Origin of the sequence: Pseudomonas sp. MNR3A, from assembly GCF_009650575.1 — a bacterium.
Taxonomy (GTDB): Bacteria; Pseudomonadota; Gammaproteobacteria; order Pseudomonadales; family Pseudomonadaceae; genus Aquipseudomonas; species Aquipseudomonas machongensis.
On sequence record NZ_VZZS01000029.1, the window covers coordinates 111287 to 165821 of the forward strand.

58 protein-coding genes and 1 pseudogene (2 of these 59 cut by a window edge) are annotated in these 54535 nt (G+C 64.4%); 31 read left to right on the top strand and 28 right to left on the bottom strand.

Annotated features, from left to right (window positions below; all coding sequences use genetic code 11):
• Positions 1-123, top strand: partial view of an AMP nucleosidase gene (gene amn, locus F6X62_RS19640; RefSeq protein WP_178117571.1) — the 3' portion only. Its footprint begins 1380 nt before the window's first position; only the last 123 of its 1503 coding nucleotides appear in the window; its start codon lies off the left edge, out of view; it ends in the stop codon at positions 121-123.
• Between the two features lie 6 nt (positions 124-129).
• Positions 130-759, top strand: coding sequence for a pseudouridine synthase (locus F6X62_RS19645; protein WP_054892833.1), 630 nt, complete (start codon positions 130-132; stop codon positions 757-759).
• A gap of 51 nt (positions 760-810) precedes the next feature.
• Here the strand turns inward: F6X62_RS19645 and F6X62_RS19650 are convergent, their stop codons facing one another.
• On the bottom strand, positions 811-1014 hold the full coding sequence (locus F6X62_RS19650) for a DUF2788 domain-containing protein (RefSeq protein WP_013974331.1): 204 nt from the start codon (positions 1012-1014) through the stop codon (positions 811-813).
• 54 nt (positions 1015-1068) lie between these two features.
• Positions 1069-1545 carry an Lrp/AsnC family transcriptional regulator gene (locus F6X62_RS19655; protein WP_016712159.1) on the bottom strand — a complete coding sequence of 159 codons (477 nt, stop codon included), beginning with the start codon at positions 1543-1545 and terminating at the stop codon, positions 1069-1071.
• Between the two features lie 404 nt (positions 1546-1949).
• On the opposite strand from F6X62_RS19655, the gene F6X62_RS19660 reads away from it, so the two are divergent.
• Positions 1950-2789, top strand: coding sequence for a DUF6515 family protein (locus F6X62_RS19660; RefSeq protein ID WP_153774466.1), 840 nt, complete (start codon positions 1950-1952; stop codon positions 2787-2789).
• A gap of 42 nt (positions 2790-2831) precedes the next feature.
• On the opposite strand, the gene F6X62_RS19665 is transcribed toward F6X62_RS19660, so the two are convergent.
• Positions 2832-3701, bottom strand: coding sequence for a cation diffusion facilitator family transporter (locus F6X62_RS19665; RefSeq protein ID WP_153774467.1), 870 nt, complete (start codon positions 3699-3701; stop codon positions 2832-2834).
• A gap of 25 nt (positions 3702-3726) precedes the next feature.
• Positions 3727-4146, bottom strand: a complete 420-nt coding sequence (locus F6X62_RS19670; RefSeq protein WP_054892836.1) for a hypothetical protein — start codon at positions 4144-4146, stop codon at positions 3727-3729.
• 119 nt (positions 4147-4265) lie between these two features.
• On the opposite strand from F6X62_RS19670, the gene hrpB reads away from it, so the two are divergent.
• Complete coding sequence (gene hrpB, locus F6X62_RS19675) at positions 4266-6800, top strand: ATP-dependent helicase HrpB (RefSeq protein ID WP_153774468.1); 2535 nt, start codon at positions 4266-4268, stop codon at positions 6798-6800.
• Between the two features lie 26 nt (positions 6801-6826).
• On the opposite strand, the gene F6X62_RS19680 is transcribed toward hrpB, so the two are convergent.
• The 3 genes from F6X62_RS19680 to F6X62_RS19690 form a co-directional block, all read right to left on the bottom strand.
• A complete protein-coding gene (locus tag F6X62_RS19680; RefSeq protein WP_153774469.1) occupies positions 6827-7378 on the bottom strand; it encodes a hypothetical protein in 552 nt (183 codons plus the stop codon).
• A gap of 233 nt (positions 7379-7611) precedes the next feature.
• Positions 7612-8118 carry a hypothetical protein gene (locus F6X62_RS19685; RefSeq protein ID WP_153774470.1) on the bottom strand — a complete coding sequence of 169 codons (507 nt, stop codon included), beginning with the start codon at positions 8116-8118 and terminating at the stop codon, positions 7612-7614.
• 194 nt (positions 8119-8312) lie between these two features.
• Positions 8313-9086: an alpha/beta fold hydrolase gene (locus F6X62_RS19690; RefSeq protein ID WP_054892840.1), complete on the bottom strand. Its 774-nt coding sequence runs from the start codon at positions 9084-9086 to the stop codon at positions 8313-8315.
• A gap of 104 nt (positions 9087-9190) precedes the next feature.
• On the opposite strand from F6X62_RS19690, the gene F6X62_RS19695 reads away from it, so the two are divergent.
• Together F6X62_RS19695 and F6X62_RS19700 are read left to right on the top strand one after the other, a co-directional pair.
• Positions 9191-10627, top strand: a complete 1437-nt coding sequence (locus F6X62_RS19695; RefSeq protein WP_153774471.1) for an HD domain-containing phosphohydrolase — start codon at positions 9191-9193, stop codon at positions 10625-10627.
• Positions 10628-10744: 117 nt separating this feature from the next.
• Positions 10745-11293, top strand: a complete 549-nt coding sequence (locus tag F6X62_RS19700; protein WP_153774472.1) for a hypothetical protein — start codon at positions 10745-10747, stop codon at positions 11291-11293.
• Positions 11294-11427: 134 nt separating this feature from the next.
• On the opposite strand, the gene F6X62_RS19705 is transcribed toward F6X62_RS19700, so the two are convergent.
• A complete protein-coding gene (locus tag F6X62_RS19705; RefSeq protein ID WP_153774473.1) occupies positions 11428-11919 on the bottom strand; it encodes a hypothetical protein in 492 nt (163 codons plus the stop codon).
• A gap of 120 nt (positions 11920-12039) precedes the next feature.
• Complete coding sequence (locus F6X62_RS19710) at positions 12040-12708, bottom strand: YciC family protein (protein WP_153774474.1); 669 nt, start codon at positions 12706-12708, stop codon at positions 12040-12042.
• Between the two features lie 151 nt (positions 12709-12859).
• Between F6X62_RS19710 and F6X62_RS19715 the strand changes: the two genes are divergently transcribed.
• Together F6X62_RS19715 and F6X62_RS19720 are read left to right on the top strand one after the other, a co-directional pair.
• Positions 12860-13597 carry a DUF2076 domain-containing protein gene (locus tag F6X62_RS19715; protein ID WP_153774475.1) on the top strand — a complete coding sequence of 246 codons (738 nt, stop codon included), beginning with the start codon at positions 12860-12862 and terminating at the stop codon, positions 13595-13597.
• A gap of 71 nt (positions 13598-13668) precedes the next feature.
• On the top strand, positions 13669-14148 hold the full coding sequence (locus F6X62_RS19720; protein WP_054892845.1) for an NYN domain-containing protein: 480 nt from the start codon (positions 13669-13671) through the stop codon (positions 14146-14148).
• A 10-nt stretch (positions 14149-14158) separates the two neighbouring features.
• Here the strand turns inward: F6X62_RS19720 and F6X62_RS19725 are convergent, their stop codons facing one another.
• The gene (locus F6X62_RS19725; protein WP_054892846.1) at positions 14159-14617 is read right to left on the bottom strand and encodes an Lrp/AsnC family transcriptional regulator; all 459 of its coding nucleotides are present in this window, start codon (positions 14615-14617) and stop codon (positions 14159-14161) included.
• A 155-nt stretch (positions 14618-14772) separates the two neighbouring features.
• Between F6X62_RS19725 and yedA the strand changes: the two genes are divergently transcribed.
• Both yedA and F6X62_RS19735 read left to right on the top strand, forming a co-directional pair.
• On the top strand, positions 14773-15669 hold the full coding sequence (gene yedA, locus F6X62_RS19730; protein ID WP_054892847.1) for a drug/metabolite exporter YedA: 897 nt from the start codon (positions 14773-14775) through the stop codon (positions 15667-15669).
• 104 nt (positions 15670-15773) lie between these two features.
• Entirely contained in the window at positions 15774-17099 is a 1326-nt protein-coding gene (locus F6X62_RS19735; RefSeq protein ID WP_153774476.1) for a DEAD/DEAH box helicase, read from the top strand.
• A gap of 232 nt (positions 17100-17331) precedes the next feature.
• On the opposite strand, the gene F6X62_RS19740 is transcribed toward F6X62_RS19735, so the two are convergent.
• From F6X62_RS19740 to F6X62_RS19750, 3 genes are all read right to left on the bottom strand, one after another.
• A complete protein-coding gene (locus F6X62_RS19740) occupies positions 17332-18585 on the bottom strand; it encodes a TIGR03862 family flavoprotein (RefSeq protein WP_153774477.1) in 1254 nt (417 codons plus the stop codon).
• Positions 18586-18733: 148 nt separating this feature from the next.
• On the bottom strand, positions 18734-19648 hold the full coding sequence (locus F6X62_RS19745) for a histone deacetylase (protein ID WP_054892850.1): 915 nt from the start codon (positions 19646-19648) through the stop codon (positions 18734-18736).
• 71 nt (positions 19649-19719) lie between these two features.
• Positions 19720-20409 (bottom strand): histidine phosphatase family protein, encoded by a 690-nt coding sequence (locus tag F6X62_RS19750; protein WP_063542652.1) that lies wholly within the window; start codon positions 20407-20409, stop codon positions 19720-19722.
• Positions 20410-20601: 192 nt separating this feature from the next.
• Between F6X62_RS19750 and F6X62_RS19755 the strand changes: the two genes are divergently transcribed.
• From F6X62_RS19755 to F6X62_RS19780, 6 genes are all read left to right on the top strand, one after another.
• Entirely contained in the window at positions 20602-21171 is a 570-nt protein-coding gene (locus F6X62_RS19755) for a GNAT family N-acetyltransferase (RefSeq protein ID WP_153774529.1), read from the top strand.
• 90 nt (positions 21172-21261) lie between these two features.
• Positions 21262-22131, top strand: a complete 870-nt coding sequence (tesB, locus tag F6X62_RS19760; RefSeq protein ID WP_063542654.1) for an acyl-CoA thioesterase II — start codon at positions 21262-21264, stop codon at positions 22129-22131.
• The gene (locus tag F6X62_RS19765) at positions 22128-22718 is read left to right on the top strand and encodes an HAD family hydrolase (RefSeq protein WP_153774478.1); all 591 of its coding nucleotides are present in this window, start codon (positions 22128-22130) and stop codon (positions 22716-22718) included. The genes tesB and F6X62_RS19765 overlap by 4 nt, the downstream gene beginning before the upstream one ends.
• 278 nt (positions 22719-22996) lie before the next feature.
• Positions 22997-24112, top strand: a complete 1116-nt coding sequence (locus F6X62_RS19770) for an ABC transporter substrate-binding protein (RefSeq protein ID WP_112897257.1) — start codon at positions 22997-22999, stop codon at positions 24110-24112.
• A complete protein-coding gene (locus F6X62_RS19775; RefSeq protein WP_054892671.1) occupies positions 24109-25170 on the top strand; it encodes an iron ABC transporter permease in 1062 nt (353 codons plus the stop codon). The genes F6X62_RS19770 and F6X62_RS19775 overlap by 4 nt, the downstream gene beginning before the upstream one ends.
• On the top strand, positions 25167-25928 hold the full coding sequence (locus F6X62_RS19780) for an ABC transporter ATP-binding protein (protein ID WP_153774479.1): 762 nt from the start codon (positions 25167-25169) through the stop codon (positions 25926-25928). The genes F6X62_RS19775 and F6X62_RS19780 overlap by 4 nt, the downstream gene beginning before the upstream one ends.
• A gap of 40 nt (positions 25929-25968) precedes the next feature.
• On the opposite strand, the gene F6X62_RS19785 is transcribed toward F6X62_RS19780, so the two are convergent.
• Both F6X62_RS19785 and dmeF read right to left on the bottom strand, forming a co-directional pair.
• Complete coding sequence (locus F6X62_RS19785) at positions 25969-26313, bottom strand: cupin domain-containing protein (RefSeq protein WP_063542660.1); 345 nt, start codon at positions 26311-26313, stop codon at positions 25969-25971.
• 79 nt (positions 26314-26392) lie between these two features.
• The gene (dmeF, locus tag F6X62_RS19790; protein ID WP_153774480.1) at positions 26393-27328 is read right to left on the bottom strand and encodes a CDF family Co(II)/Ni(II) efflux transporter DmeF; all 936 of its coding nucleotides are present in this window, start codon (positions 27326-27328) and stop codon (positions 26393-26395) included.
• A 70-nt stretch (positions 27329-27398) separates the two neighbouring features.
• On the opposite strand from dmeF, the gene F6X62_RS19795 reads away from it, so the two are divergent.
• Positions 27399-27674 (top strand): metal/formaldehyde-sensitive transcriptional repressor, encoded by a 276-nt coding sequence (locus F6X62_RS19795; protein WP_153774481.1) that lies wholly within the window; start codon positions 27399-27401, stop codon positions 27672-27674.
• Positions 27675-27794: 120 nt separating this feature from the next.
• Here F6X62_RS19795 and F6X62_RS19800 read toward each other — a convergent pair whose 3' ends face one another.
• From F6X62_RS19800 to F6X62_RS19825, 6 genes are read right to left on the bottom strand one after another with little or no spacing between them, the layout of a single operon-like run.
• Positions 27795-28727, bottom strand: coding sequence for a phosphatidate cytidylyltransferase (locus F6X62_RS19800; protein WP_063542666.1), 933 nt, complete (start codon positions 28725-28727; stop codon positions 27795-27797).
• Position 28728: 1 nt separating this feature from the next.
• The gene (locus F6X62_RS19805) at positions 28729-29352 is read right to left on the bottom strand and encodes a 1-acyl-sn-glycerol-3-phosphate acyltransferase (protein ID WP_153774482.1); all 624 of its coding nucleotides are present in this window, start codon (positions 29350-29352) and stop codon (positions 28729-28731) included.
• A gap of 8 nt (positions 29353-29360) precedes the next feature.
• Positions 29361-29792 carry a hypothetical protein gene (locus F6X62_RS19810; RefSeq protein WP_054892664.1) on the bottom strand — a complete coding sequence of 144 codons (432 nt, stop codon included), beginning with the start codon at positions 29790-29792 and terminating at the stop codon, positions 29361-29363.
• Positions 29789-31147, bottom strand: a complete 1359-nt coding sequence (locus F6X62_RS19815; RefSeq protein ID WP_153774483.1) for a phosphatase PAP2/dual specificity phosphatase family protein — start codon at positions 31145-31147, stop codon at positions 29789-29791. The genes F6X62_RS19810 and F6X62_RS19815 overlap by 4 nt, the downstream gene beginning before the upstream one ends.
• A complete protein-coding gene (locus F6X62_RS19820; protein WP_153774484.1) occupies positions 31147-32895 on the bottom strand; it encodes a bifunctional alpha/beta hydrolase/class I SAM-dependent methyltransferase in 1749 nt (582 codons plus the stop codon). Before F6X62_RS19820 ends, F6X62_RS19815 begins: the two co-directional genes overlap by 1 nt.
• A 30-nt stretch (positions 32896-32925) precedes the next feature.
• Entirely contained in the window at positions 32926-33531 is a 606-nt protein-coding gene (locus F6X62_RS19825) for a CDP-alcohol phosphatidyltransferase family protein (protein WP_054892662.1), read from the bottom strand.
• Positions 33532-33746: 215 nt separating this feature from the next.
• Between F6X62_RS19825 and F6X62_RS19830 the strand changes: the two genes are divergently transcribed.
• Together F6X62_RS19830 and F6X62_RS19835 are read left to right on the top strand one after the other, a co-directional pair.
• Positions 33747-33929, top strand: coding sequence for a type II toxin-antitoxin system HicA family toxin (locus F6X62_RS19830; protein ID WP_151926414.1), 183 nt, complete (start codon positions 33747-33749; stop codon positions 33927-33929).
• A gap of 45 nt (positions 33930-33974) precedes the next feature.
• The gene (locus F6X62_RS19835) at positions 33975-34382 is read left to right on the top strand and encodes a type II toxin-antitoxin system HicB family antitoxin (RefSeq protein WP_153774485.1); all 408 of its coding nucleotides are present in this window, start codon (positions 33975-33977) and stop codon (positions 34380-34382) included.
• A gap of 14 nt (positions 34383-34396) precedes the next feature.
• On the opposite strand, the pseudogene F6X62_RS25460 reads toward F6X62_RS19835, so the two are convergent.
• Positions 34397-34524: pseudogene (locus tag F6X62_RS25460) on the bottom strand (XdhC family protein); the annotation flags it as partial.
• 105 nt (positions 34525-34629) lie between these two features.
• Between F6X62_RS25460 and F6X62_RS19840 the strand changes: the two are divergent.
• Positions 34630-35268 (top strand): TetR family transcriptional regulator, encoded by a 639-nt coding sequence (locus F6X62_RS19840; RefSeq protein ID WP_054892660.1) that lies wholly within the window; start codon positions 34630-34632, stop codon positions 35266-35268.
• A 2-nt stretch (positions 35269-35270) separates the two neighbouring features.
• Here F6X62_RS19840 and F6X62_RS19845 read toward each other — a convergent pair whose 3' ends face one another.
• The 4 genes from F6X62_RS19845 to F6X62_RS19860 all read right to left on the bottom strand — a co-directional run bounded on the left by F6X62_RS19845 (position 35271) and on the right by F6X62_RS19860 (position 41166).
• Positions 35271-38828, bottom strand: a complete 3558-nt coding sequence (locus tag F6X62_RS19845) for a molybdopterin cofactor-binding domain-containing protein (RefSeq protein WP_153774486.1) — start codon at positions 38826-38828, stop codon at positions 35271-35273.
• A 15-nt stretch (positions 38829-38843) separates the two neighbouring features.
• Positions 38844-39311: a (2Fe-2S)-binding protein gene (locus F6X62_RS19850; RefSeq protein WP_054892658.1), complete on the bottom strand. Its 468-nt coding sequence runs from the start codon at positions 39309-39311 to the stop codon at positions 38844-38846.
• 257 nt (positions 39312-39568) lie between these two features.
• A complete protein-coding gene (locus F6X62_RS19855) occupies positions 39569-40045 on the bottom strand; it encodes a MarR family winged helix-turn-helix transcriptional regulator (protein ID WP_151926417.1) in 477 nt (158 codons plus the stop codon).
• Between the two features lie 68 nt (positions 40046-40113).
• The gene (locus F6X62_RS19860) at positions 40114-41166 is read right to left on the bottom strand and encodes a 2,5-dihydroxypyridine 5,6-dioxygenase (protein ID WP_153774487.1); all 1053 of its coding nucleotides are present in this window, start codon (positions 41164-41166) and stop codon (positions 40114-40116) included.
• A gap of 329 nt (positions 41167-41495) precedes the next feature.
• On the opposite strand from F6X62_RS19860, the gene nicC reads away from it, so the two are divergent.
• From nicC to F6X62_RS19890, 6 genes are all read left to right on the top strand, one after another.
• The gene (nicC, locus tag F6X62_RS19865) at positions 41496-42644 is read left to right on the top strand and encodes a 6-hydroxynicotinate 3-monooxygenase (RefSeq protein ID WP_054892655.1); all 1149 of its coding nucleotides are present in this window, start codon (positions 41496-41498) and stop codon (positions 42642-42644) included.
• Positions 42641-43447, top strand: coding sequence for an N-formylmaleamate deformylase (nicD, locus tag F6X62_RS19870; protein ID WP_153774488.1), 807 nt, complete (start codon positions 42641-42643; stop codon positions 43445-43447). The genes nicC and nicD overlap by 4 nt, the downstream gene beginning before the upstream one ends.
• Positions 43448-43460: 13 nt before the next feature.
• The gene (locus tag F6X62_RS19875) at positions 43461-44213 is read left to right on the top strand and encodes an Asp/Glu racemase (protein ID WP_054892653.1); all 753 of its coding nucleotides are present in this window, start codon (positions 43461-43463) and stop codon (positions 44211-44213) included.
• A 14-nt stretch (positions 44214-44227) separates the two neighbouring features.
• Positions 44228-44869, top strand: a complete 642-nt coding sequence (locus F6X62_RS19880; protein WP_065861555.1) for an N-carbamoylsarcosine amidohydrolase — start codon at positions 44228-44230, stop codon at positions 44867-44869.
• Positions 44870-45075: 206 nt separating this feature from the next.
• A complete protein-coding gene (locus F6X62_RS19885; RefSeq protein ID WP_063542688.1) occupies positions 45076-46389 on the top strand; it encodes an MFS transporter in 1314 nt (437 codons plus the stop codon).
• A 135-nt stretch (positions 46390-46524) separates the two neighbouring features.
• Positions 46525-47817, top strand: a complete 1293-nt coding sequence (locus F6X62_RS19890; RefSeq protein ID WP_153774489.1) for an OprD family porin — start codon at positions 46525-46527, stop codon at positions 47815-47817.
• A 355-nt stretch (positions 47818-48172) separates the two neighbouring features.
• Here F6X62_RS19890 and F6X62_RS19895 read toward each other — a convergent pair whose 3' ends face one another.
• The gene (locus tag F6X62_RS19895; RefSeq protein WP_153774490.1) at positions 48173-49060 is read right to left on the bottom strand and encodes a LysR substrate-binding domain-containing protein; all 888 of its coding nucleotides are present in this window, start codon (positions 49058-49060) and stop codon (positions 48173-48175) included.
• A gap of 77 nt (positions 49061-49137) precedes the next feature.
• Here F6X62_RS19895 and F6X62_RS19900 point away from each other — a divergent pair, with 77 nt between their 5' ends.
• Positions 49138-49902, top strand: a complete 765-nt coding sequence (locus F6X62_RS19900) for a sulfite exporter TauE/SafE family protein (RefSeq protein WP_153774491.1) — start codon at positions 49138-49140, stop codon at positions 49900-49902.
• On the opposite strand, the gene F6X62_RS19905 is transcribed toward F6X62_RS19900, so the two are convergent.
• The gene (locus tag F6X62_RS19905; protein WP_065861559.1) at positions 49892-50206 is read right to left on the bottom strand and encodes a putative quinol monooxygenase; all 315 of its coding nucleotides are present in this window, start codon (positions 50204-50206) and stop codon (positions 49892-49894) included. The genes F6X62_RS19900 and F6X62_RS19905 overlap by 11 nt on opposite strands.
• Before the next feature lie 196 nt (positions 50207-50402).
• Here F6X62_RS19905 and F6X62_RS19910 point away from each other — a divergent pair, with 196 nt between their 5' ends.
• From F6X62_RS19910 to F6X62_RS19925, 4 genes are all read left to right on the top strand, one after another.
• Positions 50403-50993 (top strand): NAD(P)H-dependent oxidoreductase, encoded by a 591-nt coding sequence (locus F6X62_RS19910; RefSeq protein ID WP_063542698.1) that lies wholly within the window; start codon positions 50403-50405, stop codon positions 50991-50993.
• 73 nt (positions 50994-51066) lie between these two features.
• Positions 51067-51963: a LysR family transcriptional regulator gene (locus F6X62_RS19915; RefSeq protein WP_153774492.1), complete on the top strand. Its 897-nt coding sequence runs from the start codon at positions 51067-51069 to the stop codon at positions 51961-51963.
• Between the two features lie 117 nt (positions 51964-52080).
• Positions 52081-53748, top strand: coding sequence for a gamma-glutamyltransferase (gene ggt, locus F6X62_RS19920; protein ID WP_125930824.1), 1668 nt, complete (start codon positions 52081-52083; stop codon positions 53746-53748).
• A gap of 128 nt (positions 53749-53876) precedes the next feature.
• A protein-coding gene (locus F6X62_RS19925; protein ID WP_153774493.1) for a hypothetical protein crosses the window boundary here: on the top strand, positions 53877-54535 show its 5' portion. The gene runs 79 nt beyond the window's last position; only the first 659 of its 738 coding nucleotides appear in the window; it begins with the start codon at positions 53877-53879; its stop codon lies off the right edge, out of view.

Consider the following 54535-nt stretch of genomic DNA (forward strand, 5'->3'; position numbering starts at 1 on the left):
TACAACCGTGCGGTCAGCCAGCATCTGAAGATCGGCATCGCTGCCCTCGACCTGCTGCGCACCGAGCTCAACTCGCTGCACTCGCGTAAACTGCGCAGCTTCGATGAGCCGCCGTTCCGCTGAGGATCCATGCCCCTGCCACCCCGCTCCAAACCGCGCCGCCCGGCGGCGCGTCCTTCCGGCCCGCGTCGCCCGCCCAAGGCGCCGCCGGCCGAGCCTCGCCTGATCCTGTTCAACAAGCCCTTCGATGTGCTGACCCAGTTCAGCGACGACCAGGGGCGCGCCACGCTCAAGGACTTCATCGATATCCCGGGCATCTACCCCGCGGGGCGTCTGGACCGTGACAGCGAGGGGCTGCTGCTGCTGACCAACGACGGCGGTTTGCAGGCGCGCATTGCCGACCCGAAGCACAAATTGCCCAAGACCTATTGGGTGCAGGTCGAAGGCGAGCCGAGCGAAGAGCAGTTGCAGCGTTTGCGCGATGGAGTCGAACTCAACGACGGCAAGACTCTGCCGGCCGAGGCACGTCTTCTGGAGGAGCCAGCGCTTTGGCCGCGCAACCCGCCGGTACGCTTTCGCAAGAGCATTCCCACCCATTGGCTGGAACTGGTGATCCGCGAAGGGCGCAACCGCCAGGTGCGACGGATGACGGCGGCAGTGGGGCTACCGACCTTGCGTCTGGTGCGGGTCCGGATCGGTGACTGGAGCCTCGATGGGCTGGAGCAGGGCTGCTGGCGCGAGGTGCCGGCACGGCTATAGGGCTGCTCTGGCGCAATCGCGGGCTTGTCCCGCGATTGGGTCTGGCCTGCGCTACACCCCTTCGAGAAACCCCACCACCACGCTCTTGATGATGAAGGCCAGCACCCCCAACCCCAGCACGAAGAACAGGATCAGCGTGCCGAAGCGCCCGGCCTTGGATTTTTTCGCCAGGTCCCAGACGATGAAGCCCATGAACCCGATCAGCACGGTGACCAGGATGATCATCATCCATTCTTCGAAAACGGCGGGATCCATCTTTAAAGCTCCAGGCAGTCTGAAGACCCGATCATACGCCGGGTATCGCAGGTTTTAACGGAGGTGGGTCAATGGCATCTCGGTACTGGCCAGTACCTGGTTGAGCACGAAGCTCGAACGCACGCTGGTGACGCCTTCGATACGGGTCAGGCTGCCGAGCAATAATTTCTGATAGTGGTCCATGTCCGGTACCACCACCTTGAGCTGGTAGTCGGCGTCCATCCCAGTCACCAGGCTGCACTCGAGCACCTGGGGCAGGTTGCGAATGGCGGCTTCGAAGGTTTCGAAACGCTCGGGGGTGTGGCGGTCCATGCCGATCAGCACGTAGGCGGTGAGGCTCAGGCCGAGCTTCTTGCGGTCCAGCAGGGCCACCTGGCGCGAGATATAGCCGTCGTCTTCGAGCTGCTTGACCCGCCGGGAGCAGGGCGAGGGGGACAGGCCGATACGCTCGGCCAGTTCCTGGTTGGAAATGCGTGCATCGCGCTGCAATTCGGCAAGAATGCTCAGGTCGTAGCGGTCGAGCTTGCTCATCAAGAATGCCTTTTCTGTTCAGATTGCGGCGAATTATCAATCCTGAGTGAAAAATTGCGCAAGTGCTATTTATCAGAGCAATCTTCGCAATCCTCTGCCGCACCCATTCCTCTATCTTTATCAACAGAATCACTGCCCGGACTCAAGTCCACGGCGACGCGCCCTAGGCGGGCGGTCGCGGCCAGCCATCCAACCGGATCGCCTGGCCCCCGGGCTGCACAGCGTCCAGAAGACACTGTGAGGTGAGCCGACGCCACAAGCGTCGAGCACGGACGACAATTCCTGAAGGGAGGCCAATGGCCTCCCTTTTTTATTGCTCGTGTGCCTGGGGGGATTTCATCTGCCTGCCTCTGCCTCAGGTTAGACTGCTGCCATCAAGCGCTGTGGTTATCGAGAGGACGAGCATGAGGTCACGCATCTGGCATTGGGCGGGTGTTGGTTTGCTGGGCATGGGCATCAGCCTCGGGGCGCTGGCCCAGGGGCCGGGCGACGGGCGTGGCTGGGGTGGCCAGCAGGAGCCCAACGGTCCAGCCCAAGGTAGCTCGCCACTCAACTCCCGTGACGAAGTGCGCCAGACCCAGCCACCGCGCCAGGGCTACTATCAGGACATTCCGCGCCGCAACGGCGATATCCGCCACTGGGAGGCGGGCGGCCCTGGCCAGCGCCCGGGCGGTGACTGGCGGGGCCGACCCGACGGCCATGGCAATGGCTGGGGGCCGGGGCCGCAATACCGCCCTGGCTACACCACGGACCGTTTCCCGGACCGTTACTGGAAAGTGCCTTACCGCGGTCAGGACTACTTCTATTCAGGCGGCTACTGGTACCGCCCGCATAGCGGCGGCTACATCGTGGTGCGCCCGCCGTATGGCGTGCGGGTGAACTACCTGCCTCCCTACGCCCAGGAAGTGTGGTTGAGCGGATTACTCTACTTCCTGGTAGCCGATACCTACTACCAGTATCAGCCCGACAGCCAGGAGTACGTGGTGGTCAATCCGTCCGCCCCGGCGTATGCACCGCAACCCCAGCCTCAGACGGACAATGGCTATGACGTCGTCGCCTATCCGGCGAACGGACAGGGCCCGGAGCAGCAGGAGCAGGATCGTTACCAATGCCATCGCTGGGCCGTCAGCCAGTCCGGGTTCGATCCGGCCACGGCCACCTATGCGCCACCGGCCAATGTAGCCAACGGCTATCGCCGCTCGCTGGCAGCGTGCCTGAGCGGTCGGGGGTACAGCGTCAACTGAGGAGCGAGGCTCAGGGGAGGCAGAGCAAATGTGCTCTCGCCGCTAGACAGGATCGGCGTGCACCATGACATCTGCGCGCGGATAACGCTCGCGGATCGCCTCCGATGCCTTTACGCACAGGGCATGGGCTTCATGCAGCGGCAGTGCGCCGGGCAGTTCCAGGTGCAACTGGACGAACCAATGGCTGCCTGACACCCGGGTACGCAGGTCGTGCACCCCCTTGACGCCGGGAATGGCCAGGGCCAGTTCCTGCATGCGTTCGCCAATGTCGGCGGGCAGCTCCTGGTCCATGAGGATCGAGGTACTCTCGCGGGCAATCTGCAGGGCGCTCCAGAGGATGTACAGCGCGATCCCCAGGCCGAATAGCGCATCCAGTTGTGGCCAGCCAAAGCCGGCCAGCAGCAGGGCGAGCAGGATGCTGCCGTTGAGCAGCAGGTCGGAGCGGTAATGCAGCGAGTCGGCACGTACCGCAGTGGAGCCGGTGATGCGGATGACCTTGCGCTGGAATGCCAGCAGCGCCACGGTCAACGCCAGCGACAGCAGCATCACCGCAATGCCCGCGCCCGTGTCGCCCAGCGGCTGTGGCGTCTGCAGGCGCTCCACCGCCTGGAATCCGATCAATACCGCACTGACCGCAATGAACAGCGCCTGGGCCATACCGGCCAGGGCCTCGGCCTTGCCGTGGCCGAAGCGGTGATCGTCGTCGGCCGGGCGCAGGGCGTAATGCACCGCCAGCAGGTTGAGGAAGGAGGCGACGGCATCGAGCGCCGAATCGGTCAGGCCCGCGAGCAGGCTCACCGAGCCGCTCAGCCACCAGGCAATGGCCTTGGCCAGGACGAGAATGCTGGCTACCGTCAGCGAAGCACGGGTGGCCAGGCGCAGCAGGCGTTGATGTTCGGCGGTGGCAGTCATGCGTGGCGTGTCATTCCGGTGTCGCTCAGGCGGCCGGGACCAGGCCGAAGGCGGCCAGCTGTTCAACGCTGCCACGGTGCTGGATCAGCCGCGGATCGTTCAGGGGCAGGCGCTGGCCCAGTTCGCTTTCGAGAATAGCCTGCAGCTTGAGATTATCGATCTTGCCATCGGCATCGACCGCAGGCTTGAGCTTGGCCGGGTCGACCTGGGCGGTCTTGCCGCCAGGGTAGTAGATGGCGCCCGTGGCGAAGTCGACACCGAAGGCAATCAGGCCTGGGATGACGTAGAAGAGGATGCCGATTGCGTCCATGACGGCGACTACCGGATCGATCTTGCCTTCGATCTGGCCGCGACGGTCGGGATAGAGGATGGTGCCGCAGGCCGTCAGTTGGGTCAGCAGGGCAGCGATGAGGGCGCCACCGATGACGCGGGAATGGATGCGCATGTGAATCTCCGGAAAGGTGACTGCAGGAGGTCGGGCAAAAACGTCCGCACCTGATGCTCAGACCATGACGAAGCGGTCTCGGTTCGCCGTTATACTCGCTCGCCAGCTTGAGGACCACCATGAATTCTTTACCGATCGATGCTGTCTCGCCCGCCCTGCGTCAGGCCCTGGCCGAACGCCACGAAGCCGTGCTCGAGGCACCGCCTGGCGCGGGCAAGACGACCCGTGTGCCCTTGGCGCTGCTCGACGAGCCATGGCTGGCCGGACAGCGTATCGTCATGCTCGAGCCGCGTCGTCTCGCGGCCCGCGCTGCCGCCGAGCGCATGGCCAGCGAGTTGGGGGAAAAGGTCGGTGAGACGGTCGGCTATCGCATCCGGCTGGACAGCAAGGTCGGGCCGGATACCCGCATCGAAGTGGTCACCGAAGGCATCCTCACCCGCCGCCTGCAGGCCGATCCGGCGTTGGAGGGCGTGGGGCTGGTGATCTTCGATGAATTCCACCTGAGAAACCTCGATGCTGACCTTGCCTTGGCGCTCACGCTCAATGGTCGTGAACTGTTCCGGGACGATACGGCGCTCAAAGTGCTGCTCATGTCGGCGACCCTCGAAGGAGAAAGGCTGTCGCGCCTCCTGAATGACGCTCCGATCATCACCAGCGAGGGGCGGATGTTCCCGGTCACGACGATCTGGGGCAAGCCGCAGCAAGCCGGCGAGTACATCGAGCCGCGAGTGATCAGCACCTGTCTCGATGCGCTGGCCGAGCAATCGGGAAGCCTGCTGGTGTTCCTGCCGGGCCAGGCTGAAATCCGTCGCGTCCTGACAGGGCTTCAGGACAGCCTCGATGCCTCCCCATCCCTGAAGCGCAATACGTTGCTTTGCCCGTTGCATGGAGAGCTCGACCTGAACCAGCAACGGGCCGCGATCGACCCAGCGCCACCGGGGATGCGCAAAGTGGTGCTGGCCACCAACATTGCCGAGACCAGCGTCACCATCGATGGCGTGCGGGTGGTCATCGATGCCGGGCTTGAGCGTGTTCCGCGCTTCGACCCACGCAGCGGCATGACTCGTCTGGATACCCAGCGGATCTCCAGGGCCAGCGCTACCCAGCGGGCAGGGCGTGCCGGGCGGCTGGAGCCCGGCGTTTGCTATCGCTTGTGGTCCGAAGCGCAGCACGATCAGATGGCAGGCTTCGCCACCGCCGAAATCCAGCAGGCGGACCTGACCGGGCTGGCGCTGCAGTTGGCCAAGTGGGGTGTCCAGCCGAATGAGCTGGCGTGGCTCGATGCACCCCCTGCGGCTGCGTACGCACAGGCCAACGACTTGCTGCGCCGCCTTGGCGCGCTCCAGGCGGACGGGCAACTGACCCGGCACGGTCAGGCGATGGCCGAGCTGCCGAGCCATCCTCGAATTGCGCATCTTCTGCTGCGAGGTCACGAGCTGGGGCTGGCCGAGACCGCGTGCACTATCGCGGCCTTGCTGGGAGAGCGGGATATACAGCGTGGCGCGGGCGCTGACCTGCACAGCCGGCTGGCCATTCTCAGCGGTGAGCAACGTGCCCAGCGCGGTGAGCAGGGAGGCGCCCAGCGCGCCAGGCAACTTTCCAGGCAGTATCGATCCTACCTGCGTGGTCCTGTGTCGCGAGCCGTCGCCGATCCTCATCATCCACGTTGGGTGGGCTGCCTGCTCGCGCTGGCTTATCCCGACCGTGTCGCCCAGCAGCGACGTGATGGCGGGACCGAATATCGCCTGGCCAATGGCCGGGCAGCGATGTTCACCGAGCCGGACGCCTTGATGAAGCACACCTGGCTGGCCATCGCGGACCTGGGCAGCCGACAGGGCCAGCGGGAGGAGCGGATCTATCTGGCCGCCGATCTCGACGCGGCGCTGTTCGACACCGTCCTGAAAGAGCAGGTCCGTACGGTGGACGCGCTCGACTGGGATGAGCGAGAGGGCGCCCTGCGCGCCGAACGACAAACCAAGGTTGGCGAGCTCGTGCTGTCGCGCATGCCCCTGGCGTCTCTGAGCGATGAGGCACGCGTGCAGGCGCTGCTCGACTATGTTCGACGCAAAGGCCTGGAGCTTCTGCCCTGGACGCCTGATCTTCGTCAGTGGCAGGCACGGGTGGAGCTGCTGCGGGTACTGGATGAGGAAGCGGGTGTCGTCGGCCAATGGCCCGACCTGCGGGATGAGACGTTGCTGCAATCATTGGACGAATGGTTGGGCCCTTATGTCGGCAAGGTGGCCCGGCTCAGCCATTTCGCCCTGCTCGATCTGTCTTCGATCCTGCGCAATCTCCTGCCCTGGCCGCTGCCGCAGCAACTGGATGCCCAGGCACCCCAGACGATGGCGGTACCCTCAGGATCCAGTATTCGTATCGACTACAGCGAGCGCCCACCCGTGCTTGCCGTTCGACTTCAGGAGTTGTTCGGGCAGGCCGACACGCCACGCATTGCCAACGGCAGGCAAGTGCTCAAGCTGCACCTGCTGTCCCCAGCCCGGCGCCCGGTCCAGGTGACCCAGGACCTGGCGAACTTCTGGCGCTCGACCTACCTCGAGGTGAAGAAGGATTTGAAGGGCAGGTATCCCAAGCATTTCTGGCCAGATGACCCTTTGGTCGCGCAGGCCACTGCCCGCGCCAAACCAAGGGGTACTTGAGCTAGGCGACGATGCGTTGAGGCGTTTCAATACACGTGTAGCCAGGACGTGCCTTCAACCATACCCGGCACATCCACCTTATGGATCACGAACTCGGCAGGTTGGGTGTCTCGAATGCTCAGATAGTGCATCTTGTGCCCCTCGATTTCCGTATGTTCGCTACAGACTCCTACGCGAATGCCGCGATGGTCTCTAAGATGGCAGCGCATGTAGCCGTCTGCCCAATCCAGTAGCTCGATCTTCCAGGGATAGGTTGTGCTGTTGTAGTCATAAAGTCCCAGATAACCATTTTTGCTGAAGCCCAGGTGTCCAAGGTTGTCGCCGTAACCTGTGGCCATCAGCTTGAACCAGAGGCGGTCGGGTGTTTTGGAAAGGAACTTCATCGAAAACAAGGGTGATTGACCCATGCCGCCCGCTTGAAGCCAGTTCGCTTCGTTGAATACACCCCAAGCAAGGTGTTCGTTGGGGCGGCTGAAGCGTAACGGCACCTTTTCTTCGTTTTGCAACAGGTAAATTCTGGCGTTGAAGTCTTCGATGGTGGGGGCGGCAAGAACTGCCTTGATTTCTTCATTGATCATGGGTCTTTAATCTCCTGCGGAGTTGGGGGCGTGTCCGGAACGGATACACACCTTCGACTCTGCAGTTGCTTCACCGATAGCAGCAGCGTGAAAGCGTTCCTATAACGGTGAAGCATGTCGCGCAGGTCACTGACTCGCCCAGCTCGACCTGCCGTCGATCCTGCGCAATTTGCTGCCCTGGCAGCTACCCCGTGCATCGCCCTGGGCCGTCAGCCGTTCGACCCCCTCAGGCATCACTGCGCGATGCGCTCAACCAGGAAGGTCAGGGGGTTGCCCATCTGGACATTCATGTAACTGAACCGCGCCGAAGCTTCCGGGGCTTCGCTGCGGGCTTTGACCTGATGGCCAAGATGATCTCGCCAGCGGCACAACAGACTGTCCTGGGCCCACTGCAGGGGCTCAAGCTTGAAATAGTCCACGACCGAGGCATAGCGGTAGAACCCCAGGTAGCCATTGCGGCTGACGCCGAGCTTCTTGTCCTGATGCTCGGCGTTGCCCATGATCATGAAGTTCAGGCGGTTGGGCGTTGTGGAATGAAGCAGGAAACGCATTACGCAGGCAGGATGCTCGTTCCCCGCAACCAGCCAATCGCTTTGTCCGCCGATGCTTGCTCCCTCGGCGTCGGTAAACAGGCTGGGATAGAGGGCTCTACGGCGCCCGGAAGGGTCAATCGCATGAATCCTGCCGAGAAATACCTGTGCGTTCAGGGCCCAGTTGGAGGTTTCGGGGGTGTCTGTCATTGAGGTGCTCCGCAATAGGATGGCGCCAGCCTGCGCGTGGTCGGGTCATGGCGCGTTCGAGTCAGATTCGTTGCGGGCATCAGTCTGGATAGCTGGAGCCAAGGGCGGGAGAGCGAAGGCTTTCCCGACCTTGCACGGCTCCAGCCCAGTGGGTGTCACCGACGGCGGGCGGAGGTGTCCGGCCCGCCCATCGTTCAGCGGGTGCTGGCGACCTTGTCGACGGCCTTGATGATCACCTTTGCCACCTCTGCAGGCTGCGATTGCTGGGGTACGTGGCTGGTGCCCAGCTCGGTGGTCTGTGCGCCCAGCTTCTTGGCGAAGGCGCGTTGCAGGCCTGGGTCGATCATGCGGTCCTGACCTGCAACCACGTACCAGGACGGTTTGCTGCTCCAGGCAGCAGCGCTGGTGCGGTCCTCGAAGGCCGAGGCGCGGATCGGGCCCTGGGTGGCGGTCATGATGTCGGTCTGGGCCTTGGGCAGGTCCTGGGCGAAATCGGTGGCCATGCCTTGGGGCGTCAGGTACAGGTAGCCGTTGCCGTCGGCCGCGATCTGGCTGATGCCGGGTGGGGTCGGGTAGCCCTGGCCCAGGTCCTTGCTGGCCTGGCCGGCATCGGGTGCGAATGCCGCCACATAGACCAGCCCGCGGACGTGGGCGTCAGTACCTGCCTGGCTGATCACCGTGCCGCCCCAGGAGTGGCCGACCAGGACCACGTCCCCTTGCTGGTTGTTCAGCACGCGCCGGGTCGCGGCGACGTCCTCGGCCAGCGAGGTCAGCGGGTTCTGCACCACCGTGACCTTGATGCCCTGGGCCTGCAGCAGCGGCACGACCTTGGCCCAGTCCGAGCCGTCGGCGAAGGCACCGTGGACGATGACCACCGACGGCTTGGCGGTGTCGGCGAAGCTGCTGCCGAGGGTGAAGATCGAGGCAGTCATTGCTATTGCGGTGGCAAGCGTTTTGAATCGGAACATGGCGCGGTCTCCTGTGAGTGATGGCTGTATTCTCGGTAGGATCTGCCTGCACGGGTATCGGTCGAATGACCGAGCCTCCAACTCACCCGAATTGTGGACCGCTCATGCCTGTTGCCGACTGCATCCCCCTGGAAGACGCCATCCTCGCCTTGTCGATGGTGGGTGACCTGAGCATGGGCCAGCCTATCGATCAGTCGCGCCGCACGGCGCAGCTGGCGCGCAGGCTCGCGCACGCCTGCATGGGCGAGGGCGACCACCTGCAGGTGGCCGCTGATGTCGCACTGTTGCGCTGGTCCGGGTGCACTGCCAATGCCGAAGATTTCACCCGCCTGCTCGGGGACGACGTGGGGGGGCGTCAAGCCATGCTCGCGCAGACCCTCGACGCCGCCGGGCAGCGGGCGATGCTGCAGACCGGGCCGCTGGCGCGCGTGCACTGCGAGGTGGCTGGCGAGGTTGCAGTTGCTCTTGGACTGGGCGCGCCAGTGGAGCAGGGGCTGCGGCACGTGTTCGAGCATTTCGACGGTAGCGGTCGTCCATCCGGCCTGCGTCATCCACAGGTGCCTGAGGTGGTCTATCAGGTGGTGCTGGCAGGTGACCTGGAGATCCTTTCGCGAGCGCGGGGTCTCGAGGCTGCGCTGGCCTGGATCGAGGGGCAGGCCGACCAGCGGTACCCGCGCAGCCTGGTGAGGGAGCTGCGGTGTCAGGCGGCGGACTGGTTGCATGACTTGCAGGAGGCTGAACAAGCGACGGCCTCGAATACAGCTTGCTCCGATGTGCCTTTGACCCTGGTCGCCGATGTCATCGACCTCAAGCTGACCTGGCTTGCGGGCTATTCGCGTGGTGCGGCTGCGCTGGTGCATGACGCCGCCGGGCTGATGGGCATGTCGGCGGCGCTGCAGGACGTGCTGAGGCAGGCTGCGCTGGTGCATGGCATCGGCCGCGCCGCGGTGCCGAACCGGGTATGGAACCTGCCAGGAACATTGCTTGAAGGCGACCGCGAGCAGATTCGCCTGGTGCCCTACTGGACTCAGCGCGCTTGCGCGCAGGTACCGACATTGCAGCGTGCGGGCAGGCTTGCCGCACACGCCTACGAGCGTCTCGATGGCAGTGGTTATTTTCGTGGCGTGGAGGGTGATGCCCTCGCGCCGGAGCAGCGCTTGCTGGCCGTGGCGCTCGCCTGGCAGGCGCTGCGGGCCGAGCGTCCATGGCGAGCGGCGCTTGGCCAGCAGGAGGCCGAGCAGTTGCTCAGGCAGGAGGCGCAACAGGGGCGCTTCGACCTGCAGTGTTGTGAAGCCGTGTTCGCTGCCGCGCGCGGGGAGCGCAAGCTGCCGGCAGCCAAAGGGGGCGGTGGACTGTTGAGTGAACGCGAAAGCGAGGTGCTGCGCCAGATCAGCCTGGGTCACAGCAACAAGGAGGTCGCGCGGTTGCTGGGCATCAGTCCCAGTACTGTGCGCACCCATGTCGAGAGTACCTTCCGCAAGCTCGAATGCACCACGCGCGCTGCAGCCACCTTGAAAGCCCTGACGCTTGGCTTGATCTGACACAAGGCAAAGCGCGTTTGCTGGAAGCATTACAGCCTTATGGGCGCGACCGGTTTACCAAGAAAGTGACAGCGCTGAAGACTTCAGCCATCTGACATCAATGCTTGGGAGAAACCGGTGAAAAATATCGAAAAAGTGACCAACGACGACTTAATGTCGTTCAGCAATCTGACACTCGTGAACTGCACCCTGGATGTGATCCACAACGGCGTCACCTATCCCGTTGTGCTGAGTCAGCGGGAAGACTATGCCAACCAGTTCGATTCCACGCTTTGGGATTGGCTGGTGCTGGGAAATCGCAATGCGGTATTCGACGATGCCCGCAGGATCTTCAAGTTCAAGTTTCACAAACAGGAGCCCAACCGGATTTACTACCACATCTGGGGCACCTCGGACCGAAGCGCGAAGAAGATCGCGCGCAGTGACAAAGGTTATCTGGGGATGTATGTCAGCGCCGATGCCAAGAACCCCTGGAAGCTGCAACCGCTGGAGTGGGATGGAAAGCGGCTGCGTTGCTTCCTGCGTGACCACGATGGCAACAGGGCCACCGTTGGCGAGTACCCTGAGTCGGCTGGGCGATACGTTGGTGCTGCGGGCGGATATGTCGACCACCTGAACACGTTCGCTGAAGGGGTGAGCGAGTTTTTCGTGACGCCTGTCGGGTAAGCATCAGGGCAATCGTGCCGTGGGATGGTGATCAGTGGAGTCGCTGAGGTATGACTCCACGTATCACGGCTGCAGTACCCGCGCCGCCGCAACGCTCAAGGCACTGACCCTCGCGTTGTTGTAAGCGCTGGGGTTCAGTTTGTGGGAACCACGAGGAACTCGGCGTCGTTCCCTTCGTAGGTGTTCAGGAAGTGGTAGGTGAAGTTATCGAAATGGGGGTCGTCCTGCCAGGTCTTCACGCCATGCCCTTCGTGATCACGCAAGCGGCAGACCCAGCCATTGGGCGCGTGCCGCAACGGTTCGAGTTTCCAGTAGTCGGTCACCTCGCTGACCTGATAGAGCCCGAGATAGCCGCCGACGCTTCGCCCAAGCCTGCTGAATCCGCTCGACCTGCTGATCATGTAGTGCAGGCGGTCTTCGGTCTTGGAATGAAACTCGAAGTCCAGAATCAGGGAAGGTTGGTCACCTCCCGCCTGCAGCCAGTCGTCCCCCGGAACTACGCCCCAGGTGAATTTATCCGTCGTTTTGCTCCGCCTGATCGGGACGAGCACGTCCCCCTTCATCCAGAAGAGCGTGGCTTTGAAGTCACGCTGTAGCTCGGTTGCGGAATCTGTTGTCATACCCATTGCATGCAGCTCCTGAGGGTGGCCCGCGACTGTCGGGCGTCGTTCAGGAGTGTCGATGCAATACGTTGGGCAGGGCACCGCGAACGCTTTCCAGAGCGTTGCCGTCATCCCGCACAGCTTTCAGTTTCCCGCAGCGGCGCCGGCCTCGCTCTCCAACAGCATGAACAAGCGGTACAGCACCACACTGCTGAACAACTGCAGGAAGCCACTGAGGCTGTCCAGCACCAGTTGCGCGCCTGGCTGCGGCTCTGGGAAGGCCATCAGCAGCAGGCCATCGAGCAGCCATAGCGGTGCGAGCACCGACAGCACGCAGATCAGGATGCGCATGAAGTGCCCGGTGGTCATGCGTGCGCTCTCGCGCATCGACTGCATGACGGGTAGGCCACGCAGGACCAGCAGGTACTCGGCGAACACCAGGTTGATCATGATCCATACGCCCGGGAAGATGAACAGCGCCAGGCCCGCCATGATCAGCAGCGAGCTGATCAGGATCAGCAGGGCCAGCGCCGGCCACAACTGCACGGCGCGAGCGAACAGGTTGCGCTTGCTGATCTGTTGGCCGTTGCTGCGGGTATCCAGGTAGAGGATCAGCGCGGCGCTGTACAGCGGGTAGAACAGCAGGCTGACAAGCATGCCGTAGGCCGGCGAGGCGTCGTCACCCAACTGGCGGTACAGCAATTGGCTGAACAGGGCTTCCAGCACCACCAGCGGCAGGCACAACTGCAGGATGCTGGTGAAGTGGCGGCGGAAGAAGTAGAGAGAGTCGCGCAGGATCGTCAGCGGGTTCATCGGTCTATATCGCAGGAAAAAGCAGTGCGTCACTTTAGCCCAGGAGCGGGCGATGCTGAAAAAAGTTTCATCGGCCCTGTAATTGAATCCTGCCCAGGCACGCCCCATCTTTGACCTTGTCCGATGTTCCGCATGGCCCAAGAGGTAGCCCATGAACACTGAAGAACAAACCCTGATCGACGGTCTGTTCGGCCGCATCAAGCAGGCCGAGGATCCCCAGCAGCCGCGCGATGCCCAGGCCCAGGCGCGGATCGAGGAGCATCTGCGCCAGCAGCCTGCGGCGCCGTACTACATGGCCCAGGCGATTCTGGTCCAGGAGGCGGCGATCAAGAAGCTCGACGAGCAGAACAAGCAACTCGAGGCCGAGCTCAGACAAGCCCGCGCCCAGGCCCAGCAAGAGGCGCCAAAGGCCAGCGGTGGCTTCCTGTCGAGCATCTTTGGCAGCAGCGCGCGTAGCCCGGAGCCTCAGCGTCCGGTCGCGCCGCCCCCTGCCTCCGGTTCTGGTGGCTGGCGCGAGCCTGCGCCCCAGGCCTATGCCCCACAGCCCCAGGCGCAACCGCAAGGTTTCGCTGCGGCCCCGGCGCGCAGTGGTGCGAGCAGCTTCCTCGGGGGCGCCATGCAGACCGCAGCGGGCGTGGCGGGCGGTGTACTGCTGGCGCAAGGTATCAGCAGCTTGTTCAGCCATAACTCGCAACCCAACGAGGTAGTCGAGGTGATCCGTGAAGAGCCGGCGCCGGCCAGCGACAATGGCGGCTGGAATGATCAGGACAACCAGCGCCAGGTTGCCGACAACGACGGTTGGGGCAATGATCAGGGCGGCTTCGTGGACAACGACTACGACAGCGGCGGCGGTGGTTTCTTCTCGGACGATGACGACACCTTCGTCTGACGCGTCTGGCATAATCGCGGGATTCCCGGGGGCGCACTGCGCCCCTTTCGCCTTTATCCCGGGGCCACCAGGTGAAAAAGATCGCGCTGTTCGCGGATGTGCAGAACCTCTACTACACCGTGCGCCAGGCCCATGGTTGTCACTTCAATTACAGTGCCCTCTGGTCCCAGGTCAGCCGCGATGGCGCCATCGTCGAGGCCGTGGCCTATGCCATCGACCGGGGTGACAGCAAGCAGCAGCAATTTCAGCAGATCCTGCGCAACCTCGGTTTCGAGGTGCGCCTCAAACCCTACATCCAGCGCAGCGACGGCTCGGCCAAGGGGGATTGGGATGTGGGCATCACCCTGGACGTGTATGAGGCCGCCAGCCGGGTCGATCAGGTCGTACTGGCCTCCGGCGATGGTGACTTCGACCAGTTGCTCGAGCGGGTGATGCTGCGCCATGGCGTCGAGACGGTGGTCTACGGCGCGCCAGGGCTCACGGCGCTGTCGTTGATTCGCGCAGCCACGCGCTATGTACCGATCGAGGGTGATTTGCTGCTGCGTCACTGAACGGGCGCACTCACCCCTTCCTGCCGTTGCCCTGCAAGTGATCCAGCGGCACCCGGCGCTCCACCGCGCTGGACAGGATGATCGACGTCTTGCTGAACCCCAGTTGCGACACCTGGTTGATCAGCGCCTCCAGCTCATGCATCGAACCCACTGCCGCCTGCATGATCACGCACGGGTCGCCCGTGACCCGGTGGCATTCGGTGAGCTGGGGGATGCGCGCCAGGGCGTCATAGGCCTGCTGGTTGCCGTGGCTGGCCAGGCGCAGTTCGATGATGCACTGGATCGGCAGGCCGATCTTTTCCAGGTCGACCTTGGCGGCGTAGCCAGTGATCACTCCGCTGGCCTCGAGTTTGGCGACTCGCTCGGCCACCGCAGGCGCCGACAGGTTGACCTGACGGGCGAGCTGGGCATAGGTGGCGCGACCGTCTTCGAGCAGGGCGGCGAGCAGCATGCGATCGTACTTGTCCATGGGTCTCTCGTTGCGAATGTGCAATCAACGGGAAAACAGGCGAATTACCGTTCATTGCAAAGTGTATGGGCCTATTAAACGTGTTTTGTAACTTATGTTTACGGGAGCGCCTTCCTAAACTAAGTCACCCGTAAACGGATTTCGAGTCTTTTGTCATGCCTGCCTCCCGTCGTTTCCCCTGGCTGCTGATCGGCGCCTTCATTGCCCTCTACCTGGTCTGGGGGTCTACCTACCTGGCCATTCGCATCGGTGTCGAATCCTGGCCGCCGTTGCTGATGGCTGGGGTACGTTTTGTCATTGCCGGCAGCCTGTTGTATGGCTTCCTGCGCTGGCGCGGTGTGCCGGCTCCCACCTGGGCGCAATGGCGGGCGGCGGGGGCGATCGGGTTTCTGTTGCTCAGTTGCGGCAACGGTGGCGTGACCCTGGCCGAGCATGCCGGCGTGGCATCGGGCGTTGCAGCGCTGGCGGTGGCCACGGTGCCGTTGTTCACGTTGCTGTTCGGGCTGTTGTTCGGTCATCGCAATTCGCGTCTGGAATGGGCGGGGATTTTCCTCGGGCTTGCCGGTATCGGCTTGCTCAACCTCGGTTCGAACCTGCAGGCCAGCCCCATGGGGGCAGCGTTGATCCTGTTCGCAGCGGCGGCCTGGGCTTTCGGCTCGGTGTGGAGCAAGAACCTGCCCTTGCCCCAGGGCGCCATGGCCAGTGCTGCCGAGATGCTGGTGGGCGGTGCTGCGTTGTTGATCGGCAGCGCCCTGAGCGGTGAACGCCTGACCCAGATGCCGACGGCGGCGGGTTGGGGGGCACTGGCCTATCTGATCTTCTTCGGCTCGATCGTGGCCTTCAGCTCGTACATGTACCTGCTCAAGCATGTGCGGCCGGCGGCCGCGACCAGCTACGCGTACGTCAACCCGGTGGTGGCGGTATTGCTCGGGATTGCCTTTGCTGGTGAACGGATCGGCGCCGAGGAATGCCTGGCGATGGGCGTGATCGTCGGAGCGGTGGTGTTGATTGGGCTGCCACAGTGGCGGCGCGCGCCACGGCAGGTGGCCTGAGGAGCAGGTGCATCCGTTGTGGGGCAGCGGGCGTCAAAGCCAGCGCAACACCAGGGGGCTTGCGGTAAACTGCCGCCTTCGCTGAACCCCCTGACGGTATCACCATGAATTTCGCCAAACTCGGCCTGATCGAACCCCTGCTGCGCACCCTGCAGCAGCGGGACTATTCCACCCCGACCCCGATTCAGGCCCAGGCCATCCCCGCCGTGCTGGCAGGGCGCGACCTGATGGCCGCAGCCCAGACCGGTACCGGCAAGACCGCCGGTTTCGCCTTGCCGGTGTTGCAACGCCTGGCGCTCGAGGGTGAGAAGGTGGCCAGCAATTCGATCCGCGCGTTGGTGCTGGTGCCAACCCGCGAGCTGGCCGAGCAGGTGCACGCCAATATCCGTGAATACGCCGAGCACCTGCCGTTGAGCACCTACGCGGTGTACGGCGGCGTCAGCCTCAATCCGCAGATGATGCGCCTGCGCCGTGGCGTCGACCTGCTGGTGGCCACGCCGGGCCGCCTGCTCGATCTGTTCCGCCAGAACGCGGTGAAGTTCGGCCAGGTGCAAACCTTGGTGCTCGACGAAGCCGACCGCATGCTCGACCTGGGCTTTGCCGAAGAGCTGCAGGCCGTGTACGCCGCCTTGCCACGCAAGCGCCAGACCTTGCTGTTCTCGGCGACGTTCTCCGACCAGATCCGCCTGCTCGCCGGCCTGGCCCTGAACGATCCGCTGAGTATCGAAGTCAGCCCGCGCAACGCCGCCGCCACCACCGTCAAGCAATGGCTGGTGCCGGTAGACAAGAAGCGAAAGGCCGACCTGTTCTGCCACCTGATGCGCAAGCAGCGCTGGAAGCAGGTGCTGGTGTTCGCCAAGACCCGCAACGGCGTCGATCAACTGGTCGAGCGGCTGCTGGCCGAGGGGGTCAATGCCGATGGCATCCATGGCGATCGTCCACAGGCGACCCGTCAGCGGGCGCTGGATACCTTCAAGGCGCGTGAAATCCAGGTGCTGGTGGCGACTGACGTCGCTGCTCGCGGCATCGATATCGACGACCTGCCGCTGGTGGTCAACCTAGACCTGCCGATCGTTGCCGAGGATTACGTGCACCGCATCGGTCGTACCGGGCGAGCGGGTAACAAGGGCGAGGCGATTTCCCTGGTGTGTGCCGACGAGGTGCAACTGCTGTCCGCGATCGAGGTCCTGATCCGCCAGACGTTGCCGCGTCATGAAGAGTTGGACTTCATCCCCGACCACCGGGTGCCGATGACCGATGCCAGCGGCCAGGTGCTGAAAAAGCCGAAAAAGCCCAAGAAACCCAAAGAGAACAGTGCCAAGCGCGGGCTGGGCAAGTGGATGGACAGCTCGGAAGATTCGGCACCGACGGTCAAGCCGGTGCGCAAGGTGCCGAGCTTCAACAGCGGGCCACGCAAGCGCAAACCCTAGTGCAGAGTCTTGTTCAAAAATCTGAAAGCCAGCCCAATCCCTGTGGGAGCGGGTTTACCCGCGAAAAAGACACCGCGCTGCCTGGCACGGGCTACGCCCGTGTTCGCGGGACAAGTCGGAGCGCCGAACCGCCGCTCCCACAGGGGATTGGGTTGGCCTTTAGATTTTGAACAAGACAGCTGCACCCACAGGGATTGGGCTAGCCTTTAGGTTTCGAACAAGAGAGTGGCTCCTACAGGGAGGCCGCCTTACGCTCGGACAACCACTCCAGCGCCGCCCGTCCGGCCCGTAGTCCGCTGGCAAAGCACGCCGTCAGCAGGTAGCCCCCGGTCGGTGCTTCCCAGTCCAGCATCTCGCCGGCGCAGAATACTCCGGGTAGTTGCTTGATCATCAAGCCCTCGTCCATCGCCTCGAAACGCACGCCACCGGCACTGCTGATCGCCTCATCCAGCGGCCGCGTGCGCACCAGTTCGATCGGCAGCGCCTTGATTGCCTGGGCCAGGCGCACGGGGTCGGCAAAGGTGGCCTGGTCGGTCAGCTCGCGCAGCAGCGCGGCTTTCACACCGTCGATGCCGAGCTGCCCATGCAGGTGCTTGGCCATCGAGCGGGAGCCACGGGGCTTGGCCAGGGCCTGAGCGATTTTATCCACAGGGCGATCCGGCAGCAGGTCGAGCAGCAAGGTGGCGCGTCCGTTGCGCTCGATACTGGCGCGGAGCGCCGCCGACCAGGCGTACACCAGGCTGCCTTCCACGCCTTGGGCGGTGAGGATGAACTCGCCCTTGCGCGGGGCACTGCCACGTACGCTCAGGGCGATGTTTTTCAGCGGCGCGCCGGCGAACTTGTCCTTGAGCAGGTCGCTCCAGGCCTGGACTTCGAAACCACAGTTGCTCGGGCGCAATGGCGAGATATCCACAGCGCGCTCGGCCAGCAGTGGCACCCAGCTGCCGTCCGAGCCCAGGCGCGCCCAACTGCCGCCGCCCAGTGCCAAGACCACGGCAGTGGCCTGTACCAGGCGTTCGCCCTGTGGATAACCGATTCGCAGTGCGCCTTCCGTGTCCCAGCCAAGCCAGCGGTGCCGGGTGTGGATAACCACGCCGGAATCGCGCAGGCGTTTGAGCCAGGCGCGCAGCAGCGGCGCCGCTTTCATGTCCGTGGGGAAGACCCGCCCCGAGGTGCCGACGAAGGTGTCGATGCCCAGGCCGTGGATCCACTGGCGCAGGGCGTCGGCATCGAAATCACGCAGCAGCGCGTCGATGGCTTCGCGGCGTTCGCCATAGCGACCGATGAAGGCTGGGTAGGGTTCGGAGTGGGTGATGTTCATGCCGCCGACGCCCGCCAGCAGGAACTTGCGCCCCACCGATGGCATCGCATCGAACACCTCGACCGCCACGCCGGCCTGAGCCAGAACCTCGGCAGCCATCAGGCCGGCGGGGCCGCCGCCGATCACGGCGACGAGGGGAGGGGAGGTGGTGTGGGAATCGGTCATGGTGGCGGCAGGCTGTGGAAAAGAGTCGGCATTCTACCCCAGCGGTGCCTGCGCAGATACTGTTCAAAAAATGAACAAATCTTTGCAGGTCAGGCAGTTAAAGGGCTCCAGGGGCTTTCTCGCAGGTTATCCACAAGCGGTTCCACAGTCATTGTGTGTAACCCAGGACCCGCGCCGCGGTGTGATGAAGGATGCCGTGACGCCGAGCCAGCGCCTCCCGGTCCTTGCTGTAACCGCCGCCGATCACCCCGACCACCGGGATATCACGGCCAAGGCAGTGGCGCAGTACCGCTTCGTCGCGGGCGGCGACGCCCGCATCGGTCAGTTGCAGATAACCCAGGGCGTCGTCCTTGTGCACGTCGACACCGGCGTCGTACAGCACAAGGTCGGGCTGGTAGAGCGGCAGCAGGTAGTTCAGCGCATCGTTTACCACCTTCAGGTACGCCGCATCGTCCATGCCGCGCGGCAAAGGGATGTCCCAATCGCTCTGGGCCTTGCGTGCCGGGAAATTCTGCTCGCAGTGCAACGACACGGTGATTGCCTCTGGTGTGTCGTGAAGGATGCGTGCGGTGCCGTCGCCCTGGTGCACGTCGCAGTCGAAGATCAGCACGCGGTGTACGCGTCCGGCTGCGAGCAGGTAGTGGCTGATCACCGCCAGGTCGTTGAAGATGCAGAACCCGGCCGGGTGGTCGTAATGGGCGTGGTGGGTGCCGCCGGCCAGGTGGCAGGCGATACCGTGACGCAGGGCCATCTCGGCGGTCAGCAGCGAACCGCCGACGGCGCGCACGGTCCGCCGTGCCAGTGCCTCGCTCCAGGGCAGCCCCAGACGGCGCTGGTCTTCGCGTGAGAGCTCGCCGTTCATGTAGCGCTCGATGTAGGCGCGGTCATGGGCCAGGGCAAGGATGTCGTTGGGGCAGAGTTCGGGGCGCAGCAAGGCCTGGTCGGTGGTCAGCCCGCTGTCGATCAGGTGATCGTGCAGCAGGCGGAACTTGTCCATGGGGAAACGGTGTTCCGGCGGGAACTCGGGGCTGTAGTCTTCGTGGTAGATCAGCGGCAGGGGCATGGGCAGGATCGCGGCTGGAGGCAGCGTTGATCTTGCCAGCGGGCCGGAATGCCACGCAACTCAAACACTCATCAGCGTTGTGCCGACGCCAGCACTCGTCGCCAGTCCGGCTCGTTCATGCGCCCGAGGATGCGCGCCTTGCCGCTGCCATCGACCGACACGAACAGCGCGCTGGCGTAGCCACTTTCGCGTTCGCCCGGGGCAACCTTGAGCGTGCGCTGGAAGTGATCGACGCAGCCGTTGTGAGTCACCAGCACAAGATTATGCCCTGCACGCTTGTGCGCCATGGCCTGGCCTGCGAAGCCGCTTTCGCAGCCTTCGAGCCAGTCCTCGCTGGTGACCGTGTCGCCGACGATGAAGTGCGCGGTCTGTCGGGTGCGCAGCTTCGGGCTGCTGAGCAGGTCGGCGCCGTCCAGCCCAAGGCGTTGCAACCCTTCTCCTACACGCTGCGCGGCCTGGCTGCCGGAGACGGTGATTCCGGTGGGGTCGTCCAGGCAAGGGCCGGGCGCGCTGTCGCAGCGCTCGGCGTGGCGAATCATCACGATCACGCTGCCTTCGGCCCACTTCTGCAACAGGCCGCTGGCGTTCAATTGTCGTTCATTGCCAAGGTTCACGATGTGCGTCCTCGTTGACGACCACAGCATCAATCCGGCCGCGGCCAGCACCAGGGCGAGGCCGGCGGCCCAAGCCTTGCGCGAACGTCGGTGTCGCTTGCGGCGGGTGGGGAGGGCCAGGTTTTCCAGGATGTCGCTCGACAGCATGCTCGGGCTCCGGCAAGAGAGGGCCGCGCACAGGGCGGCGGCAGGTGATGGCATTCTGTGAAGCGGCCTGTCTGCGCCGAGTGAAGCCGTTGTGAAAATTGCATTGGGCCTGGGGTGCAGGTGAAAAGCGCCCCCGGCGCCTAATCTGTAGACTGCAGGACTGAAAACCTGGAGCCCGCCCCGATGACCCCGATGACCCCGATCCTCAAGCTCGAAAGCGCCCGCCTGGTGTTGCGCCAATGGCATGACGACGATTTGCAGGCGTTCGCCGAGATGTGCGCCGACCCGCAGGTGATGCGCCATTTTCCTGCGCCATTGACGCGTCTGGAGGCCGCCGCGCTGATCGGACGCATCCGTGGTCATTTCAACGAATACGGCTACGGTCTATGGGCATTGGAGCGCATGGACAGTGGTGCCTTCATTGGCCTGACCGGATTGCTCAACGTCAACTTCGACGCACCCTTCGCTCCGGCGGTCGAGATCAGTTGGCGTCTGGCCCGTCGTCACTGGGGCCAGGGCTTTGCCAGCGAGGCGGCCTGGACCTGCCTGCGCTGCGCATTCGCCCAGTTGCGCCTGGATGAGGTGGTGTCGTTCACCACTCAGGACAACGTACCCTCGCAGAAGGTGATGCAGGCGATCGGCATGGTTCAGGACGAGGCAGGCAGCTTCGACCACCCTCGGCTGCCCGAGGGGCACCCGCTGCGCCCGCACGTGCTGTATCGCATCGACCGTCCGCGCTGGGAGCGAACCCTGCATGCCTGAATGGGCCGCCATGCACGGAGGCAATGACAAATTCTGTATGATTTGCGCCAATGCCCGAATTGCCGTGACACCTGTTAGGAGAAGCCCCCGATGAGCCATGTGTTGGACGACCTGGTCGACCTGTTGAGCCTCGAATCCATCGAAGAGAATCTGTTCCGTGGTCGTAGCCAGGACCTGGGCTTTCGTCAGTTGTACGGCGGCCAGGTGCTGGGCCAGTCGTTGTCGGCGGCCAGCCAGACGGTCGAGGACGCGCGTCATGTCCATTCCCTGCACGGCTATTTCCTGCGTCCTGGCGATGCCAGCATGCCGGTCGTCTACTCGGTCGATCGGGTACGCGATGGCGGCAGTTTCAGCACACGCCGGGTCACGGCGATCCAGAAGGGCAATCCGATCTTCACCTGCAGCGCGTCGTTCCAGTACGACGAGGGCGGTTTCGAACACCAGGTGCAGATGCCCGATGTAGTCGGCCCCGAGAACCTGCCCAGCGAAGTCGAACTGGCCCGCGCCATGGCCGACAAGCTGCCCGAGCGAATCCGCGACAAGGTGCTGTGCGCCAAACCCATCGAGATCCGCCCGGTGACCGAGCGCGATCCGTTCGACCCCAAGCCGGGCGATCCGGTGAAGTACGCCTGGTTCCGCGCTGACGGCAGCCTTCCGGACATCCCGGCGCTGCACAAGTACCTGCTGGCCTACGCCTCGGATTTCGGCCTGCTGACCACCTCGCTGCTGCCTCACGGCAAATCGGTGTGGCAGAAGGATATGCAGATCGCCAGCCTCGACCATGCACTGTGGTTCCACCGTGACCTGCGTGCCGACGACTGGCTGCTGTACGCCACCGACAGCCCTTGGGCCGGCAACGCCCGTGGTTTCACCCGCGGCAGCATCTTCAACCGCGCCGGACAACTGGTGGCCTCGTCCACCCAGGAAGGCCTGATCCGCCATCGCAAGGACTGGGCATGAGCCTGCACGAAGTCCGTAACTGGGTGTTCGACATGGACGGCACCCTCACCGTGGCGGTGCACGACTTTGCCGCGATCCGCGAGGCGCTGGAGATTCCGCCCGAGGCCGACATCCTTACCCACCTTGCCGCGCTACCCCACGAAGAGGCTACGGCCAAGCACGCCTGGCTGCTGGAGCACGAGCGCGACCTGGCGATCGCCTCGAAGGCCGCGACCGGCGCGGTCGAGCTGGTACGCGAGCTGTCGGCACGTGGCTGCCGACTGGCGATCCTCACGCGCAACGCTCGGGAGCTGGCACATGTCACGCTGGAGGCCATTGGCCTGGCGGACTGCTTCCCGGTCGAACACATTCTGGGACGCGACGAGGCGGCGCCCAAACCCGACCCAGATGGCCTGTTGCAGATTGCCCGGGCCTGGGATGTGGCGCCGTCGGAGCTGGTGATGGTGGGCGACTACCGCTTCGACCTGGATTGCGGGCGGGCGGCGGGGGCCAGGACGGTGCTGGTCAACCTGCCCGACAACCCCTGGCCGGAGCTGGCGGACTGGCATGCGGCGGATTGCCGGGCGTTGAGGGCGATGCTTGGCTGAAAGATTGCGCTGGGTTCTTCGCGGGCAAGCCCGCTCCCACAACACCCCCCATAGCTTCTGAATACTGTGGTGTTACCTGTGGGAGCTGTTGTTCGCCGCTGCGATTTGCCCGCGAAGAACACACCGCAACCCCAATGTAATGAAACGTCACCCATGACGATTCACTGACATCCCACTACATACCCGGACACTGGCAAGGGCGGCCCGCTGACTAGAATGCCCGGTCTTGAATGAGACCGATTCTCTGTCACGCATCCGCTGTTGCCAGGAGCCCTCCGATGCCCTCGATTCTCCGTTCCGCGCGGCGCTTGCTGCCGTTGCTCATGCTGCTGGCCGCAGGCCTCGGCACTCTCCAGACCGCCAGCGCCGCCCAGGTCACCGACGTGCTCGGGCGCAAGGTCGAGGTCGATCATGCGCCCCAGCGTATCGTCCTCGGCGAGGGGCGGCTGTTCTTCGCCCTGGCCCTGCTGGATCGCGACAACCCGTTCCAGCGCGTGGTCGGTTGGCAGAACGACATGCGCCTGCTCGACCCGCACACCTACGAGGTCTACGCCAAGCTTTATCCACAGGTGGCCAAGCTGCCGCTGATCGGCCAGGCCTCGGAGCAGAGCGTCAGCGCCGAGCAGATCCTGGCACTGAAACCGGACCTGGCGATCTTCAGCATCGCCGGCGAAGGTCCTACCCAGCACAGCCCGGTCGCCGACCTGCTGGAGCAGGCCGGTATCCCGGTACTGTTCATCGACTTCCGCGTGCACCCGATCAAGAACACCCGCGTCAGCCTCGAAGCCCTGGGCACCTTGCTGGGTCGCGAACAGCAGGCGCGGGAATACCTGGACCTCTACGACAGCCACCTCAAGCACGTCACCGACCAGGTGGCGGGGCTCAAGGACAGTGAGCGCCCGAAAGTCTTCCTCGAACTGCTGGCAGGCGTCTGGCAGGCGCCGGGGCACACTACCGGCAAGAGCGGCCTGGGCAGCGTGGTCGAGGCGGTCGGTGGGCACAACATTGCCGCCGACGTGGTGCCCGGTGCGCTGGGCGACGTCAGCGTCGAATACGTGCTCAAGGCCGACCCCGACGTCTACATCGCCACCGGCAACCGTGCCCCCGGCGTGCTGCTCGGCGCCGGTGTGAGTGCCGATACCGCACGCCAGAGCCTGGCCAGGATCATCGCGCGCCCCGAGTTCGCACCACTGCGGCCGATTCGTGATGGCCAGGCCCATGGCCTGTGGCATGACTTCTACAACTCGCCGTTCAACATCCTCGCCATCGAAGCCATGGCTCGCTGGGTTCACCCCGAGCGCTTCAAGGATCTGGATCCGCAAGCGACCATGGCCGACATCAACCACTTGCTGAAGGTCGGCCTGGACGGCCACTACTGGATCGACGCCAAGTGACCGCCCAGGCTCTGGACGGCGCCGCGCTGGCAGCCTGGCGTTATCGGCGCCTGCTCTGGCGGCGCGCCGGGCTGGTCGGAGGGCTGGCCGTGCTGCTGGCGCTGGCGGTGCTCGGCGACCTGGCCAGCGGCGCCTCCGGCATGGGGCTCGGACAACTGCTGCATGGGGTGTTCGACCCGAACGCACTGAGCGCCACCGAACGGGTGATCATCTGGAACGTGCGCCTGCCTTACGCGCTCATGGCGGTGCTGGTCGGGGCCGCGCTGGCACTGGCCGGCGCCGAGATGCAGGCGATCCTCGACAACCCGCTGGCCAGCCCTTTCACCCTGGGTGTGTCCTCTGCCGCGGCGCTGGGTGCGTCGCTGGCCATCGCTTATCCGCTGTCGGTTGCCTGGCTGACGCCGAGCGCCCAGGTGACGGTGATGGCGTTCGTCTTCGCCTGCTTGTCGGTACTGCTGCTGCAGGCCATGTCGCGGCTGCGCGGTGCCGGGGTCGAGAGCCTGGTGCTGTTCGGTATCGCGCTGGTGTTCAGTTGCAACGCATTGGTGTCGTTGCTGCAATTGCTGGCCACCGAGGATGTGCTGCAGCAACTGGTGTTCTGGACCCTCGGCAGCCTGGCGCGGGCCAACTGGCAAAAGCTGGGCATTCTTGCTGCGGTGCTGGCGCTGGTGCTGCCGTTCTCGCTGCGCGCCGCCCCGGCCATGACCCTGCTGCGCATGGGCGAAGACCGTGCCCGCAGCTTCGGCGTGGATACCCGACGCCTGCGCGTCGCTTCGCTGCTGCGCATCAGCCTGCTGTCGGCGACTGCGGTGGCCTTTGTCGGCACTATCGGGTTTATCGGCCTGGTCGGCCCGCACATCGCCCGCCTGCTGGTGGGTGAGGACCAGCGTTTCCTGCTGCCGGCCAGTGCACTGGTCGGAGCGTTGCTGCTGTCGCTGTCGTCGATCGCCAGCAAGCTGATCCTGCCAGGGGTGATCGTGCCGGTGGGGATCGTCACTGCCCTGGTGGGCGTCCCGGTGTTCGTGGTGCTGGTGTTCCGGCGGGGGAGAAGGTTGTGAGCTTGCGTATCGAAGGGCTGTCGGTCAGCTATGGCGCGCGTCGGATCATCCAGCAACTGAGCCTGCCGCCGCTGCCGGCGGGCAGCCTGGTGGCGCTGGTCGGGCCCAACGGGGCGGGCAAGTCCACCCTGCTGCGGGCCCTGGCCGGACTGGAGCGGATGCAGGGCGCGGTGCACCTGGGCGATGAGGACGTTACCCGCCTGAGTTTCGCCGAACGCGCCCGGCGCCTGGCCTACATGCCACAGCAACTGCCGCCGGGGCTGGCGCTCGGGGTGCTGGAGAGCATCGTCGCTGCGCTGCGCGTGGGGGCTGCCGACGACCTGTTGGCGACTGCCTTCGATGCGCTGCGCCAGTTGGGCATCGAGCACCTGGCCGAGCAAGGCTTGGACAGCCTGTCCGGCGGCCAGCGCCAACTGGTGGCCCTGGCTCAGTTGCTGGCGCGCAATCCACAGGTGCTGTTGCTCGACGAGCCGACCAGCGCCCTGGACCTGCACTACCAGCTGCGGGTGATGGATGCGGTGCGTGAGCGGGTGGTGCGCCATCGGCTGTTGGCGGTCGCGGTGCTGCACGACATCAACCTGGCGGCCAGCCATGCCGATTGCCTGGTGATGCTGGAGAAGGGCCGGGTGGTGGCCTGCGGCACCCCGGCCGAGGTACTCGAACCGCAGTTGCTGGCGCAGGTATATGGCGTCGAGGCGCGGGTCGAGCAGTGCTCTCGTGGTCGCTTGCAGGTGCTGGTGGACCGGGCGCTGCGCTGAGCCTGCCGGCCCGGCTGCACGCCCGCTCCGTCGGCCGCTGTCAGGCGAAGACGAAGTACTTGCGTACGGTCTCGACCACTTCCCACGTGCCTTTCATGCCGGGCTCGATGACGAACACATCGCCACCCTTGAGGTGCTTGGGCTCTTCGCCTTCGGGGGTGATGATGCAGTAGCCCTCGAGGAAGTGGCAGAACTCCCACTTCTCGTAGTTGACCTCGAACTTGCCAGGCGTGCAGATCCAGGTGCCCATGATCTTGCTGCCATCGGCCGACAGGTAGGCATTGAGGTTGACGGTGTGCGGGTCGCCGCCGATGCGTTTCCACTTGGTCGCATCGACCACCGGGGTCGGACAGGTTTCGCGCAGGACGGTGATGAAGTCGGACATGGCAGGGCTCCTGATGACGGGCTGAGTGACCCGTCACCTTAGGGGCTGGGCGAAAGGCACGGTTGCCTGCGCTCGACGTTCATCTGTCTGGATGCGCTATGGCGTTCACCTCGACGGTGATATGCGCAAGCTCCTCGTGTTCCGCCAATGCCTGGCGTACACGGTCGGCACTCAGCTCTGTAGTGCAGGCCAGGCCGAGGATGCAGGCGTACTGGTCCTTGCCGACGCGCCACAGGTGCAGATCGGTGATGTTCGCCTGGACTGGCAGCGCGGCGACCGCTTCGCGGATTTCTTCGACCAGTGGCGCGTCCATCTCGGCATCCAGCAGCACCCTCCCGGTGTCGCGCAGCAGCCCCCTTGCCCAAAGCGCCACCAGTACTGCGCCAAGCAGGCCCATGACTGGGTCGAGCCAGGCGGCGCCCCACAATTTGCCCGCCACCAGGGCGACGATAGCCAGCACGGAGGTCGCCGCATCGGCGATGACGTGCAGGTAGGCCGAGCGCAGGTTCAGGTCGTGTTGGTGGTGGCCATGCTCATGGTTTTGCTCGTGGTGGTGGGCATGATCGTCGCGCAGCAGCCAGGCGCAGATCAGGTTGACTCCAAGGCCGATCACAGCGATGAAGATTGCCTCGTCGTAGTGGATGGGACCGGGCGTGAGCAGGCGCTCGACCGACTGGAAGGCCATCACCCCCGCGACCCCGAGCAGCAGCAGGGCGCTGGAGTAGCCGCCCAGGATCTCGATCTTCCAGGTGCCGAAGGCAAAGCGCCGATCTGTGGCATAGCGGCGTGCTGCGGCGTAGGCCAATAGCGAAAGGCCCAGGGCCAGGGCATGCGAGCTCATGTGCCAGCCATCGGCGAGCAGCGCCATGGAGTTGAAGAACCAGCCCCCGGCGATTTCCGCGACCATCATGATCGCCGTGAGCCAGACGGCCAGGCGCGTCTTGCGCTCGGCACCGAGGTTGCTGGTATGGAACTGATGGCTGTGCAGCCATTTGTCAGAGGCGGTGGCCTTCATGGTTTATCATGCTCCCGTATGATCCAGAAATATACTATACCCCAGTATACATATCATGATGTGAGGCGCCATGGCACACACGTTGAAGAACAAGAAGTCGCTGCTGACCCGAGTGCGCAAGATCAAGGGTCAGGCCGGCGCACTGGAGAAGGCGCTCGAGCAGGAGAAGGACTGTCTCGCGATCCTGCAGCAGATCGCTGCGGTGCGCGGGGCGGTAAACGGCCTGATGGCCGAGGTCATGGAAGGGCATATCCGCGAGCACCTGGTGGCGGACGGGCTGAGCATCCAAGAGCGCCAGGAAGAGGCGGACAAGGTGGCTGCGCTGCTGCGCTCCTACCTCAAGTGACTTCAGGGGCTTGAGCCAGCGGGGTGTCGCGCAGGGCTTATACCCCAGGGGGGTATTGATGATGAGGATCGGTAGGGGTGGGTAGGGCGCAATACCGCTGCACCCCGACCCTGCGCTGTTCTAGGCCCACCAGTAGCGCACGAAGTGGAAGAACACCGGCGCGGCGAAGCACACCGAATCCATGCGGTCGAGCATGCCGCCATGCCCTTCGATCATGTGCCCCCAGTCCTTTACCCCACGGTCGCGCTTGATGGCCGACATCACCAGCCCGCCAAAGAAACCCATAGCGTTGACCGTCAGCGCCATCAGCGCTGCCTGCCAGAAGTTGAACGGGGTGATCCAGCACAGCAGCGCGCCGACCAGCGTGGCCAACGCCACCCCGCCGGCCAGGCCTTCGACGGTTTTGGACGGCGACAGGTTGGGCGCCACCTTGCGCTTGCCGAACAGCTTGCCGCACACGTACTGCAGCACGTCGCTGATCTGCACCACCAGGATCAGCCAGGCAATCAGCAGCAGGTTGCGGCCCTCGTAGCCGGGGATGTCCAGGGTCATCAGCGCAGGCACCGACGACACGCAGTAAACCGCGATCATCAGGCCCCACTGCACCTTCGAGGCGCGCTCCAGGAAGCGCGTGGTATCGCCGCCGAAGCTGGCCAGGATCGGCAGCAGCAAAAACAGGTACACCGGGATGAAGATGCTGAACATGCCGTACCAGTCCATGGCGATCAGCAGGTACTGCACCGGCAACGCCACGTAGAACGCAGCCACCAGCGCTGGGTAGTCGCTGCGCCGGGTCGGGGTGAGGGTCATGAACTCGCGCAGGGCGTAGAACGACACGCAATAGAACAGCACGATCACGCCGTACTTGCCGAACACGAAGGCCAGACCGATCACCAGCACCATCACCCACCAGGCGTTGATGCGTGCATTGAGGTTGTCGATCACTGCGTGCGGCGCGGAGCCTGCGCGCCACTTGAGCAGGCGACCGATGATGCTGGCCAGGAGCAGCAGGGCGCCGATGCCGGCGAACAGGGACAAGGTGTTGTGATCCATGTCAGGCTTCCTTCGGGGCCAGGTTCAGCAAGGCTTGACGGGCCCGCTCGAGAAACGCCTGCTTGCTTTCGTCAGGCAGCACCTGCAATGGCTCGCCGAAACTCAGCGTGCACAGCAGCGGCAACGGCAGGGCGCGGCCCTTGGGCATCACCCGGTTGAGGTTGGCGATCCACACCGGTACCACCTCGATTTCCGGCTGGGCAGAGGCGAGGTGGAACAGGCCGCTCTTGAAGGGCAGCAGTGGATCGTCTCCAAGATTGCGCGTGCCTTCCGGGAAGAAGATCAGCGAATCGCCCTGGGCCAGGGCGTCGAGCACCGGTTGCAATGGGTTGTCCTGGCCTTCGCTGCGCTGGCGATCGATGAGGATGCCGTTGAACACCTTGCGTATGACGAAATTGCGCAGCCCGGGCTTGTTCCAGTAGTCCGCGCCGGCCACGGGCCGCGTTCGGCGCCGCAAGGGCTCCGGCAGGGAGGCCCAGAGCAGGACGAAATCGCCGTGGCTGCTGTGGTTGGCGAAGTACAGGCGCTGCACCGGTTGGGGCGTGCAGCCGAGCCACAGGGCACGGGCGCCGGTGATCAGGCGCGCGGCGGAGGTGATGGCGAAGGCGGTGAGGGCGGCGAGCATGGTGCGGGTCATCCGGTGAAGGGCAGTGTCAGCAGGGTAGCCAAGGTCAACAGCAACTGCAGGCCCAGGCACAGGGCCTGGCGGCGCAACAGGGCGAGTGCAGCCTGGCTGCGGGTTGGCCAGTCGCGTGGGTCGTCGGCGCGGGCCTTGAGGTTCAGCGCGAACAGCGCTCGGTCCAGGGCGCGGGTGTCGTCAGTGAGCTGGGTACTGCTGGCCAGGCGATCGAAGAGCTCGGCATCCAGGGCCACGCGCACGGCCCAGTACTTGTGAGCGAGGCCGAGGAGCAGCAGCACGATGCATAGCGCACTGGCCAGCGGATGCAGGTGCAGGCCGAGCAGTGGCGCGAGGCCGTAGGCGACGGCTAGCAGGGTCAGGGCGTCGGACAGGCGTTCCAGTTGTCGGCCACGGGCTAGCAAGGTGGCGACCAGGTGCAGGTTCATGGCTGGACTCCGAGTTGCAGCAGGGCATGACGGTGGCCGGGGTGCAGTACCACACCTGGGCGGGCCCGGCGGATGAGGGCTTCGGCGGCGTCGATGTCGGCGCAGCGGCCGCTGTGGATCAGCCAGGCCGCCACGGCGCTGGCGCTGCGTGAATAGCCCAAAGCACAGCAGACCAGCAGCGGGCCTTGCTGGCGCAGGCGGTCGATGGCTTCGGCGGCCTGGAGCAGCAGGGCGGGGCTCGGGGGTATGAGGTCCAGGGTGGGCAGGCTGAGGTAGGTTGTCTGTTCTGGCCCATTCGCGGGCAAGCCCGCTCCTACAGGGTCAACAGGCGCTGTGGCTGGCCATGGGCAGGGTAGCTCCGCACACAAATCCACTACTGCCGCAAAATCACCTGCCTCGCCCAATCCGGGAATCCGTCCCAGATACACCCCGTCGCATACTTCATCTGCCTGCGGATGCCGCCAGGTCCAGGCTCGGGAGTTGATCCAGGCGCCAACCAGGTAAGGCGCCAGCAGCCAGGTCGCGGCGTTCGACAGATGCCCATCCGCAGCTTTCTGAAATCCGCCAGCTCCCAGCAGCACATAGTTCAGCGCTACCACCAGCAACGCCACTGCCGGCCACAGCAAACACAGCCACCCTCCACCCAGCTTGAAGGCCAGCAGCGCACACAACAGGGCGCTGATGCCATAGCGCAAGCCAAGCCGCCAGCGTTTCGGCTCACGCGCCAGATGCGCCTCGCGCAGCGGCAACGCGCCCTGGTGCGGCCATAGCCACAGGCACAGCAGCCCCACCAGCGCGCCGCTGGGCAGGTCTATGAAGTGGTGCTGCCAGGTGGTCAGCACCGAGAGCCCGATCAAGGCCATCCAGCCGTGCACGGCCCAGCGCCAGAGCGGTTTGCGGGTGTGCCGGGCGAACATGCTCCAGATGATCACCAGCAGTGCGATATGCAGCGACGGTGCCTGGTTATAGGGTTTGTCGAAGCCCATCAGCACATCGAACAGCCAGCCGAACACGCCTGCCAGTTCCGGTCGCTCGAAGGTGAAACGCAGCGGCCACAGCAGGAAGCAACTGACGCTGACCAGCTGCGCGGTCAACAGCGCCAGGGCATGGCGGTCCATCTCCCGACGCGTGAGCGGCAGCAGGAATGACAGGCCGTACAACAGGTCGATCGACCAGTACGGAATGATCGTCCATGGCCACAGCGGCATGTGCCGTTCCCAGCCGAACACCAGGCTGCCGACATCGTCGCGCCCGGCGGTGTAGGTGTTGGCCAGGCCGTAACTGAGGAAGAATAACGGCCCGAGCAGCAACAGCCACAGGACACCGCGCCGGATCAGCCCGGCTTCGCGCGTCATCAGCGAACCCGCTGTGCCAGGCTGACGCTGAAGATGCCCCACTCGTCGATGCGCTGGGCGATCTTGCGAAAACCTGCCGCCTCCACCAACTGGTCCATCTCGGCCTGGCTGCGCCGGCGCATGACCCAGGCGTCGCCGCCGCGGTGGCTGGTCAGGGCGCGGGCGATCATCTCCAGTTGCGGATGCCATGGCTGACCTGTGTAGACCAGGTAGCCGCCGTCTTCCACGGCGTCGGCCAGGCCCGCCAGGGAGTCGCCCACCAGTTGGTTGCTGGCGAACAGCTCATAGAGCCCGGACACCACCGCCAGGGTGGGGCGCGGGTCGAGGCTCGCCAGGCTCTGGCGGTCGAAGGCATCGCCCTGGACGAAACGGGCAATCTCGCCCAGGCCCTTTTCGTCGATCAGCGCGCTGCCCTGCTGTACGTTCAGCTCGCTGTAGTCGCGCAGCAGGATCGAGTCCGGCAATTGCTCCTGCAGCGCTTCGAGGATGTAGCGGCCGTGACCGGCGGCGATATCGACGATGTGCACAGGTCGTGCCTGTTCGCGCAGGCGAGCGATGGCCAGGCGCAGCAGTTCCTCGACATGCACCTTGCGTTGGCGGATACCACGCCAGCCGATGGCATCGAGGTAGTTGCGATCGATCAGCTCGCCCAGTTTGCCCTTGCCGGTCGCCTGGTTGCGGTACACGTAGTCCAGGGTGCTGCCGGAGTCGAAGCCGGTGTCGAAACCCAGCTTCACCCCTTCGGACAGCCCCTTGCCCAGGCGCAGGCTGGCGCGGTAGCTGCGCCAGTAGAGGTCGCGCGGCGAGTTGTGCGGCAGCGGTGCGGCCAGGCTCTCGGCCTCGGCGCAGCTGGCACCGACCTTGTCGGCATCGAGTAGTGAAGGCGCAGGCAGCGGTGCGTCGAAACAGTGGGCGATGAAGCGCTCGATCCGCGCCAGGGCGTGGGCGCGGTCGCGTTCGCCGAGGGTGTCGTGGAAGAAGCCGGGCAGGATATGCATCTCCTTGCGCGGGCTGCCCAGGCGCTCGAAGAAACGCTCCTGCGGGCCGCGTTCCACCACGAAGTCCGCGCCGGACACCAGCAACTGGGTCGGTATCTGGATGGCCTGAGCGTCGGCGACCACGCGGTCGGCTGCCTCGTACAGGCCCAGCAGCACGGTCACCGAGATCGGTCGGCTGATCAGCGGGTCTGCGGTGTACGACATCACCCGTTCCGGATCATGGGTGAGCAGCCGCGGCTTGACGTAGCTGTTGACGAAGAAGTTGCCGCGCAGGGCCTTGAGCAGTTTCAGGCCGGGGCGAGCGAAGGGCACGTAGAGCTTGACCTTGAACGCCGGCGAGGCCAGCACCAGGCAGCGCACCTTGGGCGCGTAGTCGTGGGCCCAGGTGGCGATCAGCACTGCGCCGACGCTCTGCGCCAGCACGACCATATCGGGCTCGGCGATACCGTGCCGCGCCTGGAGATGTTCGATGAAGGTCTGCACGTCGCGCACGCTGGTGGCGAAGCTCGGACTGTCGCCACGGGCCCCTGGCGACAGGCCATGGCCACGGGCGTCCCAGGCGAAGATATCGTAACCGGGCAGGTCCAGTTCGTCGGCCAGGTGCGCCATGCGCCCGCCGTGCTCGTGCCCGCGATGGAACATCACCAGTGCCCGGCGCGGCTGGTGCTCGTTGCGGGTGGCCGGCCAGTGCCGGTAGTGCAGCTCGACGCCGTCGTGGGTCGAGAAGTGCAGCGATTGCGCTTGGCGCATGGTGAAAGTCCTTGTCCTGCGGCAATGGGGTCAGCGGGTTTCGGCCAGCCCGTGGCGTACCCGGTTGTAGAGGGTATAGAGCGAGAGCAGCAGGATGACCAGCAGCAGGCCGTTGATCCACGTCGGATTCAGCACGCCGAAGGCCACGCCGGTACCCAGTACGCCGAAGGCAAAGGCCCGGTCGCTTTTGCCCATCGGGCCGTCGTAACGCCGCGAAGCACCGGCCAGCGGGCCCATCACCCCGGCGTATTCACTGATGACGGCAAGCAGCACCACCAGCACCACCAGTGCCGGCGACACCCCGACCAGCAACGCGAAGGGCAGGTACAGCGCCGCGTCGGCGATTACGTCGCACAGTTCGTTGAGGTAGGCACCGAGGGTCGATTGCTGGCCGAACTCGCGGGCCAGCATGCCGTCGACGGCATTGAGCGCCATGCGCAGCAGCATCCACACCGGGACGAGGATGAACAGCCAGGTGACGTGGGGCAGCCAGGCGAGCAGCAGCCCCAGCAGCACCGACACCAACGCTGCGGCGACGGTGACCTGGTTGGCAGTGACGCCGCGATCGTAGAGACGCTGCACCGAAGGGCGCAGCAGAGCCTGGAAGCGGGGTTTGAGCTGATAGATGGATGGCACGGTGAGTTCCCTGTCGTGGTGCGGCGTGGAGGGGATTGTGGGGAAAGAGATTGGCGGGCGGCAAGGTGCATCTGTCCTACGTGTGAACCAGATAAAACCTTCGCGCCAGGAAGCGTATCGCCGCTCGTCAGACTTTGTGTGGGTAGTGTGTATTAGGGGCTGGTTTAAACAAATCAGATGTGTACCATACACATTAGCTGTCACAGGAAAGGTGGATGCGCAGTCGGGATGTAATCCAGATCATCGAGGCGGATGGTTGGTATGAGGAGCAAGTCAGGGGAAGCCATCATCAGTTTCGGCATCCCTGGAAGCGAGGACGGGTCACCGTTCCCCATCCCAAAGCCAATCTTCCAAAAGGAACCGTACACAGCATTTTGAAACAGGCAGGTCTCAAGTGAGTAGGCAGCTTCGCCGAAGATCTTGCAGACCCATGGAGTGAGTCGATGAAATTTCCAGTTGTTTTGCACAAGGACATAGATTCCGACTACGGCGTGACCGTACCCGATGTCCCAGGTTGTTTTTCTGCCGGCGTCACCGCTGCCCAGGCGCTCGATAACGTCCAGGAGGCACTGGCGCTACATTTTGAAGGCCTTGTCGCCGATGACGAGCCTTTACCCCAGGCGCAGGAGATCGATGTACACGTGGCCAATCCGGATTTTGCCGGTGGTATCTGGGCCGTAGTTGATTTTGATGTCACGCCCTACCTGGGCAAGGCGGTGCGTTTCAATGCGACGCTGCCAGAGAACCTGCTGCAGCGCATCGACGAGAAGGTGAAGCGCGATAGTCGATATGCCTCGCGTTCCGGTTTTCTGGCTTCAGCGGCGCTGCGCGAGTTGTCGATTGCCTATTGAAGTAGCCATCGCGGCTACAACGCATCCCGCGCCTTGCCGCGATACACCCGCAGCACATCCGCCATTACCGCCGGGCGATTTCCGCTGGCGACTTGCTGCCCAGGTCCAGCCCGATCGGCCTGTGCAGGCGTTCGATCTGCTGGGCCGGTCGACATGCTGCATGTTCGGTTACCCCGTTCCAATCGTTGGCGCCACACCCCATGTCTGTGGCAGTGTTGGCTATCTGGCCAGCCCCACAGGGACCGACATGCAGACTCGCAAAACCGGTGTTCGTGCCCAGCAGGCCGACCGCACCAAGGACAACATCCTCAAGGCCGCGGTGAAGGTCTTCAGCAAGGAGGGCTTCACCGGCGGGCGCGTCGAGCAGATCTCCACGCTGGCCAAGTCCAACGACCGGATGATCTATTACTACTTCGGCAACAAGGAAAAGCTGTTCATCAGCGTGCTGGAGCATATCTACGCCAGCTTCAACCAGGCCGAGGCCAAGCTGCGCCTTGACTTGTCCGACCCCGAGAGTGCGTTGCGCCAACTGGTGGCGTTCATCTGGGACTACTACGTGCGTCATCCCGAGTTCGTTACCATCCTGGCCACCGAAAACCTTCACCAGGGCCAGCACGCGCGCAAGTCGCAGAACCTACAGGCGCTGTCCGGCGAGGCGGTCGGCGTGCTGCGGCCGATCATCGAGGCGGGGCAGGCCAAGGGCCTGTTCCGCAATGACATCGACATCACCCACGCCTACCTGATGATTGCCTCGCTCTGCTATTTCTATAACTCCAACCGCCATACGCTCAGCTCGTTCCTCGCCGTGGACCTCGCCGACAAGCAGGCCAAGGCCGACTGGTTGGACTTCATCAGCGATCTCGCCCTGCGCGGCCTGCGCCGCTAGCCTCAGTGGCTGCCGGGGTTGGCGCGTACCTGCGCGCTCTTCGCCGCCAGCCCTTGCCAGGCCGGTTTGTCGGCGGCGAAACGCTGGCGCAGGTAGGCGGCCAGGTCCGCCACCTGGCGGTCCGAGAGGCTATCCCTGAAGCCGGGCATATAGCCCAGGTCGCGGGTCGCAGGCGTTGGAATACCGTGCAAGATCACGCGCAGCAGGTTGTCCGGCACATCGCTGTGCACGTTGCTGTTGACCGCCATCGACGGGCTGACACCGAACAGCTTCGGCCCCAGGCCATCGCTGTGACAGGCCATGCACGCACCTTTGAATACCCGCTCGCCATTGCTGATGGACAGTTGCGTATCGACCTGAGGCGCAGCCTGGGTCGCGACCGTCTGCGGCTCGCCGTCCAGTGAACTCAGGTAGTGGGCAATGGCCCGCACGTCGCTCTCCGGCAAGGTCGCCAGCTCGCTGACCACTGGCCCCATGGGCCCGGCGGCGACACCGTGCTTGTCGGAGAAGCCGGTACGCAGATAAGTGAACAACTCGCTCTCGCTCCAGGGCGTGGACGACTTGCCCAGGGCGTTGAGTGCTGGCGCCTCCCAGCCATCGACCATGCCCCCGGCCAGGTAGCTCTTGCCGGCTTTTTCCGCGCCCATCAGGTTGCGTGGCGAGTGACAGGCGGTGCAGTGTCCGAGGCCGTCGACCAGGTAGGCGCCGCGGTTCCACTGCGCACTGCGCTGTGGGTCGGGCTGGTACTCGCCGCGCTTGAGGAACAGCGCGTTCCAGCCGGCCATCAGCGGGCGCTGGTTGAACGGGAAACGCATGTCGTTGGCCGGCGCCTCCTGGCGCACGGGTGTCTGCGACATCAGGTAGGCGTACAGCGCCTGCATGTCACCGTCGGTGATATTGCGAAACGAGGTGTAGGGAAAGGCCGGGTACAGATGTCGGCCGTCGCGGCTGATGCCCTCGCGCATGGCGCGCTCGAAGGCGGCGAACGACCAGCGGCCGATGCCGGTTTCCGGATCGGGCGTGATGTTGGTGCTGTACAGCGTGCCGAACGGCGTTTCCATCGCCAGGCCGCCGGCATTGACCTTGCCGCCGATGACCGTGTGGCACACCGCGCAATCGCCGGCCGCCGCCACCTGGCGCCCGCGTTCGAGCATCGCCGCCGACCAGCTGCCGGCCGCCGGAGGCGTCACCGGCGCGATTTCCGTGCGAAAGGGCAGGGCGGTGGCGAGCATGCCCAGGGCGGCACCGAACACGCCGGCGATCGAGCCGAACCACCACTTCGAGCGTTTCGACGCGGGCTGTGCTGGCGCAGACGAATCCTCGCCGTTACCGCCAAGCGCAGCACGCACCCGTTCGGCCGTAATCGGCAACTCGCGAAAGCGTATGCCGGTGGCGTCGAAGATCGCGTTGGCGATGGCCGCCGCGCTCGGCACCGAGGCCGACTCGCCGCTGCCCATCGGTGGTTCGTGTTGGCGCGGCAGCATCATCACGTCGATGGCCGGCAGCTCCGGGAAGGTGAGGATCGGGTAGCCGCCCCATTCCTTGCTGGCCACCGTCGATTCCTCGAAGTGCACCTGTTCCTTGAGTACGCGGCTGGTGGACTGGATCACGTTGCCGTGGATCTGGTGGCGCACGCCCTCGGGGTTGACCATCATGCCCGCGTCATGGCCGATCACCACACGGGTAACGGCCACCTCGCCGGTGCGCCGGTCCACCGCCACATCGGCGACCCAGGCCGCCCAGGCGGCGCCGAAACCCGGGAATTTGCTGTGGATGTAGCGCGCATAGGCAAAGCCGCGACCGCGCAACACATCGCCCTCGGCGGGTGCCTGCATGGGCTGGGTGTGCGCCTGCCACTGCGCGCGTTCGGCGGTGGCCTTGACCAGATCGATGGCACGCGGGTCGGACAGGTGGCGCAGGCGGTACTCGACCGGGTCGACGCCTGCCGCGAAGGCCAGTTCGTCGATGTAGGACTCGTGGGCGAAGCTGTTGGGCATCGCCGACACGCCACGCATCCACGAGGCGCGTACCAGCGGTGTCATGTCATTGATGGTGACGCGCATGTGTTCGTAGTCATAGGGCGGAATCGAGGTGCGGTCGCCCATTTCGAACAGCGCCGGCACCGGTTCCACCGCGCCGGTCAGCAGCAGGGCGAGGGTTGGGGCGCCGTTGGAGGGGTAGCTGGTCTGGAAGTCGTAGGCGGCGACCGTGCCGTCGGCGTTCAGGCCGCCGTCGATCTCCATCAGTTGCGCGGTGCCCTTGGGCTCCCAGACATGCTCCTGCTCGCGGGTCAGTTGCACCCGCACCGGGCGTCCGACCGCACGCGACAGCAGCACCGCGTCGGCGCACACGTCGTCGGCGCAGTTGCGGCCGTAGCAGCCCGCCGCCTCCATGCGGATGATCTCGATGCGCGCTTCGGGGCACTCCAGCAACCAGGCGAGATCGGCGCGCAGCAGGTGCGGATTCTGGGTGCCAGACCAGACGCGGATCTGGCCTTCGGTGAAGTCGGCCAGGGCACAAGACGGGCCGATCGAGCCATGCAGCTGGTAGGGCCACAGGTAACTGCGGCTCAGGCGCTGGCTGGCATTGGCGATGCCCGCGTCGACCTCGCCCTTGTCCAGTACGGTGCGCTGCACCCTGGGGTTGTCGCGGATGGCCTGGGCGACGTCGCTGAGGTCGGGCAGCTTGCCAGTGAACGGCTTCCAGCTCAGCTTGAGGTCGTGGGCGGCGCGGATCGCCTGTTCCTCACGCTCGGCCACCACGCCGACGAAGTCGCGGATCACCACCACGGCGACCACGCCAGGCACATGGGCGATGGAGCTTTCATCCACCGCCAGCAGGCTGTTCCCGACGAAGTCGCCACTGTCGTGACCGGCATAGGGCGGGCGGATCACCCGGCCGTGGAGCATGTCGGGCAGGCGCATGTCGTGCACGTAGGTCAGCTCGCCGGTGGCCTTGCCGGGGATGTCTACCCGCGCGGCGCTGCGCCCGACCAGGCGATAGTCCTCGACGGCCTTGAGCGGGGCGTCGTCGGCGATGCGCAATTGCTGGTTGTGTCCGCGCACCAGGTCGGCGAAGGGTAGGCGACGGCCGTCTTCGGCGATCACCGCGCCTTCTTCGATCCGCAAAGCATTGGCTGCGCAGCCCAGCTCAAGGGCGGCCTGCTGCAGCAAGAAGCGTCGCGCCGTGGCCGCGGCCTTGCGCAATGGCACGGCGGAAATCTGCAGGGTGGCGCTGGCGATGGTCGCGCCCTGGTTCGGCGCACGCTCGGTGTCGCCGAGCACCATGTGCACCTGGTCCATGCGCAGGTCCAGCTCCTCGGCGACGATTTGCGCCAGCGAGGTGCGGATGCCGGTACCCAGGTCGACGTGGCCATTGAAGGCATAAACCAGGCCGTCGTCGCTGACGGCGATGAACAGTGCCAGTTCGCGGTCCTTGATCACCGGTGTCACGCCCTTGGCAACCGGCCCCGAGGGTGGGGTGATCTCGTCGACGATCAGCAGCACGCCGCTGCTGGCCAGCAATTGCTCGCGTGAAGGCACCTGTTGCGAGTGATTCATGAGGTTCTCCGGATCTCAGGCCTGGCGGCCGGCGGCGCGGCGCACCGCGCGCAGGATTTCGACGTGGGTGCCGCAGCGGCAGAGGTTGCCGGACAGTTCGTTGCGGATCTGTTCGTCGGTGGGATTGGGGATACGGTCGAGCAGGGCCTTGGCGGTCATGATCATGCCGTTCATGCAGTAGCCGCACTGGGCCGCCTGTTCGTCGATGAACGCCTGCTGCACCGGGTGCGGCGCGGCCTTGTTACCGAGACCTTCGAGCGTGGTGACCTCGCGGCCTTCGGCGCCGGCCAGCGGAATCACGCAGGAGCGCGCGGCCACCCCGTCGATGATTACCGTGCAGGCACCGCACTCGCCCAGGCCGCAGCCGTACTTGGGGCCGTTCAGGCACAGGTCGTTGCGCAGGATCAGCAGCAGCGGTGTGTCGGCGTCGGCGCTGACATCCACAGGCTGGCCGTTGATCCGCAGGGAGATGGTTGTTTGCATTGTTGGCTCATCTCTGGGGCGCTACCAAAGAACACAATTGGTGCGATTTTTCGGTAAGTACTCACTACATGAAATGGTGAGCAAGAAGCAGGCCAGAGAGGCAATGGAAGGGGGGAGGGGGCGTATCATGCCCCGTGGTGCTGCTTTCGCGGGCAAGTCGGGGCGCCTAACCGCCGCTCCCACAAATATTGCTCGGCCTTGGAAACCGGTGGGGCACTTGTGGGAGCGGGCTTGCCCGCGAAAAGGGCGGCGCGTTGCTAGCCAGCCACTTCGTCGCTGTCGATCATCTTGCGCAACAGGAACAGGATCGCCACCCGCTCCCCGGCATTGAGGCTGCCCATGCTCAGCTCACTGATCTGTCGTGCGCAGGGAATCATCGCATCGAGCAGCGCCGAGCCGCTTTCGGTGAGCTCGACGATGACCTTGCGCCGGTCGTCCGGGTCTGGCGACAGCTGCACCAGTTCGCGCGCCTTGAGGCGCTCGACGATGCCACGGATGGTCGCCTGGTCCACCGCCGTGGCCTTGATCAGCTCGGCCTGGGAGCTGGGCCCGTGGTCGCGCAGTGCGCACAGGGTAACGAACTGGATCGAGGTGAGCTGTGGATCGCACGCCTGCTGCTGGAAGATCGCCGTATGCCGCTGGTACGCCTTGCGCAGCAGGTGGCCGATCTGTTCGGTGACGTCATAGGGCGTGGTGTCGAGCGGGGTGGCAACGGGGGCGGTTTTCTTCGGCATGTGATGGCTTGGGCTGTGTGGGTTGGCTGGCCGGCCCCCGAAAGCGGAGCGCCGGGCCAGTATAACCCCTATCGGGCCTTGGACTCCTCGGGCGCGACCACCTCGCCGGCCAGCACCACGGCCTGGTCGTCCAGGTAGATATCGCAGTTGCGCAGCGGGATATCCAGGTGGCACGGGGTCTTGCGCTTGCCGCCGACCTCGGTGTTTGGGCCGGTGGAGAACAGGAAGTTGCCGTAGAAGGCGCGTGCGTCCATGCACATGCCGTCGTTGCGGTCGTGCAGGCCCATGGCGGTCCATTGCGCGCGGGGTTGCAGGCCCCAGCCGATGTGGGAGATGCCGTACACCTCGGGGTCGTTGAAGTACTTCATGTAGTCACGCAGGTATTCGGCCTCGAAGCCGCCGTGGATACCGGTGATGAAGCCTTGCTCGATCTCCAGGGTGATGCGCTCGCGGCAGTAGTTCTTGAACGGCAGGATGATGTCGCCGACATCCAGCACCAGCGTGCCTTCGGCGCTGTCCTCGTTCGGCCAGGTGAACAGGAAGCCACTGGGCCAGTGGTCCCAGCGCCCCGGCTCGTCGGCGTAGCCGTATTCGGTGACCGCCGGATACTGGCCGAGCGGGGCGTGAAAGTCGCTGCCGGCCTTGGAACGCACGTGCATGCTGCGCGCTTGCTTGAGCAGGGTTTCGGCGGCCAGCACGCGACGCTTGTCGTCCTCGGTGGGCAGCATGCGCGCCAGTACTTCCGGGGGTTCGACCGCCAGCAGGATGCGCGTGCCGGTCTTGAGGATCTGCTCCTGCTCGGGTGAGTGCAGCAGCATCATGGTGTCGACGATCAGGTCGGCCGCTTCCAGCGCCCGCTGGGCGGCGATGTTGCCGGTCAGCGCGGTGTCGCCGCAGTAAGCGGTCATGTCGTTGCCCATCGCCGTGGGGTGGTTGAACGACGGCAACTCCACCGCATAGACCTTGGCCTTCAGGCGCTGCGCGGCCTCCATCGCGGCGTTGACCGTGCGCGGGTCGGAGTAGTGGCTCTTGAGCACGGCGACGCTCTGGGTTTCGTCAACCCGAGACAGTTTCAGCACGTGTTCGAACATCTGGGTCAGCTCTGCATTGCTCACCGGCATGGGGGTTCTCCTGGTCAGGACTCAAGGGTCGAGCGGCTGCACCACGGCAGTGCCGGGCGCGTCATCTCGGTGCAAAACAATAGTGTGTACACCATATTTCCTCAGATGAAAGCGCATCCCGCCGATTAGCGCAAGCGTTGCGATCAAACGTTACCTATTCACACATATTCCAATGTTTGCGGTAACAATGGCCGCGTTATCGCCATTGATCGCGGTCCTTGAAAATATTTCGCACTGCCTCTTCCAATTAAAAAAATAGAGCGTATACACTCTAAATCGTCGAGCGGCCGAACCGCTGGCAACACATCAGAACAAGAGGAGACATACCCATGCGGGGTAGGCAGAAAATCGCAATCGTCGGTGCAGGTCTGGGTGGGGCGGCGGCCGCCACGTTGCTGCAGCAGGCCGGGTTCGACGTCGAGGTGTTCGAGCAGGCGCCGGAGTTCACCCGCCTTGGTGCGGGCATCCACATCGGCCCCAACGTGATGAAGATCTTCCGTCGCATGGGCCTCGAGCAGAAGCTGGAGCTGATGAGCTCGCACCCGGACTTCTGGTTCAGCCGCGACGGCAAGACCGGCGACTACCTGGCGCGGATCCCGCTGGGCGAGTTCGCTCGCCGCGAGTACGGCGCTTCGTACATCACCATCCACCGCGGCGACCTGCACGCGCTGCAGATCGAGGCGATCAAACCGGGCACCGTGCATTTCGGCAAGCGCCTGGAAAAGATCGTCGACGAGGGTGACCAGGTGCGCCTGGACTTCGCCGACGGCACTCATACCGTGGCCGATATCGTCATCGGTGCCGACGGCATCCACTCGAAGATCCGCGAGGAACTGCTGGGCGCCGAAGCGCCGATCTACAGCGGTTGGGTCGCTCACCGTGCGCTGATTCGCGGCGACAAGCTCAAGCAGCACGCAGACGTGTTCGAGGACTGCGTGAAGTGGTGGACCGACGATCGTCACATGATGGTCTACTACACCACCGGCAAACGCGACGAGTACTACTTCGTCACCGGCGTACCGCACGAGGCCTGGGACTTCCAGGGCCCGTTCGTGGACAGCAGCCAGGAAGAGATGCGCGCCGCATTCGAGGGCTACCACTCGACGGTGCACAAGCTGATCGACGCGACCGAGTCCATCACCAAGTGGCCGCTGCGCAACCGCAACCCGCTGCCGCTGTGGAGCCGTGGCCGCCTGGTGCTGCTGGGCGATGCCTGCCATCCGATGAAGCCACACATGGCCCAGGGCGCCTGCATGGCCATCGAGGACGCGGCAATGCTGACCCGCTGCCTGCAGGAAACCGGGCTGTCCGACCACCGCACCGCCTTCGCCCTCTACGAAGCCAACCGCAAGGAACGCGCCTCGCGGGTGCAGTCGGTGTCCAACGCCAACACCTTCCTCTACACCCAGGAAGACCCGGCGTGGGTCTACGGCTATGACCTCTACGGCCAGGAACTGAAAAGCGGGGAGGCGGCATGAGCAGCTTCGTCGCCGGCGGCAACGTCAGCGCCAACGGCATCCGCCAGCACTACCTGCGCTACGGCGGCAAGGGGCCGGCGCTGATCCTGGTGCCGGGGATCACCAGCCCGGCGATCACCTGGGGGTTCGTCGCCGAGCGTCTCGGCCTGCACTTCGACACCTATGTGCTGGACGTGCGCGGGCGTGGCTTGTCCTCCAGCGGCCCTGGCCTGGACTACGGCACCGATGCCTGCGCCGCCGACATTCCGGCCTTCGCCGCAGCGCTTGGGCTTGGCAGTTATCACCTGGTCGGCCATTCGATGGGCGCACGCTTCGCCATTCGCGCTGCCGCCCAGGGCGCGCCGGGCCTGCAGCGCCTGGTGCTGATCGATCCGCCGGTGTCCGGTCCGGGCCGGCGCGAGTATCCGAGCAAGCTGCCGTGGTACGTCGATTCGATCCGCCAGGCCACGACCGGCATGACCGGCGAGGACATGCGCGCCTTCTGCGCGACCTGGAGCGACGAGCAACTGGCCCTGCGCGCCGAATGGCTGCACACCTGCCACGAGCCGGCGATCGTGCGAGCCTTCAACGATTTCCACGAGGTGGATATCCATCAGGACCTGCCCGCCGTGCGCCAGCCGGCGCTGCTGATGGTGGCCGGGCGTGGCGGTGTGATCCAGGCGCAGGACATCGCCGAGATCCGCGAGCTCAAGCCGGACATCCAGGTGGTTCAGGTCGACAACGCCGGCCACATGATTCCCTGGGACGACCTCGAAGGCTTCTTTGCCGCCTTCGGCGATTTCCTCGACCATTCCCTCGTCTGAAGGAGCACGAGACATGACCAAGCTGTATCGCATCGGCCAGATCGTGCCGAGTTCGAACACCACCATGGAAACCGAGATCCCGGCGATGCTCACCGCGCGCCAGGCGATCCGCCCGGAGCGCTTCACCTTCCACTCCAGCCGCATGCGCATGAAGCAGGTGAAGAAGGAAGAACTGGCGGCGATGGACGCCGAGTCCGATCGCTGCGCGGTGGAGTTGTCCGACGCCAAGGTCGACGTGCTGGGCTACGCGTGCCTGGTGGCGATCATGGCCATGGGGCTGGGCTATCACCGCCAGTCGGAGAAACGCCTGCAGAAAGCCACCGCCGACAACGACGCGCTGGCGCCGGTGATCACCAGTGCAGGTGCCTTGGTCGAGGCGTTGCACGTCATGAAGGCCAAGCGCATCGCCATCGTCGCGCCCTACATGAAGCCGCTGACCGAGCTGGTGGTGAACTACATCCGTGAAGAGGGCTTCGAGGTTCAGGACTGGCGTGCGCTGGAGATCCCCGACAACCTCGCCGTGGCGCGCCATGATCCGGCCAACCTGCCGGGCATCGTCGCCGGCATGAACCTGGAAGGCGTCGATGTGGTGGTGCTGTCGGCCTGCGTGCAGATGCAGTCGCTACCCGCCGTGGCCAAGGTCGAGGCACAGACCGGCAAGCCGGTGGTCACCGCGGCCATCGCCACCACCTACGCCATGCTCAAGGCACTGGACCTGGAGCCTGTGGTTCCGGGCGCTGGTGCCCTGCTGTCGGGCGCCTACTGAAACGGGAGACGGACATGAGCGACGCACAGAGCGCCCGTGACAACTACCAGGGCGTGTGGGGCCAGCGCATCGGCTTCGGCCGCAAGGCGGCCCTGCTGATGATCGACTTCATGCAGGGCTATACCACCCCCGGTGCGCCGCTCTACGCCCCCGGTGTGGTGTCGGCCGTCGAGCAGGCCAGCGGCCTGCTGGCGCTGGCGCGTGACTGCGGTACTCTGGTGGTCCACACCAATATCCGCTACCAGCCCCCGCACTTTGCCGATGGTGGCGTGTGGGTGCGCAAGGCGCCGGTGATGAAGGACATGGTCGAGGGCAATCCACTGGCTGCATTCTGCGAGGCGGTGATGCCACTGGCGCAGGAAGTGGTGCTGAGCAAGCAGTATGCGAGCGCCTTTTTCGGCACCAGCCTTGCACCGCTGCTGCATGCGCAAGGGGTCGATACCGTGGTGCTGGCCGGCTGTTCCACCAGCGGCTGTATCCGCGCCAGTGCGGTGGATGCGCTGCAGCACGGGTTCCGGACCATCGTGGTGCGCGAGTGCGTCGGCGATCGCCATGAGGATCCGCACGAAGCGAACCTGTTCGACATCGACAGCAAGTACGGCGATGTCGTCAGCCGCCAGGAGGCCATGGAGCAACTCAAGCGCCTGGCCGACTGAGTCGAGCGCCTTGTACCCATAACAATCGAGGAACGGTGCAGGAACGCCCGTTCCATCGCCGTCCGCTGTGCGGACGGTCGCCCCGCAGGAGCACTCGGGGTCTTGTGACGCTGCCCTGGACAGCCGCCTGTAGTGTGCGGCGCTCTTGGAGCGTCGAAAACTGCTGGCCTAAAAACAACCACAAAGTCGCCGCCAGGAGACAAGAAATGCCAATTGCGAATGCAACCGCGGTTCACAGTGCAACCGACCAAGGCACACAAGCGCTCTACCGCAAGATCACATGGAGGCTGATTCCCTTCCTGTGCTTCTGCTATCTCGCGGCCTATCTGGACCGTATCAATGTCGGCTTCGCCAAGCTGCAGATGCTCGAAGACCTGCAGTTCAGTACCGCAGCCTACGGCCTGGGGGCCGGGCTGTTCTTCGTCGGCTACATCATCTTCGAGGTGCCGAGCAACCTGATCCTGGAGCGCGTCGGTGCCAAGCTCTGGATTGCCCGGATCATGATCACCTGGGGCCTGCTGTCGGCCTGCACCATGTTCGTGTCCACCACCACCCAGTTCTATATCCTGCGTTTTCTGCTCGGGGCCGCCGAGGCGGGCTTTCTCCCGGGCGTGCTGTACTACCTGACCATGTGGTATCCGACCTACCGGCGTGGGCGCATCATCGCGCTGTTCATGATCGGCTTGCCGCTGTCGAGCGTGATCGGCGGGCCGATCTCTGGCTGGATCATGGGGCACTTCGACCAGGTCCACGGCCTGCATGGCTGGCAGTGGCTGTTCCTGCTCGAGGCGATCCCCAGCGTGCTGCTCGGTATCCTGACCTTCTGGGCCCTGCCGAACAATTTCCACCAGGCCAAATGGCTGTCCGACGATGACAAGGCGCAACTGGCCAGCGACCTGGCTGCGGACGATGCCGAGGGCAAGGGCAGCAAGCACAGCTTCCGCGATGGCTTCTTCAACCTGAAGGTATGGATGCTCGGCGGCATCGATTTCTCGATCCTGCTCAGTGCCTATGCCATGGGGTTCTGGATGCCGACCTTCATCCGCGATGCAGGCGTCAGCGACACCTTCCACATCGGCCTGCTCACTGCGATTCCGAGCCTGGCCGCGCTACTCGGCATGCTGATGATCGGCGCCAGTTCCGACCGTCATCGCGAGCGTCGCTGGCACATCATCGTGCCGTTCATCATCGGCGCCATCGCCATGGCCAGCAGCACCCTGTTCAGCCAGAACCTGGTGATGACCGTGGCGCTGTTCGCCATCGCCTCGGCGGCGATCATCGGTGCGGTGCCGGTGTTCTTCAGCCTGCCGGCGACCTTCCTCAAGGGTACCGCCGCGGCCACCGGTTTCGCCCTGGCTTGCTCGCTGGCCAATATCGCGGGCCTGGTGAGCAACTCGCTGATGGGCATCGTGACCGATCTCACCGGTACCTCCCATGCGGCATTGTGGGTGTTCGCCGGCTGCCTGATCCTGAGCTGCTTCCTGGTGATCGCGCTGCCCGCGAAGCTGGTCAACCGCTAGTGGTCGACCGCTTCTCGCAACAGTAGCCCGGCGGGCCTGGCGCCCGCCTGATCCCTTCATCACGCCATCCGCACGTCGGCGGCCTTCAGGCTGCCGCGGTGGATCGCTGTTGCCCGAATCCAGGAGTCGCTCCCCATGCACGTACAGATTTCCCAGCGTTTTTCATCGGCTACCCGACTGGCCGGTGGCTGCGTCGCCGCAGCGCTGTGCCTCGATGCCTCTGCCGAAGACAGCGGTTTCATCGAAGGCGCCCGCGCCACCTTGCAGGCGCGCAATTACTTTTTCAGCCGCGACTATGCGGATATCAAGGGTACCAGCACCCAGTCCCGTACCCAGGAATGGGCGCAGGGGTTCATCCTCAATGCCAGCTCCGGTTATACACAGGGGACGGTGGGTGTCGGCCTCGATGTGACCGGGCTGCTCGGCTTCAAGCTCGACAGCAGCCCGGAACATTCGAAGTCGGGCCTGCTGCCGAGCCTTGCCAGCGGCAAGTCGGCGGACGAGTACAGCCGCCTGGGTGCGGCGATCAAGTTCAAGGTGTCGCAGACCGAGCTCAAGGTCGGTGAGCTGATGCCCAACCTGCCAGTGCTGTTGTTCAGCGACTTGCGCCTGCTGCCGCCAACGTATCAGGGGGCGATGCTCGAGTCCCGCGAGATCGCCGGGTTGACCTTGAACGCCGGCCAGTTCCGCTCCACCAGCCTGCGCGACTCGTCCAACAGCCAGAAGATGTACGCGCTGGTCAACGACCCGATCAACCCGTCGCGGCTGGCGCGCTTCACCAGCGACCGCTTCAACTACGTCGGCGCCGACTATGCTTTCAACGACAACCGCACCAGCGTCGGGGTGTGGCAGGCGCAACTGGAGGATATCTACCAGCAGCGCTTCTACAGCTTCAAGCACGCCGAGCCGGTGGGCGACTGGACGCTGGGTGTCAATGCTGGGTACTTCGACGCTCGCGAGGACGGCCGCAAGATTGCCGGTGACTACGACAACCATGCCTTGTTCAGCCTGTTCTCGGCCAAGACTGGCGGGCATACCTTCTATGTGGGCTACCAGCAGATCGGCGGCAAGGATGGCTTCATCCAGGTCGGAGCCAACACCAACCCGATGGGCAACACGCTGCCAACCTACGAGTTCTCGGCGCCGGGGGAACGTTCGTGGCAGGTGCGCCATGACTATAACTTCGTGGCCCTGGGCATTCCCGGCCTGACCTCTACCCTGCGCTATGTGAAGGGCGGGGATGTGGACACCGGGCTTGGCTTCGAAGGGCGTGACCGGGAGCGCGATCTGGACCTGGCGTATGTGGTGCAGAGCGGGCCGCTGGCCGGGCTGGGGGTGCGGGTTCGCAATGTCATGGCGCGGTCCAACTACCGGACCGATATCGATGAGAACCGGTTGATCCTGAGCTATACGGTGAAGTTGTTCTGATCGGGGTGTGCTGAGTCAGTACGGGCCTTTTCGCGGGCAAGTCGCAAGGCAGAACCGCTCCCCCTGTGGGAGCGAGGGCTCGGCGCCCCGACTTGTCCCGCGAGGCAGACGACGCGCTGCATGGCACCGGCTACGCCGGTGATCGCGGGACAAGCCCGCTCCCACAATTAACACCGCAGTATTCAGAAGTTGCGGAGCTCTTGTAGTGGCAACTGTCTTGCTCAAAATCTAAAGACCAGCCCAATCCCTGTGGGAGCGGGCTTGTCCCGCGATCACCGGCGAAGCCGGTGCCATGCAGCGCGTTATCTTATTCGTGGGTCAAGTCGGGGAGCCGAACCGCCGCTCCCAGACTAACTCACTCCTCAAGCCCAAGCCGCTCGACCAGCGCCGCCGCATACCCCGGCAACCCGGCAAAATCCCGGGCGCACAGTTGCAGCCGACGATTGGCCCAGTCTTCCTCCAGCGCCACCCAGCGCAAGGGCAGCACCCCCTCCCAGCGTCTCACCGAGGCCAACGGCACCACGCCGACCCCGGCACCCCCGGCTACCATGCGGATCACACCGTCAAAACCTTCGGCCCGTACCCGTACCTGCATGCGCCGCCCGAGGCGCAGTGCCTGTTCTTCGAGGTGCAAGGCAAGTGCGCTGTCCGCACCCAGCCCCACATGGCCATGCACGAGGCTGTCGACGAAACGTGGCGCCGAGAGCCCAGCCAGCGGATGCCCGTGGGGCATGATCAGCACCAGCGGGTCTTCGCGAAACGGCCGCACCTGCAGGTGCTCGCTCGGTGCCGCCGTGGAAATGATGCCCAGGTCCGCAGTCCCCTGGGTGATCGCCTGTACGATGCGCAGGCTCGGTTGCTCCTGCACGTCGACGCTGACGCCCGGAAACGCCACCAGGTATGCAGCCAGCAACTCCGGCAGGTACTCGGTCAGCGCCGCGGTATTGCACAGCAGGCGCACCTGCCCCTGTTGGCCTTGGGCATATTGGCCGAGGTCGTACTGCAACCGCTCGACCTGCTGGGCGATCAGCCGCGCATGCTGCAACAGCGCCTGGCCCGCAGGCGTTGGCTGCACCCCTCGGCGGTTGCGTTCGAGCAAGGCAATACCCAGCGAGGTTTCCATGGCGCGGATCCGCGCACTGGCCGCAGGCAGCGAAAGATGGCTGCGGCGGGCACCGGCGGTGATGTTGCCGCATTCGAGCGTGTGGCGGAAAAGGCCGAGGTCGATCAGGTCGAAATGCATGTGCCTCTGTCCTGGCAAGAGTCTGGCTGAGTATATGGCAGATTTTCAGCCCATCGCCGAGGGTGCAGGATGGCGTCATGAATACCTTTATCGCGTTGTATCAAGACATGGGGCTGGCGCTTTCGCTGCTGGTTATCTTTACCTTCGCCCTGGCCGGTGCGGTCAAGGGGGTGATCGGTCTGGGAATGCCGACCATCGCCATGGGCATGCTCGGGCTGGCTATGCCTCCGGCGCAGGCAGCGGCGCTGCTGATCGTGCCCTCTACCCTCACCAACCTGTGGCAGCTCGCCTCTGGCGGGCACCTGCGCGGGCTGCTCAAGCGCCTGGGCGGCATGTTGATGATGATCGTCGTGGGTACGCTGCTGGGTAGCCTGTGGCTTGGCATCGACAGCGGCCCATGGGCGGCGCATGCGCTCGGCGGGGCACTGCTGGTGTATGCGTTGTATGGGCTGGTGGGGCCGGGTTTGCGGGTCGCGCCGCAATGGGAATCGTGGCTGGGGCCGCTGTGCGGCCTGCTGACCGGTGTGGTGACGGCAGCGACCGGGGTGTTCGTGATGCCCGGTGTGCCCTACCTGCAGGGCCTGGGGCTGAATCGCGATGAGCTGGTCCAGGCGATGGGGCTGTCGTTCACGGTCTCGACCTTCGCACTGGCGCTTGGCCTGGCCGGGCAGGATGCGCTCGACGGCCCGGCCCTGGGTGCGTCATTGCTGATGCTGGTGCCCGCCCTGCTCGGCATGTTCGCCGGCACCTGGCTGCGTCAGCGCATCAGCGCCGCGCTGTTCAAGCGCTGCTTTTTCATCGGCCTGGCGCTGCTTGGCGGGCACCTGTTGATCAACGGCTAGCGGAAGACGGGCTGAGCATCTCGATCATCTGGATATCGAAGTCGCGCTCCAGATAGTCCATGCGCTTCTCGAAGAACGCAGCCATGTGCGGCAGCGCCGAGTGCACGTCGAGGGCGGCCTTGTCGGCCCAGACCTCGTAGAACACGAACAGGCTCGGATCTTCCTTGTCACGCAGCATGTGGTACTCGATGCAGCCGGGCTCCTGGCGGCTCGGTTCGACGTAGGCGCGGAACAGGGTTTCGAAGGCTTCGGCCTTTTCAGGACGGGTCTTGGCTTTGAGGATGAAAGCGAACTGCTCACTCATGGCGATGGCCTGTGCGGGGGAAAGTGAGCAGATTGTACTGCAATAATCAGATGTCTATTCGTGACTTGAAGGCAAATGTATTTTGCCGCCACCCGGCTTTTTCCTGTGCTCGCGACTGCCTAATCTGCCGCCATCACTTTTGACTCGGTCGGCAGGCGAACTTGCCTCGGACCGACCCAGACCCGCGAGGCTCACCATGAAAAAGATTCTTCTGCTCAACGGCGGCAAACAGTTCGCTCATTCCGACGGCCGCCTGAACCGCACCCTGCACGAGGCCGCCCTGGCCTATCTGGACCGCGCCGGTTTCGATGTGCAGCAGACCTTCATCGACGGTGGCTATGACGTCAAGGAGGAGGTGCAGAAATTCCTCTGGGCGGACGTGGTCATCTATCAGATGCCAGGTTGGTGGATGGGCGCGCCCTGGACTGTGAAGAAGTACATCGATGATGTCTTCACCGAAGGCCATGGCAGCCTGTACGCCAACGATGGCCGCACCCGTTCCGATGCCTCGCAGAAGTACGGCAGCGGCGGCCTGATCCAGGGCAAGCAGTACATGCTCTCATTGACTTGGAACGCACCGCAGCAGGCCTTCGACGATCCGACCGACTTCTTCGAAGGCAAAGGTGTGGATGCGGTGTACTTCCCGTTCCACAAGGCCAATCAGTTCCTTGGCATGACCGGCCTGCCGACCTTCCTGGCGGTAGATGTGATGAAGCGCCCGGATGTGCCAGCAGCACTGGCAGCGTATGAAGCGCACCTGGCCAAGGTGTTCGGCAAGGCCGAGTGATGACGCGGCGCCACTTGCGCCGTTATCGCCCAGCAGCTATCAATCAGCACTACCCCAAGCTCAAGGCCGCCGCGTGAAAACCCGATCCGAAGAACTCCAGGTATTCGTCGCCGTCATCGACTGCGGTTCGATCTCCGCCGCCGCCGAGCAGATGGGCCAGACCCCGTCGGCGGTGAGTCGTACCCTGTCGCGCCTGGAGGGCAAGCTTGGGACCACGCTGGTCAACCGCACCACCCGGCGCATGGACTTGACCGAGGAAGGGCGTTTCTTCCTCGAGCGTTCGCGGGCCATCCTCGAGCAGATGGACGACATGGAGGAGCGCCTGTCGATGAATCGCCAGACCCCGTCCGGGCGTTTGCGGATCAACGCCGCGGCACCGTTCATGCTGCATGCCATCCTGCCGTGGATCTGCGAGTTTCGCCGCCAGTACCCCGGCATCGAGCTCGAGCTCAATACCGACGACCTGATCATCGACCTGCTGGAGCAGAGCACCGACGTGGCCATTCGCATCGGTGAACTGGCCGATTCCAGCCTGCACGCCCGATCGCTGGGGTGCAGCCCCGTGCAGGTGCTCGCCAGCCCGGATTACCTGGCCCGGCGCGGCACACCGCAGAAGGTCGAAGACCTCAGTGCGCACTGCCTGCTGGGATTCAGCGCACCTGAAACGCTCAATCAGTGGCCGTTGCGCCATGCTCAGGGCGATCGCTGGCCGATCCGCCCGGCGATCCTCGCCTCCAGCGGCGAGACCCTGCGCCAGCTGGCATTGGCCGGTGAGGGCATCGTCAGCCTGTCGCATTTCATGACCCACGAAGACATTCGCGCTGGCCGCCTGCAGGTGGTGCTGGCCGAGGCCAACAACGGCTATCGCCAGCCGATCCACGCGGTCTACTACCGCAATACTCAACTGGCGCTGCGCATCCAGTGCTTCCTCGACTTCATCCAGCGCAAGCTATCGATGTACGCCTGCTGAGTTACCTGAACGCGACAGATTTGCCCAAAGACGCCTCCCTTCCTGTGTGCCGTTTGCTTAGTCGCAACGGTTGAGCCTTAAATGAGTGCTCGACAAAAACAACACCAAGGAAGTGTCATGCGTATCGTCATGTTCCAGTCCCTGGCCCTCGGGGCCGCGATCCTGAGCTGTTCTTCCGCCTATGCCGTGACACTCGAAGGTGGCGCGGTGGCGGCGCCCGATCAATATGGCGCACAGGTAGCCGCCGACATTCTCAAGAAGGGCGGTAACGCGGTGGATGCTGCGGTCGCCACCGCCTTCACCCTGGCGGTCACCTACCCGGAAGCCGGCAACATCGGCGGCGGTGGGTTCATGACCCTGTTCGTCGACGGCAAGCCGTACTTCCTCGACTACCGTGAAGTCGCGCCCAAGGCCGCCACGCGCAACATGTACCTGGACGACAAGGGCGAGGTCATCGAAAACCTCAGCCTGGTTGGCGTGCGCGCTGCTGGCGTGCCCGGCACGGTGATGGGCCTGTGGGAGGCGCACCAGAAGTTCGGCAAGCTCAAGTGGAGCGAGCTGCTCACCCCGGCCATCGGCTACGCGCAGAACGGCTTCAAGATCGCGCAGAAGCAATACCAATATCGCGACGATGCCCAGGGCCTGTTCAAGACTGCTACCAACTTCAATGACTACTTCGGCAACATGAAGGTCGGTGAGCTGTTCAAGCAACCCGAGCTGGCCAAGACCTTGGAGCGCATCGCCGACAAGGGCGTCAGCGAGTTCTATCAGGGCAAGACCGCTGACCTGCTGGTGGCGCAGATGCAGGCCGACAAGGGCCTGATCACCAAGGAAGACCTGAAGGACTACAAGGCCGTGTGGCGCGATCCGATCGCCATCGACTGGCGTGGCAATGTGGTCTATACCGCGCCACCGCCAAGCTCTGGTGGCGTCGCTCTGGCCCAGCTGTTGGGCATCAAGGAAGACCGCGCAGCCGACTTCAAAGGGGTCGAGCACAACTCGGCGAAGTACATCCACCTGCTGGCCGAGATCGAGAAGCGCGTGTTCGCCGACCGCGCCGACTACCTGGGCGACCCGGCCTTCACCAAGGTGCCGGTCAAGGAGCTGGTGGCCAAGGACTACCTCGCCAAGCGCGCGGCGCAGGTCAACCCCAATGCGATCTCCGACACCGACAAGGTCAAGCCGGGCCTGGAGCCGCACCAGACCACGCACTTCTCCATTGTCGACAAGCAGGGTAATGCGGTGAGCAACACCTATACCCTGAACCTCGACTATGGCAGCGGCGTGGTGGTCAAGGGCGCGGGCTTCCTGCTCAACGACGAGATGGACGATTTCAGCGCCAAGCCGGGAGCGGCCAACGCCTTTGGCGTGGTGGGTGGGGATGCCAACGCCATCGAGCCGGGCAAGCGCATGCTCTCGTCCATGAGCCCCAGCCTGGTCACCCGCGACGGCAAGCTGACCCTGGTGGTCGGTACGCCCGGTGGTTCGCGGATCTTCACCTCGATCTTCCAGGTGATGAACAACCTGTACGACTATGGCATGCCGCTGGAAAAAGCCGTGGCCGCCCAGCGCGTGCACCATCAGTTGCTGCCCAAGGACACCATCTATTTCGACAGTTATGCACCGCTCAAGGGACAGGTGGCGGAGGATCTGAAGAAAATGGGCTATGTGCTCGAGGATCAAGGCTGGGAGATGGGTGATATCCAGGCGATCCGGGTCACCGGCGACAAGCTCGAGACCGCTTCCGATCCGCGCGGGCGCGGGGTGGGGTTGATCGTTCGCTAACCTGACAAGGGGCGAGGGCATCTTGTGCTCGCCCCTTTGCATACCTGTGATTTCTGTCAGTTGTTGGACCTGCTCACGTTCTCTATAACTCAGGCGACCCTAGTCTGTTCGCCAGTGGAGATTTCGTGATGAGCGTGTCCCAACCCTTGAAGTTTCTAGTGCTGCCGCCCGGCGTATGCCACCTCGAAGCGCCGACGCTAGAGGGCAGTCGCCCTCATCCTGGCTATCCTGGAAATGCCTCGCGGACCTGGTATGACTACGCTTTTGTGCATGCCCAGCGTCACAACAACTTGAACGTTCGTGTCCCCACCACTCATATGAGCGTTGGTGACAAGGTCGTCGTCTCGATCTTTTCTGGCTGGTTGTATGAGTTGCCCGCCGTCGTGATTCAGGCCAGCCATCTGCAAGATGGCCTGGTCCTCGTCCCTTTCCCGGCGAACATGATGATCAGTTGCCAGGGTAAAAGCGCCCATTGCAGCTACCGTATCGAGCGCACTCCCTGCGTGATTGCTGTCTCGAATCCACGTCGCGTGCGTATGGAGTCTCGCATTCGCGAGACGGCTGACGTTCGCACTCCAGCCTTTGTGCGGCCACGCATTTTGCAGGAGGCCGGGAGGCGTGTGTTCTTCATTCCGGCAGTGGGTCTGACCTTCGGCGGCAAGCTGGAGATCAGCTGCTATGACGATGCATTGGGGCTAGAGGTGGAGCGCAATCTTCCTCTGCCTGCGTCAGGTGCTGATTTCAGGCACGACATCACGCCTTGGTTCAATCGTCGGAAATCACCTCG

Bases quoted from the DNA above. Each gene is read 5' to 3' on its own strand.
- F6X62_RS19645 (WP_054892833.1), top strand. From the start codon at position 130: ATGCCCCTGCCACCCCGCTCCAAACCGCGCCGCCCGGCGGCGCGTCCT.
- F6X62_RS19650 (WP_013974331.1), bottom strand. From the start codon at position 1,014: ATGGATCCCGCCGTTTTCGAAGAATGGATGATGATCATCCTGGTCACC.
- F6X62_RS19655 (WP_016712159.1), bottom strand. From the start codon at position 1,545: ATGAGCAAGCTCGACCGCTACGACCTGAGCATTCTTGCCGAATTGCAG.
- F6X62_RS19660 (WP_153774466.1), top strand. From the start codon at position 1,950: ATGAGGTCACGCATCTGGCATTGGGCGGGTGTTGGTTTGCTGGGCATG.
- F6X62_RS19665 (WP_153774467.1), bottom strand. From the start codon at position 3,701: ATGACTGCCACCGCCGAACATCAACGCCTGCTGCGCCTGGCCACCCGT.
- F6X62_RS19670 (WP_054892836.1), bottom strand. From the start codon at position 4,146: ATGCGCATCCATTCCCGCGTCATCGGTGGCGCCCTCATCGCTGCCCTG.
- hrpB (WP_153774468.1), top strand. From the start codon at position 4,266: ATGAATTCTTTACCGATCGATGCTGTCTCGCCCGCCCTGCGTCAGGCC.
- F6X62_RS19680 (WP_153774469.1), bottom strand. From the start codon at position 7,378: ATGATCAATGAAGAAATCAAGGCAGTTCTTGCCGCCCCCACCATCGAA.
- F6X62_RS19685 (WP_153774470.1), bottom strand. From the start codon at position 8,118: ATGACAGACACCCCCGAAACCTCCAACTGGGCCCTGAACGCACAGGTA.
- F6X62_RS19690 (WP_054892840.1), bottom strand. From the start codon at position 9,086: ATGTTCCGATTCAAAACGCTTGCCACCGCAATAGCAATGACTGCCTCG.
- F6X62_RS19695 (WP_153774471.1), top strand. From the start codon at position 9,191: ATGCCTGTTGCCGACTGCATCCCCCTGGAAGACGCCATCCTCGCCTTG.
- F6X62_RS19705 (WP_153774473.1), bottom strand. From the start codon at position 11,919: ATGGGTATGACAACAGATTCCGCAACCGAGCTACAGCGTGACTTCAAA.
- F6X62_RS19710 (WP_153774474.1), bottom strand. From the start codon at position 12,708: ATGAACCCGCTGACGATCCTGCGCGACTCTCTCTACTTCTTCCGCCGC.
- F6X62_RS19715 (WP_153774475.1), top strand. From the start codon at position 12,860: ATGAACACTGAAGAACAAACCCTGATCGACGGTCTGTTCGGCCGCATC.
- F6X62_RS19725 (WP_054892846.1), bottom strand. From the start codon at position 14,617: ATGGACAAGTACGATCGCATGCTGCTCGCCGCCCTGCTCGAAGACGGT.
- yedA (WP_054892847.1), top strand. From the start codon at position 14,773: ATGCCTGCCTCCCGTCGTTTCCCCTGGCTGCTGATCGGCGCCTTCATT.
- F6X62_RS19735 (WP_153774476.1), top strand. From the start codon at position 15,774: ATGAATTTCGCCAAACTCGGCCTGATCGAACCCCTGCTGCGCACCCTG.
- F6X62_RS19740 (WP_153774477.1), bottom strand. From the start codon at position 18,585: ATGACCGATTCCCACACCACCTCCCCTCCCCTCGTCGCCGTGATCGGC.
- F6X62_RS19745 (WP_054892850.1), bottom strand. From the start codon at position 19,648: ATGCCCCTGCCGCTGATCTACCACGAAGACTACAGCCCCGAGTTCCCG.
- F6X62_RS19750 (WP_063542652.1), bottom strand. From the start codon at position 20,409: ATGCTGTCGAGCGACATCCTGGAAAACCTGGCCCTCCCCACCCGCCGC.
- F6X62_RS19755 (WP_153774529.1), top strand. From the start codon at position 20,602: ATGACCCCGATCCTCAAGCTCGAAAGCGCCCGCCTGGTGTTGCGCCAA.
- tesB (WP_063542654.1), top strand. From the start codon at position 21,262: ATGAGCCATGTGTTGGACGACCTGGTCGACCTGTTGAGCCTCGAATCC.
- F6X62_RS19765 (WP_153774478.1), top strand. From the start codon at position 22,128: ATGAGCCTGCACGAAGTCCGTAACTGGGTGTTCGACATGGACGGCACC.
- F6X62_RS19770 (WP_112897257.1), top strand. From the start codon at position 22,997: ATGCCCTCGATTCTCCGTTCCGCGCGGCGCTTGCTGCCGTTGCTCATG.
- F6X62_RS19785 (WP_063542660.1), bottom strand. From the start codon at position 26,313: ATGTCCGACTTCATCACCGTCCTGCGCGAAACCTGTCCGACCCCGGTG.
- dmeF (WP_153774480.1), bottom strand. From the start codon at position 27,328: ATGAAGGCCACCGCCTCTGACAAATGGCTGCACAGCCATCAGTTCCAT.
- F6X62_RS19795 (WP_153774481.1), top strand. From the start codon at position 27,399: ATGGCACACACGTTGAAGAACAAGAAGTCGCTGCTGACCCGAGTGCGC.
- F6X62_RS19800 (WP_063542666.1), bottom strand. From the start codon at position 28,727: ATGGATCACAACACCTTGTCCCTGTTCGCCGGCATCGGCGCCCTGCTG.
- F6X62_RS19805 (WP_153774482.1), bottom strand. From the start codon at position 29,352: ATGCTCGCCGCCCTCACCGCCTTCGCCATCACCTCCGCCGCGCGCCTG.
- F6X62_RS19810 (WP_054892664.1), bottom strand. From the start codon at position 29,792: ATGAACCTGCACCTGGTCGCCACCTTGCTAGCCCGTGGCCGACAACTG.
- F6X62_RS19815 (WP_153774483.1), bottom strand. From the start codon at position 31,147: ATGACGCGCGAAGCCGGGCTGATCCGGCGCGGTGTCCTGTGGCTGTTG.
- F6X62_RS19820 (WP_153774484.1), bottom strand. From the start codon at position 32,895: ATGCGCCAAGCGCAATCGCTGCACTTCTCGACCCACGACGGCGTCGAG.
- F6X62_RS19830 (WP_151926414.1), top strand. From the start codon at position 33,747: ATGCGCAGTCGGGATGTAATCCAGATCATCGAGGCGGATGGTTGGTAT.
- F6X62_RS19835 (WP_153774485.1), top strand. From the start codon at position 33,975: ATGAAATTTCCAGTTGTTTTGCACAAGGACATAGATTCCGACTACGGC.
- F6X62_RS19840 (WP_054892660.1), top strand. From the start codon at position 34,630: ATGCAGACTCGCAAAACCGGTGTTCGTGCCCAGCAGGCCGACCGCACC.
- F6X62_RS19845 (WP_153774486.1), bottom strand. From the start codon at position 38,828: ATGAATCACTCGCAACAGGTGCCTTCACGCGAGCAATTGCTGGCCAGC.
- F6X62_RS19850 (WP_054892658.1), bottom strand. From the start codon at position 39,311: ATGCAAACAACCATCTCCCTGCGGATCAACGGCCAGCCTGTGGATGTC.
- F6X62_RS19855 (WP_151926417.1), bottom strand. From the start codon at position 40,045: ATGCCGAAGAAAACCGCCCCCGTTGCCACCCCGCTCGACACCACGCCC.
- F6X62_RS19860 (WP_153774487.1), bottom strand. From the start codon at position 41,166: ATGCCGGTGAGCAATGCAGAGCTGACCCAGATGTTCGAACACGTGCTG.
- nicC (WP_054892655.1), top strand. From the start codon at position 41,496: ATGCGGGGTAGGCAGAAAATCGCAATCGTCGGTGCAGGTCTGGGTGGG.
- nicD (WP_153774488.1), top strand. From the start codon at position 42,641: ATGAGCAGCTTCGTCGCCGGCGGCAACGTCAGCGCCAACGGCATCCGC.
- F6X62_RS19875 (WP_054892653.1), top strand. From the start codon at position 43,461: ATGACCAAGCTGTATCGCATCGGCCAGATCGTGCCGAGTTCGAACACC.
- F6X62_RS19880 (WP_065861555.1), top strand. From the start codon at position 44,228: ATGAGCGACGCACAGAGCGCCCGTGACAACTACCAGGGCGTGTGGGGC.
- F6X62_RS19885 (WP_063542688.1), top strand. From the start codon at position 45,076: ATGCCAATTGCGAATGCAACCGCGGTTCACAGTGCAACCGACCAAGGC.
- F6X62_RS19890 (WP_153774489.1), top strand. From the start codon at position 46,525: ATGCACGTACAGATTTCCCAGCGTTTTTCATCGGCTACCCGACTGGCC.
- F6X62_RS19895 (WP_153774490.1), bottom strand. From the start codon at position 49,060: ATGCATTTCGACCTGATCGACCTCGGCCTTTTCCGCCACACGCTCGAA.
- F6X62_RS19900 (WP_153774491.1), top strand. From the start codon at position 49,138: ATGAATACCTTTATCGCGTTGTATCAAGACATGGGGCTGGCGCTTTCG.
- F6X62_RS19905 (WP_065861559.1), bottom strand. From the start codon at position 50,206: ATGAGTGAGCAGTTCGCTTTCATCCTCAAAGCCAAGACCCGTCCTGAA.
- F6X62_RS19910 (WP_063542698.1), top strand. From the start codon at position 50,403: ATGAAAAAGATTCTTCTGCTCAACGGCGGCAAACAGTTCGCTCATTCC.
- ggt (WP_125930824.1), top strand. From the start codon at position 52,081: ATGCGTATCGTCATGTTCCAGTCCCTGGCCCTCGGGGCCGCGATCCTG.